Source organism: Castellaniella sp. (assembly GCF_049671645.1).
Lineage (GTDB): Bacteria > Pseudomonadota > Gammaproteobacteria > Burkholderiales > Burkholderiaceae_B > Castellaniella.
Genome location: NZ_JBATVG010000023.1, coordinates 229,302 through 285,344 on the forward strand (window position 1 = coordinate 229,302; position 56,043 = coordinate 285,344).

General features: G+C 64.8%; 55 protein-coding genes (2 of these 55 running past the window's edge). 32 read left to right on the top strand and 23 right to left on the bottom strand.

The window, feature by feature from the left end; genetic code table 11:
* From WBG56_RS12100 to kdgD, 6 genes are all read left to right on the top strand, one after another.
* On the top strand, positions 1-523 hold the 3' portion of the coding sequence (locus WBG56_RS12100) for a TRAP transporter small permease (RefSeq protein ID WP_424268624.1). 14 nt of this gene lie to the left of the window's left edge; the window shows 523 of its 537 coding nt (coding positions 15-537); its start codon lies beyond the left edge, outside the window; its stop codon occupies positions 521-523.
* A gap of 13 nt (positions 524-536) precedes the next feature.
* Positions 537-1,814: a TRAP transporter large permease gene (locus WBG56_RS12105; RefSeq protein ID WP_424268626.1), complete on the top strand. Its 1,278-nt coding sequence runs from the start codon at positions 537-539 to the stop codon at positions 1,812-1,814.
* Between the two features lie 56 nt (positions 1,815-1,870).
* A complete protein-coding gene (locus WBG56_RS12110; RefSeq protein ID WP_424268628.1) occupies positions 1,871-2,875 on the top strand; it encodes a TRAP transporter substrate-binding protein in 1,005 nt (334 codons plus the stop codon).
* 107 nt (positions 2,876-2,982) lie between these two features.
* The gene (locus WBG56_RS12115; protein WP_424268630.1) at positions 2,983-4,350 is read left to right on the top strand and encodes an amidase; all 1,368 of its coding nucleotides are present in this window, start codon (positions 2,983-2,985) and stop codon (positions 4,348-4,350) included.
* A 59-nt stretch (positions 4,351-4,409) separates the two neighbouring features.
* A complete protein-coding gene (locus WBG56_RS12120) occupies positions 4,410-5,225 on the top strand; it encodes an HpcH/HpaI aldolase family protein (protein ID WP_424268632.1) in 816 nt (271 codons plus the stop codon).
* 75 nt (positions 5,226-5,300) lie between these two features.
* Positions 5,301-6,218 carry a 5-dehydro-4-deoxyglucarate dehydratase gene (gene kdgD, locus WBG56_RS12125; protein ID WP_424268634.1) on the top strand — a complete coding sequence of 306 codons (918 nt, stop codon included), beginning with the start codon at positions 5,301-5,303 and terminating at the stop codon, positions 6,216-6,218.
* A gap of 43 nt (positions 6,219-6,261) precedes the next feature.
* Here the strand turns inward: kdgD and queG are convergent, their stop codons facing one another.
* The gene (gene queG / locus WBG56_RS12130) at positions 6,262-7,332 is read right to left on the bottom strand and encodes a tRNA epoxyqueuosine(34) reductase QueG (RefSeq protein WP_424268800.1); all 1,071 of its coding nucleotides are present in this window, start codon (positions 7,330-7,332) and stop codon (positions 6,262-6,264) included.
* Between the two features lie 153 nt (positions 7,333-7,485).
* Positions 7,486-8,400, bottom strand: coding sequence for a LysR substrate-binding domain-containing protein (locus WBG56_RS12135; RefSeq protein ID WP_424268636.1), 915 nt, complete (start codon positions 8,398-8,400; stop codon positions 7,486-7,488).
* A 104-nt stretch (positions 8,401-8,504) separates the two neighbouring features.
* Here WBG56_RS12135 and WBG56_RS12140 point away from each other — a divergent pair, with 104 nt between their 5' ends.
* The 5 genes from WBG56_RS12140 (at position 8,505) to WBG56_RS12160 (ending at position 12,683) form a co-directional block, all read left to right on the top strand.
* Entirely contained in the window at positions 8,505-9,881 is a 1,377-nt protein-coding gene (locus WBG56_RS12140; RefSeq protein WP_424268638.1) for an FAD-binding oxidoreductase, read from the top strand.
* Positions 9,882-10,108: 227 nt separating this feature from the next.
* Positions 10,109-10,675, top strand: coding sequence for an NADPH-dependent FMN reductase (locus WBG56_RS12145; protein ID WP_424268640.1), 567 nt, complete (start codon positions 10,109-10,111; stop codon positions 10,673-10,675).
* Positions 10,676-10,965: 290 nt separating this feature from the next.
* Positions 10,966-11,328, top strand: a complete 363-nt coding sequence (locus WBG56_RS12150; protein WP_424268642.1) for a hypothetical protein — start codon at positions 10,966-10,968, stop codon at positions 11,326-11,328.
* Between the two features lie 69 nt (positions 11,329-11,397).
* Positions 11,398-11,919, top strand: a complete 522-nt coding sequence (locus WBG56_RS12155) for a sigma-70 family RNA polymerase sigma factor (protein ID WP_424268644.1) — start codon at positions 11,398-11,400, stop codon at positions 11,917-11,919.
* Positions 11,916-12,683 carry an anti-sigma factor family protein gene (locus WBG56_RS12160; RefSeq protein WP_424268646.1) on the top strand — a complete coding sequence of 256 codons (768 nt, stop codon included), beginning with the start codon at positions 11,916-11,918 and terminating at the stop codon, positions 12,681-12,683. Before WBG56_RS12155 ends, WBG56_RS12160 begins: the two co-directional genes overlap by 4 nt.
* 71 nt (positions 12,684-12,754) lie before the next feature.
* Here the strand turns inward: WBG56_RS12160 and WBG56_RS12165 are convergent, their stop codons facing one another.
* Entirely contained in the window at positions 12,755-13,339 is a 585-nt protein-coding gene (locus WBG56_RS12165; RefSeq protein WP_424268648.1) for a hypothetical protein, read from the bottom strand.
* 117 nt (positions 13,340-13,456) lie between these two features.
* Here WBG56_RS12165 and WBG56_RS12170 point away from each other — a divergent pair, with 117 nt between their 5' ends.
* Positions 13,457-13,681 (top strand): GDCCVxC domain-containing (seleno)protein, encoded by a 225-nt coding sequence (locus WBG56_RS12170; protein WP_424268802.1) that lies wholly within the window; start codon positions 13,457-13,459, stop codon positions 13,679-13,681.
* 117 nt (positions 13,682-13,798) lie between these two features.
* Here the strand turns inward: WBG56_RS12170 and bdcA are convergent, their stop codons facing one another.
* Positions 13,799-14,512 (bottom strand): SDR family oxidoreductase, encoded by a 714-nt coding sequence (gene bdcA / locus WBG56_RS12175; protein WP_424268650.1) that lies wholly within the window; start codon positions 14,510-14,512, stop codon positions 13,799-13,801.
* A gap of 71 nt (positions 14,513-14,583) precedes the next feature.
* On the opposite strand from bdcA, the gene WBG56_RS12180 reads away from it, so the two are divergent.
* Positions 14,584-15,198: a TetR/AcrR family transcriptional regulator gene (locus WBG56_RS12180; protein ID WP_424268652.1), complete on the top strand. Its 615-nt coding sequence runs from the start codon at positions 14,584-14,586 to the stop codon at positions 15,196-15,198.
* 121 nt (positions 15,199-15,319) lie between these two features.
* On the opposite strand, the gene WBG56_RS12185 is transcribed toward WBG56_RS12180, so the two are convergent.
* A complete protein-coding gene (locus WBG56_RS12185) occupies positions 15,320-15,856 on the bottom strand; it encodes a DUF2058 domain-containing protein (protein WP_424268654.1) in 537 nt (178 codons plus the stop codon).
* Between the two features lie 163 nt (positions 15,857-16,019).
* Here WBG56_RS12185 and WBG56_RS12190 point away from each other — a divergent pair, with 163 nt between their 5' ends.
* Together WBG56_RS12190 and arfB are read left to right on the top strand one after the other, a co-directional pair.
* Complete coding sequence (locus WBG56_RS12190; protein WP_424268656.1) at positions 16,020-16,631, top strand: pseudouridine synthase; 612 nt, start codon at positions 16,020-16,022, stop codon at positions 16,629-16,631.
* Positions 16,628-17,038: an alternative ribosome rescue aminoacyl-tRNA hydrolase ArfB gene (gene arfB / locus WBG56_RS12195; RefSeq protein WP_424268658.1), complete on the top strand. Its 411-nt coding sequence runs from the start codon at positions 16,628-16,630 to the stop codon at positions 17,036-17,038. Before WBG56_RS12190 ends, arfB begins: the two co-directional genes overlap by 4 nt.
* Before the next feature lie 65 nt (positions 17,039-17,103).
* Here arfB and WBG56_RS12200 read toward each other — a convergent pair whose 3' ends face one another.
* A complete protein-coding gene (locus WBG56_RS12200; RefSeq protein ID WP_424268660.1) occupies positions 17,104-18,504 on the bottom strand; it encodes an MFS transporter in 1,401 nt (466 codons plus the stop codon).
* Between the two features lie 139 nt (positions 18,505-18,643).
* On the opposite strand from WBG56_RS12200, the gene WBG56_RS12205 reads away from it, so the two are divergent.
* From WBG56_RS12205 to ypfH, 4 genes are all read left to right on the top strand, one after another.
* Positions 18,644-19,555 carry a LysR family transcriptional regulator gene (locus WBG56_RS12205; protein WP_424268662.1) on the top strand — a complete coding sequence of 304 codons (912 nt, stop codon included), beginning with the start codon at positions 18,644-18,646 and terminating at the stop codon, positions 19,553-19,555.
* Between the two features lie 95 nt (positions 19,556-19,650).
* Positions 19,651-20,727, top strand: a complete 1,077-nt coding sequence (hppD, locus tag WBG56_RS12210) for a 4-hydroxyphenylpyruvate dioxygenase (RefSeq protein ID WP_424268664.1) — start codon at positions 19,651-19,653, stop codon at positions 20,725-20,727.
* Positions 20,728-20,840: 113 nt separating this feature from the next.
* Entirely contained in the window at positions 20,841-21,734 is an 894-nt protein-coding gene (locus WBG56_RS12215; RefSeq protein WP_424268666.1) for a DMT family transporter, read from the top strand.
* Between the two features lie 64 nt (positions 21,735-21,798).
* Entirely contained in the window at positions 21,799-22,551 is a 753-nt protein-coding gene (gene ypfH, locus WBG56_RS12220) for an esterase (RefSeq protein WP_424268668.1), read from the top strand.
* A gap of 58 nt (positions 22,552-22,609) precedes the next feature.
* Here ypfH and WBG56_RS12225 read toward each other — a convergent pair whose 3' ends face one another.
* Positions 22,610-22,942: a YnfA family protein gene (locus tag WBG56_RS12225; RefSeq protein ID WP_424268804.1), complete on the bottom strand. Its 333-nt coding sequence runs from the start codon at positions 22,940-22,942 to the stop codon at positions 22,610-22,612.
* Between the two features lie 188 nt (positions 22,943-23,130).
* On the opposite strand from WBG56_RS12225, the gene WBG56_RS12230 reads away from it, so the two are divergent.
* The 7 genes from WBG56_RS12230 (at position 23,131) to WBG56_RS12260 (ending at position 30,763) form a co-directional block, all read left to right on the top strand.
* On the top strand, positions 23,131-24,420 hold the full coding sequence (locus WBG56_RS12230; RefSeq protein ID WP_424268670.1) for an SLC13 family permease: 1,290 nt from the start codon (positions 23,131-23,133) through the stop codon (positions 24,418-24,420).
* Positions 24,421-25,230 (top strand): amidohydrolase family protein, encoded by an 810-nt coding sequence (locus tag WBG56_RS12235; RefSeq protein WP_424268672.1) that lies wholly within the window; start codon positions 24,421-24,423, stop codon positions 25,228-25,230.
* Positions 25,227-25,970 carry a GntR family transcriptional regulator gene (locus WBG56_RS12240; protein WP_424268674.1) on the top strand — a complete coding sequence of 248 codons (744 nt, stop codon included), beginning with the start codon at positions 25,227-25,229 and terminating at the stop codon, positions 25,968-25,970. Before WBG56_RS12235 ends, WBG56_RS12240 begins: the two co-directional genes overlap by 4 nt.
* Positions 25,971-26,028: 58 nt before the next feature.
* Positions 26,029-27,603, top strand: coding sequence for a methyl-accepting chemotaxis protein (locus WBG56_RS12245; RefSeq protein WP_424268675.1), 1,575 nt, complete (start codon positions 26,029-26,031; stop codon positions 27,601-27,603).
* 117 nt (positions 27,604-27,720) lie between these two features.
* Positions 27,721-28,992: an O-acetylhomoserine aminocarboxypropyltransferase/cysteine synthase family protein gene (locus WBG56_RS12250; RefSeq protein WP_424268677.1), complete on the top strand. Its 1,272-nt coding sequence runs from the start codon at positions 27,721-27,723 to the stop codon at positions 28,990-28,992.
* A gap of 119 nt (positions 28,993-29,111) precedes the next feature.
* A complete protein-coding gene (locus WBG56_RS12255; protein ID WP_424268679.1) occupies positions 29,112-29,582 on the top strand; it encodes a YbaK/EbsC family protein in 471 nt (156 codons plus the stop codon).
* Entirely contained in the window at positions 29,579-30,763 is a 1,185-nt protein-coding gene (locus tag WBG56_RS12260) for an MFS transporter (RefSeq protein WP_424268681.1), read from the top strand. Before WBG56_RS12255 ends, WBG56_RS12260 begins: the two co-directional genes overlap by 4 nt.
* On the opposite strand, the gene WBG56_RS12265 is transcribed toward WBG56_RS12260, so the two are convergent.
* Positions 30,760-31,368 (bottom strand): 2OG-Fe(II) oxygenase, encoded by a 609-nt coding sequence (locus tag WBG56_RS12265; protein ID WP_424268683.1) that lies wholly within the window; start codon positions 31,366-31,368, stop codon positions 30,760-30,762. The genes WBG56_RS12260 and WBG56_RS12265 overlap by 4 nt on opposite strands.
* A gap of 140 nt (positions 31,369-31,508) precedes the next feature.
* Here WBG56_RS12265 and WBG56_RS12270 point away from each other — a divergent pair, with 140 nt between their 5' ends.
* Positions 31,509-32,186: a YoaK family protein gene (locus WBG56_RS12270; RefSeq protein WP_424268685.1), complete on the top strand. Its 678-nt coding sequence runs from the start codon at positions 31,509-31,511 to the stop codon at positions 32,184-32,186.
* 43 nt (positions 32,187-32,229) lie between these two features.
* Here WBG56_RS12270 and WBG56_RS12275 read toward each other — a convergent pair whose 3' ends face one another.
* The 9 genes from WBG56_RS12275 to panB all read right to left on the bottom strand — a co-directional run bounded on the left by WBG56_RS12275 (position 32,230) and on the right by panB (position 42,892).
* On the bottom strand, positions 32,230-33,375 hold the full coding sequence (locus tag WBG56_RS12275; protein ID WP_424268687.1) for a hypothetical protein: 1,146 nt from the start codon (positions 33,373-33,375) through the stop codon (positions 32,230-32,232).
* 63 nt (positions 33,376-33,438) lie between these two features.
* Positions 33,439-35,121, bottom strand: a complete 1,683-nt coding sequence (locus WBG56_RS12280; RefSeq protein ID WP_424268689.1) for an ABC transporter permease — start codon at positions 35,119-35,121, stop codon at positions 33,439-33,441.
* Positions 35,122-35,130: 9 nt separating this feature from the next.
* Complete coding sequence (locus WBG56_RS12285) at positions 35,131-36,252, bottom strand: ABC transporter ATP-binding protein (RefSeq protein ID WP_424268691.1); 1,122 nt, start codon at positions 36,250-36,252, stop codon at positions 35,131-35,133.
* A 4-nt stretch (positions 36,253-36,256) separates the two neighbouring features.
* Entirely contained in the window at positions 36,257-37,288 is a 1,032-nt protein-coding gene (locus WBG56_RS12290; RefSeq protein ID WP_424268693.1) for an extracellular solute-binding protein, read from the bottom strand.
* A gap of 143 nt (positions 37,289-37,431) precedes the next feature.
* Positions 37,432-38,436, bottom strand: a complete 1,005-nt coding sequence (locus WBG56_RS12295; protein WP_424268695.1) for a magnesium and cobalt transport protein CorA — start codon at positions 38,434-38,436, stop codon at positions 37,432-37,434.
* An 18-nt stretch (positions 38,437-38,454) separates the two neighbouring features.
* Positions 38,455-39,489: a 5'-methylthioadenosine/S-adenosylhomocysteine nucleosidase gene (locus WBG56_RS12300; RefSeq protein ID WP_424268697.1), complete on the bottom strand. Its 1,035-nt coding sequence runs from the start codon at positions 39,487-39,489 to the stop codon at positions 38,455-38,457.
* Between the two features lie 40 nt (positions 39,490-39,529).
* Positions 39,530-40,972, bottom strand: coding sequence for a DNA recombination protein RmuC (rmuC, locus tag WBG56_RS12305; protein WP_424268699.1), 1,443 nt, complete (start codon positions 40,970-40,972; stop codon positions 39,530-39,532).
* 52 nt (positions 40,973-41,024) lie between these two features.
* Entirely contained in the window at positions 41,025-41,996 is a 972-nt protein-coding gene (locus tag WBG56_RS12310; protein WP_424268701.1) for a LysR family transcriptional regulator, read from the bottom strand.
* A 68-nt stretch (positions 41,997-42,064) separates the two neighbouring features.
* A complete protein-coding gene (panB, locus tag WBG56_RS12315; protein WP_424268703.1) occupies positions 42,065-42,892 on the bottom strand; it encodes a 3-methyl-2-oxobutanoate hydroxymethyltransferase in 828 nt (275 codons plus the stop codon).
* Between the two features lie 79 nt (positions 42,893-42,971).
* On the opposite strand from panB, the gene WBG56_RS12320 reads away from it, so the two are divergent.
* Positions 42,972-43,814: an aldo/keto reductase gene (locus WBG56_RS12320; RefSeq protein WP_424268705.1), complete on the top strand. Its 843-nt coding sequence runs from the start codon at positions 42,972-42,974 to the stop codon at positions 43,812-43,814.
* 233 nt (positions 43,815-44,047) lie between these two features.
* Here the strand turns inward: WBG56_RS12320 and acnA are convergent, their stop codons facing one another.
* Positions 44,048-46,723 (bottom strand): aconitate hydratase AcnA, encoded by a 2,676-nt coding sequence (acnA, locus tag WBG56_RS12325; RefSeq protein WP_424268707.1) that lies wholly within the window; start codon positions 46,721-46,723, stop codon positions 44,048-44,050.
* Between the two features lie 393 nt (positions 46,724-47,116).
* Between acnA and WBG56_RS12330 the strand changes: the two genes are divergently transcribed.
* On the top strand, positions 47,117-47,740 hold the full coding sequence (locus WBG56_RS12330) for an FmdE family protein (RefSeq protein WP_424268709.1): 624 nt from the start codon (positions 47,117-47,119) through the stop codon (positions 47,738-47,740).
* A 75-nt stretch (positions 47,741-47,815) separates the two neighbouring features.
* Here WBG56_RS12330 and WBG56_RS12335 read toward each other — a convergent pair whose 3' ends face one another.
* Entirely contained in the window at positions 47,816-49,357 is a 1,542-nt protein-coding gene (locus WBG56_RS12335; protein WP_424268711.1) for a sensor domain-containing diguanylate cyclase, read from the bottom strand.
* Between the two features lie 286 nt (positions 49,358-49,643).
* Between WBG56_RS12335 and WBG56_RS12340 the strand changes: the two genes are divergently transcribed.
* The gene (locus WBG56_RS12340; RefSeq protein WP_424268713.1) at positions 49,644-51,074 is read left to right on the top strand and encodes a nucleobase:cation symporter-2 family protein; all 1,431 of its coding nucleotides are present in this window, start codon (positions 49,644-49,646) and stop codon (positions 51,072-51,074) included.
* A gap of 43 nt (positions 51,075-51,117) precedes the next feature.
* On the opposite strand, the gene WBG56_RS12345 is transcribed toward WBG56_RS12340, so the two are convergent.
* Positions 51,118-51,957, bottom strand: coding sequence for an undecaprenyl-diphosphate phosphatase (locus tag WBG56_RS12345; RefSeq protein WP_424268715.1), 840 nt, complete (start codon positions 51,955-51,957; stop codon positions 51,118-51,120).
* A 210-nt stretch (positions 51,958-52,167) separates the two neighbouring features.
* On the opposite strand from WBG56_RS12345, the gene WBG56_RS12350 reads away from it, so the two are divergent.
* Together WBG56_RS12350 and WBG56_RS12355 are read left to right on the top strand one after the other, a co-directional pair.
* A complete protein-coding gene (locus tag WBG56_RS12350) occupies positions 52,168-52,752 on the top strand; it encodes an undecaprenyl-diphosphatase (RefSeq protein WP_424268717.1) in 585 nt (194 codons plus the stop codon).
* A 110-nt stretch (positions 52,753-52,862) separates the two neighbouring features.
* Positions 52,863-53,411: a cytochrome b gene (locus WBG56_RS12355; protein WP_424268719.1), complete on the top strand. Its 549-nt coding sequence runs from the start codon at positions 52,863-52,865 to the stop codon at positions 53,409-53,411.
* A 79-nt stretch (positions 53,412-53,490) separates the two neighbouring features.
* Here the strand turns inward: WBG56_RS12355 and hmgA are convergent, their stop codons facing one another.
* The 3 genes from hmgA to WBG56_RS12370 form a co-directional block, all read right to left on the bottom strand.
* Positions 53,491-54,789, bottom strand: coding sequence for a homogentisate 1,2-dioxygenase (gene hmgA / locus WBG56_RS12360; RefSeq protein WP_424268721.1), 1,299 nt, complete (start codon positions 54,787-54,789; stop codon positions 53,491-53,493).
* Between the two features lie 93 nt (positions 54,790-54,882).
* Complete coding sequence (gene maiA / locus WBG56_RS12365; protein WP_424268806.1) at positions 54,883-55,524, bottom strand: maleylacetoacetate isomerase; 642 nt, start codon at positions 55,522-55,524, stop codon at positions 54,883-54,885.
* A 6-nt stretch (positions 55,525-55,530) separates the two neighbouring features.
* A protein-coding gene (locus tag WBG56_RS12370) for a fumarylacetoacetate hydrolase family protein (RefSeq protein ID WP_424268723.1) crosses the window boundary here: on the bottom strand, positions 55,531-56,043 show its 3' portion. Its footprint extends 507 nt past the window's final position; 513 of the gene's 1,020 nt are visible here — the last part of the coding sequence; the start codon falls outside the window, past its right edge; the stop codon is at positions 55,531-55,533.

Consider the following 56,043-nt stretch of genomic DNA (forward strand, 5'->3'; position numbering starts at 1 on the left):
CCCACAACCACAGGCCCACGCCGCCCACGGCCTTTCAAGGCGGCTCTCAGGACTCTTCAAGGTCATTCTTGGAGGCAGCGTCTTCATTATCACCGCCCTGATATTCCTGAATGTCGTCCTTCGCTACTGGTTCAATTCAGGCGTGTTTTTTACCGAAGAACTGTCCGAACTCCTGTTCGTCTGGATGGTATTCCTGGGCGCACTCATCGTCCTGAGGGAAGGCGCCCATATCGGCGTCGACCTGGTGGTCAGCCGCCTGAACCCGCCGGCGCGAAAAATCACCGCATTGATTGCCAACCTGCTGATGCTGGGCATCACCCTGCTGATGCTGAAAGGCGGCATCGTCCAGCTGAAGATCAACTGGGACGTCAAGACGCCTGCGAGCGGATTTCCCATGTCCGCATACGTACTGTCGATCGTCTTCTTTTCCGCATGCGCATCCTTGATCTTGATCCACAACATCATCCGGTGGAGGTCCGCGGGGCACAACAACGCCGCCGTAGGCTCCGATACCGCAATCTGAACAATCATCGATCATGACAATCATCCTGTTCATATCCTCTCTCCTGGCCACCATGGCAATAGGGATGCCGATCGCCTACGCGCTTTTGGCTTGCGGCGTAGTACTGATGTGGCACATAGGGCTGTTTGACGGACAGATCCTGGCCCAGAACATTCTGTCCAGCGCCGGCAGCTTCCCCTTGCTGGCAATCCCTTTATTCATTCTCGCGGGCGAGGTCATGAATAATGGCGGCCTGTCCCGGCGCATCATCAATCTCGCTATCGCCATGTTCGGCCACTTGCGCGGCGGACTGGGATATGTCGTCATATTCGCCGGCGTAATCCTGGCCAGCCTGTCCGGCTCGGCGCTGGCCGACGCGGCCTCACTGACCGCCCTGCTGCTGCCGATGATGGTGATGGCCGGATACGACAAGTCCAAGGCCGGCGGCCTGATCGCCGCATCGTCTGTCCTGGGCACCATCATCCCGCCCAGCATCGGCTTCATCATTCTGGGGGTCGCATCCGGGCTGTCCATCACGAAGCTCTTTCTCAGCGGCATCGTCCCCGGCATCCTGATCGCGATCGCGCTCAGCGCAACCTGGTGGCTGAGTTCCCGTCGCAGCACGATCGCGCTCAGCCCGAAAGCGTCCACCGGACAACGCGTCAAGGCGCTCGTAGACAGTTTCTGGGCGCTGCTGCTGCCGGTGATCATCGTCGTGGGCTTGCGATTCGGCGTGGTGACGCCCACGGAGGCCGGCGCGGTCGCCGCGATATACGCCTTGCTCGTGGCAACCGTCATCTATCGGGAACTCAAGCTGACGGATCTCGTGAACATACTGTTCCAGACAGCGAAAACGACGGCTGCGGTCATGTTCCTGGTCGCCGCGGCCGCAGTGCCCGCATGGATGATTTCTCTGGCCGACATTCCGGGCCAGATCATCGGGCTGATCGAGCCGCTCATGAATCATCCCACGCTGCTGGTCGCCGTGATCATGCTGCTGATGATCCCGATCTCCATGACGATGGATCTGACGCCCAACGTCCTCGTCCTTTCCCCGATCTTCGTGCCGATCGTGAAAGCCGCCGGCGTCGATCCGATCTATTTCGGCGTTCTCTTCATGATCAATTGCTCCATCGGCTTGATCACGCCGCCTGTCGGCACGGTCCTGAACGTCGTGTGCGGGGTCGGGAAATTGAAGTTCGAAGACCTCGTCAAGGGCGCATTCCCGATGATCATCGCGCAATTCCTGGTGCTCGCGCTGCTGGTCATTTTCCCGGATCTCGTGCTGGTGCCCGCCAGCTGGTTCTTTTAATTGAATTTTTTCAGATAAGCAGTCTTTTAGACCACAACAAGTGCATGGAGTACACAATGAAAAAACTGGCTTTTGGCCTGGCCTTGATTGCCGCCTCCCTGATCAGCCATGGCGCCGCCGCGGCGGAATATCGCTCTCATACCGTGAAGTTCGCGGTCACGACCCCATCGGGAACCCCGCCCGTCCAGGGGATGGAGATCTTCGCGAAGAAGATGGAAGACAGGAGCGGCGGCAAGATCAAGATCAAGCTGTTCCCCAATGGCGTGCTGGGGGGCGACGCGCAGGTTCTGGCATCCCTCCAGGGGGGCGTCATCGAGATGATGATGTGGAACGCGGGCAACCTGATCTCCCAGGTGCCTGACTTCGGCCTGCTGGACTTGCCCTTCCTGTACACCGACCTCAAGCGAGTCGATGCCGTGCTGGACGGAGAAGTCGGCAATGCCCTCATGGCAAAGCTTCCGGAACGCGGCGTGGTCGGGCTTGCATTCTGGGAACTGGGCATGCGGCAACTGACGAACAACGCGCGGCCGGTGGAGAAGTACGAGGATCTGGCAGGCATGAAGATCCGTGTCCAGCAGTCTCCCCTGATCGTGGATACGTGGGCCGCCGTCAAGGCGAATCCGACGCCCTTGCCGTTCACGGAACTGCATACGGCGCTGGAAACCGGGACGGTCGATGGCCAGGAGAATCCGGTATCCCTGATCTACGCCTCCAAGTTCAACGAAATCCAGAAATACCTGTCGATCACCAACCACAACTACAACGCCCACCTCCTGATGATCTCCAAGTCGTTCTGGGACAAGCTGAACGACGACGAGAAAAAGCTGTTCAAGGATGTCGCGATGGAAGTCCGCCTCGAAGAGCGCGCGCTTTCCCGCGACAACGACCGGAACATCATCCAGAAACTGAAGAGCTCCGGGATGCAGGTGAACCAGGTCAGCAACGAGGAAATCATCCGATTCCGCGAAAAACTGCGCCCGGTGATTCTCGAATACAGCAAGAAGTTCGACCAGGACCTGGTGGACAAAACCTTCCAGATCGTCGGCTTCAGCAAAGACTGAATCCGACCGCCAGGGCCGCCTCTGTTCCGAAGCGGCTCTGGCGGCGGCGTGTTTCCTGCGCACGCAAGCGCACACGCTCTTCATACCTATTACTTCAAGGCGGCAGCATGGCTTTTTTCTATGGCAGTTTGAACGACAGATCCCCGGCGCCCATGTCTTCGGGCGGGCAGATCGACACGGCAACCCTGTTGCGGGAGGCGGCGTCCATCAATCAGTCCATTGAGGCGCTCGCGCACGTCGCCCTCGCCTCCGAGGTCCCGGTTCATCCCGCCACGGACGGTCTGCTGCGGGGCGTGCCGCTCGTCGTGAAAGATCTCATCGACGTGGATGGGATGCCTACGCGCATGGGCAGCCGCGCCATCCGCAGGACGCCGCAGCGCAATGCGGCAGTGATCGACAGTCTGCTCCAGGAAGGCGCCGTCGTCATCGGGAAAAGCCACACTACCGAATTCGCGATGAGCGGCTGGGGCCGGGGGCCCCTGGGCCGCCCCTTGAATCCCGTCGACGGGCAGGACCGCTATTTTTCGGGCGGGTCCAGCAACGGATCGGCTTCCGCCGTCGCATGCGGGCTGGTTCCCTGCGCCATCGGCACAGATACGGGCGGATCGATCCGCATCCCCTCGTCCTGGTGCGGAATCACCGGGCTGAAAGGTTCGCCCGGCTGGGTCAGCACTAAAGGCGTCGCCCCGCTGAGCCAATCTTTCGACACGGTAGGCCCCATGGCGCGCACGGCCGCCGACGCCGCAACCCTGTTTCGCGCCATGCTGCCGCGATACCGCCGCATGGCATTCGAGCAGGCTCTCGAGCAGGCCGCGCAGCAGCCTTTGCCGCATCTCCGTTTTTTTGACGACGACAGCCTCGGCACGCTGGACGAGTCCGTGAGGTCGGCGTACCTCGATAGCCGGGCGCGCTGTGAAGACCTTGGATTCACGACTGAATTGTGCAAGACGCCCTGCCGGTTCGACGACATGGCGGACACCTGGGCGGACATTTCTTCGATCGAAGGCTATCTGAACAATCGGGAAATCGCCGAAAACCCGGCTTCGGACCTGGACGACGTCGTTCGCAACGCCCTGCTGCAAGGAAAGCGCGCGCCGCTGAGCGAGTACTTCGCTTTGCTGAATAAAGCCCGACTGCACCGGCAAGGCATGGAATCCATGCTGGCGCCAGGCTGCCTGATCGTCATGCCGACCACCAGCACCCCCGCTGTGGAGCTGAACGGATTCGACCCGGAGCGCACGCTCGGCATTTACACGCGCTTCGTCAATCTGATCCAGGGATGCTCAATCGCGCTTCCGAACGGACTGAGCCCGCGGGGTCTTCCAACCTCGATGCAGTTTGTCGGGGCCTACGGCCAGGATGCGTCCATTGTCCACGCAGCACTGGTGTGGCAGAAACATACGGATTGGCATGAGCGGATCCGCGCGCGACACCAGCAGCACATGCAGGAACGCCTTCGGTCGCAGCATGCCTGAACGCCGCCCGCGACGCGGCTCTTCGAACAGATAGCGATCCAGACACAGACGAGGTCTCAATGACACAGAACCACAGAATTTCCCTGAAGGAAAAAATGCGCCGCGAAAACGCGCTCCTGTACGGGATGAACATATACAGCGGATCCAGCCCGGTCGTGGAAATCGCCGGCTCATACGATCTGGATTTCCTGTTCATCGATACCGAACACACGGCGCTGGGCATCGACGAACGCCTGGAAAGGCTGGTGCTTTCATCCAAGGTTGCCGGCGTGGACGCTCTGATTCGGGTATCCGGGGTGGTCGAGGCTGAAATACGTAAAGTTCTTGAGTTTGGCGCAACCGGGGTGATCATCCCCAGAGTCGACAATGCGGACCAGATGAAAAGAATCATCCAGGCCAGCAAATTCCCAGGACAAGGACGTCGCGGAGGAGACAGTTCCGTGCGGTCCGCATCGTACGGCGCCCCCGGCTTCGATTGGAAGACGTACTGCCAAAGCGAGAACGACAGGACAGTGATCGTGCCCATGGCGGAAAGCTACGAATTCTTCGAAAACATCGATGAGATTCTCGATGTGGATGGCATCGATGCCGTTCATTTCGGCCCTGCGGACTACTCGCTGTCCAGGAATCTCCCCATAGACTACAAGATGCGGCACCCCGAAGTGCGCGAAAAGCTGGCGCTCCTGATCAGCAAATGCCGTCCCCGGGGCATCCGCGTCATGGTCCCCTGTTTCCCTCCCGATCAAGAGCAAGCGGCTGAATTGGCCGCCATGGGATGCGACATGCTGCTCATCGGCAGCGACATCTACTGGATGAACGCGGCCGGGAAAAACGTGGAATCGATTCGCGCGGATCTTGACCGTCTCCGCGCATGACCTCAGCCCCCTTCGCACATTTGCCATGAACCGGAAGGCGTGCCGCATGCCGCCTTCATCATCAGAGGACCTCTCATGATCTCGCACCACGAACTGAAAGAAATAATGAATGACGGACTGCTGTCATTTCCCATCACCGATTTTGACGCCCGGGGTGATTTCGATGCCAAGGGCTACCAGGCCCGGCTGGAATGGTTGATGCCCTACGGCGCGCGAGCGCTGTTCGCGGCCGGAGGCACCGGCGAATATTTTTCCCTGACCCTGGACGACTTTTCCCAGGTGGTGCACACCGCGGTCAAGACCTGCGAGGGACATACCCCCATCCTGGCAGGCGCAGGCGGCCCCACCCGCAACGCGATCGCCTATGCCCGGGAAGCCCAGCGCCAAGGCGCGGCCGGCCTGCTGCTGATGCCGCATTACCTGACCGAAGCGCCCCAGGACGGCATCGCCGAGCACGTCCGCGAGGTCTGCCGATCGGTCGACATCGGCGTCGTCCTGTACAACCGGGGCCAGTGCCGCCTGTCCGCCTCGGTGCTGGAACAGCTGGCGGACAGCTGCCCCAACCTGATCGGCTTCAAGGACGGGGTCGGCGACATCGAGAACATGGTGCGCATCCGCCGCCGCCTGGGCGACCGCTTCGCCTACCTGGGAGGCCTGCCCACCGCCGAGGTGTTCGCGGCAGCCTACCGCGCACTGGGCGTGCCGGTCTACTCATCCGCCGTGTTCAACTTCATCCCCGGCACGGCCATCCAGTTCTACCAGGCCGTGCGCGCCGCGGACCACGAAACCATCGGCCGCCTGCTCGATACATTCTTCCTGCCGCTATTGGAAATCCGCAACCGCAAGGCCGGCTATGCCGTGAGCATCGTCAAGGCGGGAGCACGTATCGTCGGCCATCCAGCCGGCCCGGTCCGCGCGCCATTGACCGATCTGTTGCCATCCGAAGAAGCGGAACTGCGTGCGCTCATCGAGACGCTACCGGCGTCAAGCTGAATCGCCAGGCCGCGCCGCCATGGATCAAACCCGGGATCCGCATTCATCCAGCCGCGTCGGCGCCGGGCTGCTGAGCCAACGCCCAGGCAACGTGTTCGCGCACCAGGGCGCTTTCATGGTCGGCGCGGCTGAGCAATGCGGCGCGCAATGCCTGCGCCTGAGTCGCATCGGCCTGACGCAGCGCATTGCCCAGCGCCACGGCGATGTTGCGCAACCAGCGTTCATGGTTGATACGCCGGATCGGCCCGCCCTCGGTCCGCTTGAGAAAGGTTTCCTCGTCCCAGGCGAACAGATCCACCAGTTGACGGCCGACCAGCGGCGAGCGCTCGTCGAAATCGGGTAGATCCGTGGTCTGGGCATACTTGTTCCAGGGGCAGATCGTCTGGCAGTCATCGCAGCCATAGATATGATTGCCCATCAGCGGACGCAGTTCCTCGGGGATGGGACCGTGATTTTCGATGGTGAGATAGGAAATGCAGCGGCGCGCATCGACCACGCCCGGCGCGACGATGGCGCCCGTGGGACAGACATCGATGCAGGCAGTGCAGGTGCCGCAATGCGCGCTGACCGGATCGGTGGGCTCCAGCGCGAAATCCACTAAGATCTCGCCCAGAAAGAACATCGACCCCGCATCGCGCGAGAGCACCAGGGAATGCTTGCCGCGCCACCCCTGCCCGCTGTGGATAGCCAGGTCCTTTTCCAGCACCGGCGCCGAATCCGAAAAGACCCGATAACCAAACGGGCCGACCAGCGTTTCGATGCGGTCGCATAATTTCTGCAGCCGCCCGCGCACGACCTTGTGATAGTCGCGCCCCCGCGCATACAGCGACACCACGCCCTCGCCCGGTTCGTCCAGCCGCGACAGTTCGCGCTCTTGCCAGTCGGGCGGGGTGGTGCCGCGCGGCAGATAGGGCATGCGCGCCGTGATCACGCTGATCGTGCCGGGGACCAGCTCAGCCGGCCGCGCGCGCTTGAGGCCGTGCCGTTCCATGTAATGCAGGTCGCCGTGGTAGCCCAGGGCCAGCCATTCCAGCAAACGCGGCTCGGCCGAGGACAGATCCACCCCCGAGACGCCGACCTGGGAAAACCCCAGCTCGCTCGCCCAGGCTCGTATCTGCCGAAGCCACTGATCGCCATCGGCAGTTTTCGGTAAAGATGTGCTCAAAGATGTCGCCCTATTGCTGCAAATTCAATGCGAATCGCTTGTTCGTCAGGCCATATGATATGCCTGGCCTGACGGCGCGGGCCACGGCAACTTCTTGAAGCGTCACAACCAGGCGACCGAGCGCAGCCATTCGGAGAAAGCGCGGATGGTCTGTTCGCGCGGATGATCCCTCCTGCGAACGATGTAGAAGCGATAGCCGGGCAAGCTCAGCGGAAAAGCCTTCACCAGCGTGCCGGCGGACAGTTCGGCGGCCACCAGCGCGTCACTGACGATCCCGATGCCCTGGCCCGCAATCACCGCTTCGATCGCGTGCAGTTCCTCGCGGAAGCTCAGGTGCTGCATGTCCTTGAATTCGGGCACGTCGCGCCACCGGCTCGACGCCGCCGCCAGCCACCGCTGCCAAGAAGGCGGCTCGCGATCGGCGGGCCCCCAATAGGAATGCACCAGGACATGGCTGACCAGGTCGGCCGGCCGTTTCAAGGCGCCCGCCGCCAGCAGACGCGGGCTGCACACGGGCCAGAACGTATCGCCCACCAATTCGTCGACGACGCCGCTGGTCGGCGGCTCCCGGCTGGTTGCATAACGAATGGCGACATCACCGTCACCGGCTTGCAGATCAAGCACCGCGTCGGTCCCGATCACTTCCAGCGGCACGTAGGGATGCAGTTTCCGCCATGCCGGCAGGCGTGGCACCAGCCAGCGACAGGCGAAGGCATTGGTGGCCGTCACGCGCAGGGGGAGTTGGTCGCCCGCCTGCCTGATCACCGCAATGGCGGTGGCGAAAGCCGCCAGGCCGTCGCGGACAACGGGAAACAGCTGCGCGCCCGCATCGGTCAGCGCAAGAGGACGGGGTTTGCGCCGGAACAGGGCGCTGCCGCAATAGCGTTCCAGCAGGCGGATCTGGTGGCTGATCGCGGTGGGGGACACGCACAGTTCCAGCGCCGCCTTCTGGAAACTCAGGTGGCGCGCGACGGCCTCGAAGGCACGCAGCTCGATCAGGGGCGGTAGCTGGCGCATGAGGGCAAAGTAGATGAAATCCGTTCAGCTTCGGCTGAATTCTTAGCGTTTGCTTTTGGCCCGGCATCGACGGAGACTGAAGCCGGATTCCAGGAGAAAACGCCATGCTGCCGATCGAATCGCTGGCCGACGCCGCGGCCGAACTCGCCACCACCTTCCGCGGGCAGCTTCTGCGCCCCTCGGACCCCGGCTACGAAGACGCAAGAAAAGTGCACAATGGCCTGGTCGACAAGCGGCCTGCGCTGATCGCCCGATGTGCCGGCGTGGCCGACGTGGCGGGAGCCCTTGAACTGGCCCGGAATCTTGGGCTTGAAGTGGCCATTCGCGGCGGCGGCCACAATGTCGCCGGGCGGGCGACGGTCGATGGCGGGGTGGTGCTCGATTTGTCGCTGATGAAAGGGATCCGCGTCGACCCCCAGCGCAAAACGGCCTGGGCGCAAGGCGGCGTGACCTGGGGCGAGCTCAATCGCGAGACGCAGCTGCACGGCCTGGCCGTCACGGGAGGCGTGGTTTCCAGCACGGGGATCGCCGGGCTGACGCTCGGGGGCGGGCTGGGCTGGCTGATGGGCAAATACGGTCTGGCGCTCGACAATCTGCTCGCGGTGGAACTCGTCACGGCCGACGGAAAGGTCGTGCAGGCCAGCAAACAACAAGAACCCGACCTGTTCTGGGCCTTGCGCGGAGGCGGCGGGAATTTCGGCATCGCCACGGGATTCGAATACGCGCTGCACCCGGTCGGCCCCACGGTCGTGGGCGGCCCGATCGTGCATCCGATCGAATCCGCCCGCCCCCTGCTGGAATTTTTCCGCGACCACACACGTTCTCTGCCCGACGAGCAGACGCTGTTTGCCGCGCTGATGCACGCGCCTGATGGCTCGGGCACGCCGGTCGCCGCGCTGATCACATGCCATTGCGGGCCGATCGATGCGGCCGAACGGGCCCTGCGCCCGATCAAGGCGTTTGCCTCGCCCCTGATGGATGCCATAGGACGCATGCCCTATACCCAACTCAATGGCATGCTGGATGCCGCCTTCCCCAAAGGCGCATTCAACTACTGGAAAACCAATTTCCTTTCGACTCTGAACGATGCCGCGATCGACACCATGATCGACTGTTTCGCACGCTGCCCAACGCCCATGGGCCAGTTGCTGATCGAACATTTCCACGGCGAGGTCGCCCGTATCGACCCGAGCGACACCGCCTTTCCGCATCGCCGCGAAGGCTATAACTTCCTGGTGCTGGGCCAATGGACGCAGCCGGAGGGCACCGACGCATGCATCGCCTGGACTCGCGAGACCTACGAGCGCATGCAGCCTTTCTTTGCCGCTGGCCGCTACCTCAACTATCTGGACGGCGATGAACCGGGGGATCCCGTCGCCGCGGCCTACGACAGCAACTACCCCCGGCTGCAGCGCATCAAGGCCCGATACGACCCGACGAACGTCTTTCATATGAACCTGAACATCCGGCCGCAGCCTTGAGCACCCGTTCACGATCTTCCCCCAGGAAGAGAATCGCGAGATGAGAAGCCGCACATGCTCCCGCGACATTGCGCACGATCACTTCGAGCCGATCAGGCCCATTCGCATAGCATAGACCTTTGCGAGAAGCGCAGGATCACTCTGTAGACCCTCTGAGTTTTATCTCTTCCATTTGGACGCGCGCAGATCTAAGCTGGACTCCTGCTTTGAAAATGGCAGGAGGCTCTATGTCGCTCAAGCTGCACATCATCATCTGCAGCACCCGGCCTGGCCGGGTCGGACCGGCTGTAGCCCGCTGGTTCCATGAATTCGCCCGATCGCACGGCAAGTTCGACGCCAAGCTGATTGATCTCGCCGATTTCAAACTACCCCTCTACGACGAACCGGTGCATCCGCGCATGCAGCAGTACGAGCACGAGCATACGAAACGCTGGAGCGAAAGCGTCGCCGCTGCGGATGCCTATGTGTTCGTGACCCCGGAATACAACTACAGCCCGCCGCCGTCCTTGGTGAACGCGCTGGATTACGTCTATCGGGAATGGAACTACAAGCCCTGCGGGTTCGTGAGCTATGGCGGCGTGGCCGGCGGCCTGCGCGCGGCGCAGATGGAAAGGCTCCACGTCACCACGCTGAAAATGATGCCGATGATGGAAGGCGTGGCGATTCCCGGGATTACCAGCCACATCGACGACAGCGGCGTCTTCGGGTCGGACGAGCACATCGACTCATCAGCGAAGACCTTGCTGGACGAATTGTTGCGCTGGGCCGAGGCCCTGAGGCCCATGCGGCCCTGAACAGCGCCGTGCCGCAGTCATTGGCCAATAGGCACGGAGCAGCGCACACAGTTTTCTCCGGAGACTCATGATGGAGCGCACAATCACCCGCGTCCTGCCCGCAGGGCGTTTCATTGACGACGGCGACAGCATGGGTTCCTGTGATCGCCTGAAAGGGAATAAACCGATCGCTCCAACCGTTTATGCATGACAGGGGGTGCGCGCCGTCGGCGATGGACCCTGCTGTACGCGCTGTATCCGCAACAAATCCGTTGCGACAGCGGACTTGTCCCCAAACCGAGGAGCACATTATGTTGCGTACCCTGATGTTGTTGGCGCTGGGCGCCGCCGTATCGTTGCCTGCGCTGGCCGAACCCCCGAAAATTACGAATGGCAGTATTGTCGACGAGCACGGCATGACGCTCTATGTCTTCGACAAAGACGACATGGCCGGCAAAAGCACGTGCGCCGGCGGCTGCGCCACCAACTGGCCGCCCGCGGCGGCCGATTCATACGACAAGGCAAGCGGTGACTGGACCATCATCAAGCGCGACGACGGCGCCCTCCAATGGGCCTATAAAGGTCACCCCTTGTACCGCTGGCATACGGACAAGAAGCCGGGCGACGCCATGGGCGACGGGATCAAGAACGTCTGGCATGCCGCCAAGCCATGACGAGCGGACACGAGGCCCTTGGCACGCCAAGGCCTGGCGTGAACCGCCCGACCGGCTCGGGGCCTGCGCGTGAGCTTTGAAGCCGATCTTCTGGTCTGGTTGCCGAACTTGCGGCGCTATGCGCGCGCGCTGACCGGCGACCAGGCCTGGGCCGACGACCTGGTGCAGGACACGCTGGAGCGCGCCCTGAGCCGGACGCGCCTCTGGAGGCCCGGCAGCAATCTGCGCGCCTGGTTGCTCACGGTCCTGAGAAATCTGTTTATCGACCAGTTGCGCACCCGGCGTGAATTGCCGGTGGCCGATGAAACCGCTCCATGGCGGGACCTGGCGGCGCCCGTCACGGAGATCGACGGACTGGTGCTGCGCGACGTGCAGCGGGCGCTGTACCGCCTGCCGATCGAGCAGCGCGAGGTGCTGCTGCTGGTCGGCCTGGAGGAACTGAGCTACCAGGAGGCCGCGAAAGTGCTGGGGGTGCCGATCGGCACCGTGATGTCGCGCGTGGCGCGCGGCCGCAAACACCTGCGCGCCTTGCTGTCGGAGGATACGGTCGGCCAGGGAGCGTCCTTGAAAGTGGTGAAACACGTGTCATGAAAGAATCCCTCCATTCCACGACGCCGTCCCCTGAATCCGAGGAGGAACTGCGCCTGCTGTCGGCCCTGGTCGACGACGAGCTCTCCGAGGCCGAGCGGGCGGCGGTCAGCGCGCGACTGGCCGACGATCCGGCGGCCGCCGCGGCCGTCACCCACTACCGCGCGCAAAATGCCGCCCTGAAGGCCTTGTTTCCGCTGCCGCACAGCGGACCGGCGCTGTTCGTGCGCCGCCGCGCCCCCTGGTGGCAGTGGGCCGGCATGGCAGCGGCGGGGCTGGCGCTGGGGCTGACCTTGGCGTGGGCGCCATCCCGATCCGGCATATTGACGCCGGCGTTCGCGCGCAACGCGGATATGGCCTACGCAGTCTATGCGCCGGAACAACGGCATCCCGTGGAAGTCGCGGCGGCGCAGCAGGCCCACCTGAAAGGGTGGCTCTCCAAGCGCCTGAATCGCCCGCTGTCGATCCCGTCCTTGCAGGAATACGGCTACGCCCTGGTGGGCGGCCGCCTGCTGCCCGGCGAGTCCGGGCCGGCTGCGCAGTTCATGTACCAGAATCAGGCCGGTGAACGGCTGACGCTGTATATCGTCAAATTTCCGCAAGGGCAGGCTTCGTTCCGGCTGCTGCGCGATGGGGCGCGGCGCACTTTCTACTGGGTCAACCAGGGGATGGGATACGCCTTGTCCGGCCATCTGGCCGAAACGCATCTGCGGGCAATCGCGCTGGACGTCTGCACCGTGCTGGGCGGTCGCCCCGCCGAGTGGTAGCGGCGCCTGCGTGACGGGCCTGCGATTCCTTCACACGGAAAACCGCATGGCCGAAACGTCCCTCGCGATCTCTACACCCCCGTGGCCAGTTTCGCCATGACGACGATGATGGCGATCTGCATGACGCCCTGGCTGGCCACCACGTAATAAAACCGGCTCATCATGCGCCCGATCTTCGGCCCATCGGGAGCGGGTTTCTGCAGCTCGAGACAGACCCGCACACTGGTCGGCAACAGATAGCCCAGACCCTGGATCGTCATCAGCGTCACCAGCGCCAGCGCCGCCGCGATCCAGCCGAACTGAGGCCACGGCAATTGCGTGAACCCGGCCTGAACCGCCAGGAACCAGCCTGCGGTGCTCGTCATGATGGACAAGGTCGGCATCAGGAACAGGGTGACCGGGGTCAGCCGGGTGATGATTTCCTTGCGCACGGGGACCGACACGCTGCGGATGATCGGCCCGATGACAAACCCCATGAACAGGTCGATGCCTGTCCACAACACGCCGCTCATGACGTGCACCCAGTCGAGGAACCAGAAATTCCCGGCGAGAATGGCCACCACCAATACGATCAGCGCGGCCGCGACATACCAGAGGTAGCGCCATCGAACCAGCCCCGGCCGTGCTTCCGGGGTCGTGACGAGCGATGCATCCATGGAGCCTCCGCTGTCCTAGGGCCGTCCTCGGCATTGGGGCGGTCTCCGGATTTTAAGCTCGAATATTTTGTAGTAAAACAGGTGAATTGTAATTTCCGCGCCGCCGCCTCTCGAGCCATGGCACCCATCATCCCGGAATCGACGCTGACGTGCCCCGTATGCGGCCACGTGAAGACCGAGACCATGCCCACCGATGCATGCCAATGGTTCTACGAGTGCGAACAGTGCCACACCGTGCTCAGGCCAAAGCCCGGCGATTGTTGCGTCTACTGTTCCTATGGCACGACGCCGTGCCCGCCCGTCCAGCAACACGGCAAGGGCAGTTGCTGCGACGGCGGATGAAACTTCAGCCACAAGGATGCGCTCATGACCGATAGCAGCCCGGTCAGGCCAAGCGCGTCCCCCAACGGCCGACCGGCACGCGAACGGAGCCGGGCCTGGCGAGAGAGCGATTCAGGCCTAAGCGCCGAATGCGCCGTCGATCGTATGCATCGCCCCCGTGACAAACGAGGCTTCGGGCCCGGCCAGCCAAGCGACCATTCCTGCGACCTCTTCCGGCCGGCCATGGCGCTTGATCGCCATGAATCCATGCAAAATGTCCTTCATCGGCCCATCGGCGGGGTTCGCATCCGTGTCGATAGGGCCCGGCTGCACGACGTTCACGGTGATCCCGCGCGGCCCGAAATCCCGGGCCAGCCCCCGCGCCAGCCCCTGAAGGGCGGACTTGCTCATGGCGTAGGAGGCCATCCCGGGAACCGGCATCCGGTCTCCGTTGACGGAACCGATCACAATGATCCGGCCGCCCTCGGGCATCTGCCGGGCGGCCTCGACAGCGGCATGGTACGGCGCGTGGATATTGATCCGGAAGAGCCGGTCGATCACATCCGGGTCCTGTTCCAGGGCATCGCCGAAGGCCACGATCCCGGCATTCACGACCAGCACATCCAGGGGGCCGCTCGCGCGGACCCTCTCTATCACCGCATCCCGATCCGCGCTGTCGGTCAACACCGCCGTGCTGCCGGTTTCCATGGCAAGTGTCCGGGCTGCGTCCGCCGAGCCGGCATACGTGAATGTCACGATGGCGCCCTCCGCCGAAAAACGGCGGACAATCGCGGCGCCGATGCCCCGGCTGCCGCCGAGCACTAGAATGGACTGGGATTGAAACGTTGGCATACGACACTCCTTGAATAATATTGTAGTGTGCACTATATAAATGACGGCGATTGCTGTCAACGAGTTTTTTAATGAACACTAAAAAATTATCCCGCCCGCCTGGCCGCCCCCGGAATTTCGATCCGGACCAGGCAGTCGCCATCGCCCAGCGTCTATTCCACACGCAGGGCTACGACGCCGTCAGCGTCGCGAACGTCACCGAGGCGCTGGGCATCAATCCGCCCAGCTTCTATGCCGCCTTCGACAACAAGGCGGGCCTGTACGCCCGTGTCCTGGATCGTTACGCCTGCACGGACGCGATTCCACTCAAGGACCTCTTGCGGTCGGACAGGCCGGTAGCCGATTGCCTCGCATCCGTCCTGGAGGATGCTGCCCGTCGTTATGGCGCCGACCCGGAAACCGCCGGCTGCCTGGTACTGGAAGGCACGCACGCCGAGGACCCGCAAGCCCGCGCAGCCGCCTGCCGGTTCCATGCCGCCGCCGAGGAGATGATCCGCGCCTACATTGCCGAACGCCGCCCTGAAAAGGCAGGGCGCCTGACGGACTTCGTCAGCCTCGTCATGCAGGGACTCTCCGCCAAGTCGCGCCAGGGCTATACCGTGGATCGTCTGATGGACGCGGCGCGACTCGCCAGCCAGGCGCTAGCCGATGAACTGCGATGCGGCACCGATGGATCTGCCCGATGAATCATCGGGCAGGCCCGCGCGCGGCACCTCGCAGCATGGCCGGGGCCTCGGACGCGGATGACGCTGCCAGCCCAGCCGACGCAGGCCGCCACACCGGCGGCACGGCGCAGCGGATCGCCGCCTACCACATCAGATCGTCTGGAACCTTATACGCGGCATAAGGATCGTCTTCCTCGACCACCGTGCTGGTCTTGTTCACCCGCACCACGAATGAAGGGTCGCGTTCGGCAATCTTATCGGCGATCACCTTGGGCACCAGTTCAACTGCATCGCCTAAACGGACGATCACCAGATGCCCGGCCACCAGTTGCGCCTTGACCGCTGCCGACACAAACAAGCGTTCAATCTTTGAGCCATAGGTATAGTTGTAGGGGATCTCGCCAGCGCCCCTGCCCTGGCGGCTCTGCCGCACCATCTGGACAATTTGCGCCATGATCGCCTTTTGCTGGGCCGCGGCAGTGTGCTGGGCATTGAGTTCGCGAACTCTTTCGCGGCTCTTGCGCTGGGCATCAAGCGCGGCCACGCGCCCTTCGTCAACGCTTTGCTGACCGGTCAGGCGCTCGACTTTTTTCTGCCTGCTCTTGTCGTGGCTGACCCGCTTGGCTTTTTTGGTATCGACCAGGCCCGCCTTCAAAAGCTGTTCTTGTAATGAAACCATCTCGCACTGCTCCGTATGGATAGGACCAACACATGCCCACATCGTGCGGGACCGATCAGCAATTTGACCGTATTACGCATGATTGGGCAATCTGTTCTACCATGCCACCGGAAGCCGAGCGATCCGGGGCGGCTCGCTCGCAGCGCCCACCACGGAGCGACCCATGAGAAGACTCGAACCACACATCCCGCCCCCGCCTGCCAGGGCGCATCGAACGGCCAAGAGGCCACCCGGACGACCCCGCCTGCTCGTGCTGAACAAGCCGTTTGGCGTGCTGACGCAATTCAGCGACGACCAGGGGCGCGCCACGCTGAAGGACTTCGTGGATGTGCCTGACGTCTACCCTGCCGGGCGGCTGGACCGCGACAGCGAAGGCCTGCTCCTGCTGACCAATGATGGCCGTCTGCAGGCGCGCATCGCCGACCCCCGATACAAGATGGCGAAAACCTACTGGGTGCAGGTCGAAGGCCAGCCGACCGACGATCAATTGCAGCGCCTGCGCACCGGGGTGGTTCTGAAGGACGGGCCCACCCTGCCCGCCCAGGCCCGCCGTCTGGCCGAGCCGTCACTCTGGCCGCGGGATCCTCCGGTGCGGTTTCGCAAGAGCATCCCGACCGCGTGGCTGGAAATCACCATCCACGAAGGCCGCAACCGCCAGGTCCGGCGCATGACGGCCGCCGTGGGGCTGCCGACCTTGCGTCTGGTGCGGACCGCCATCGGACCATGGGAGCTGGAAGGCCTGCAGCCCGGCGCCTGGCGCGAGGTCGAGGCGTGACGCAACACCGGCATCCGATCCAGGAGCAGGACGTCGAATTCACCGCCATCCGCGCGCAAGGCGCGGGCGGTCAGAACGTCAACAAGGTTTCAAGCGCCGTCCACCTGCGCTTCGACATCCAGACTTCGTCGCTGCCCGAACACATCCGGGAACGGCTGCTGAACCTGCGCGATCATCACATCACCGCGACCGGAGTGATCGTGATCAAGGCCCAATCCAGCCGCAGCCAGGCACACAACCGTCTGGAGGCGCTGGCGCGGCTGCAGGAGATCGTCGACCGGGCCGGCGCCACCGACGCCATCCGGCGCCCTACGCGACCCACGCAAGGCTCCAGGCGCCGCCGCCAGCAGGCAAAGACCGAACGCAGCGCCACCAAGCAACTGCGCGCCAAGATCACGGGCTACTGAGATCCGGCAAGCCTCCGCCAGATCCGTGGCAGCCGCCGATCCGGCTTCGCTGCACGGTTCATGCGTCACGACGCCAGACGATAAGACGCTTTCCGCAGCCGGCTCAGGCTGAGCATGGCAGCCGCCGCCGTCGCCGCCACCGCGACCCACAGGCTGACCTGAACCGCCTGCCGCGCCACGGCTGAAGTGCCGCCCTGCGCATACACGGCCAGCAGCACACCCACCAACGCAGTCCCCAGGCACTGGCCAAACGTGCGCATGATGGCCAACACCCCCGAGGCATAGCCGCTGTGCTCGCGCGACACGTTCGACAGCATTTCACGGTTATTGGGGCTTTGAAAGCAGCCAAAACCGACTCCGCACAGCAAACAGCGCGCGAGGATGTCCCAGATCCGCGGCTGCTCGGGCAGCAGCGCCAGCGCAACCAGGCCGGCTGCCAGCACGAACAGGCCGATGGTGGAGATCACCGCCGGCGATACCCTGTCGGCAAGCCGCCCCGCATGAGGCGCGACCAGCACGATGCCGACCGGCCAGGGCGTGAACAACAGCGCGGTCTCGAAGGCGCTATAGCCGTATACGTTCTGGAACAGAAAGGGCAAGGCCACGAAAGTGATGCCCTGCCCGACAAACGACGCCATCGAAGTCAGGGCCGCCAGAGAAAACCGGGCGGATGCGAAGATGACGGGGGGCAGCAGCGGCTGCCTGGCATGGCGCACGCGCCAGACGAATCCCGCCCCAGCCAGCACTGCGATCAGCGCATACCAGCGGCCTTCCGGCATCGCCGCCTGATTGGCCGCCATGATCAGCGCCCCGACCATCACGGCGGACAGCGCCGCGCCCGGCGAATCGAAAGGTTCACGCACCGCCGCCGGGTTCGCGGGAATGGCTCTTGCGGCCAGCGCCAGCGCCATCACACCGGGCCCCATGTTCAGGGCGAACAACCATCGCCAGCCCCAGGTATCGAGCAGCGTGCCGCCGACAATCGGGGCCATTGCGGTGCTGGCTGCGATCAGCAGCGCGTTCAACCCCAGGGCTCGACCCAGCAGGCGCGTGGGAAACGCCGATCGCAAGATCGCCGGCCCGATGCTGACCACAGCCGCCCCGCCCACGCCCTGCAAGATCCGCATGGCGATCAGCACGCGCGCATCGGGCGCCAGCGCGCACGCCGCCGATGCCAGGGTGAACACGGCCAGGCCAAACAGGAACAATGGCCGAAACCCAAGGCGGCTGGCCAGCGCGGCAAAAATGGCCAAAGTCATGGCGACGGCCAACAGGTACGCATTCGCAAACCACACGGCCACGGCCGGCGAAACCTGCAACGCGCCCGCCATGTTCGGCAACGCGATATTGATCACGGTCCCATCGAACACCACCATGACGGTGGCGGCCATCAGCGCCACCATGACGAGCGCGCGTTTGCGGCCCGGCAACCCTTCATCGCCGGGCATGTCTGTGAATAATTCCATGGAAGTCCACCTGCTTGTCGTTGATCTCGTCAAAAAATATAATCGTGACCAAGATCAGGCGGAAGACGCACCGATCGCAGTTATATATTGCACGGCACGCCATATGTCGCAGCTCCCGCAACAACCAGGCGCCCTCCACATGGCCGAACCCGATTTCAATCTGTTGATGGCGCTGGACATGCTGCTGGCCGAGGGCAGCGTGGCCGGTGCGGCGCGCCGCAGCGGCCTGAGCACCTCGGCCATGAGCCGGACGCTGAGCCGGCTGCGCCAAGTCACCGGCGACCCGTTGCTCGTGCGGGCGGGGCGTCATATGGTCCTGACCCCCCATGCGCAGGCGATCCGCGAACGGACGCGCGACGCGGTGCTCGAAACCCGGACACTGCTGTCGCCAGCCGTTTCGGAGCTGGATATATCCGCCCTGGATCGCGTATTCGCCATACGGGCCAACGAAGGGTTCATCGAGGCATTCGGCCCGAAACTGATTGCCGCCGTCGCCGACGCGGCGCCGCGCGTCTGCCTGCGCTTCACGCCCAGGATGGACAAGCATTCCCGATATCTTCGCGAGGGGCTGGTCGACCTGGAAATCGGGGTGGTCGGCGACATGGGGCCGGAAATCCGCCTCCAGTCGCTGTTTCGCGATCGCTTCGTCGGCGTAGTCCGAGCCGGCCATCCGCTGCTATCCGCCCCCGCCATCACGGCGGAACGCTACGCCTCATATGGCCACGTGGTCGCCTCGCGCCGAGGGCTGTCCCATGGTCTGGTCGACGACGCGCTGGCGCGCATAGGCCTGACCCGCAAGGTGGTCAGCGTCGTGCCCGGGTTCCCGGCGGCGCTGGCGGTCGCCATGGCATCGGACTTGATCGCGTTGCTGCCCGGTTCGTATCTGCCCGGCTCCGCCGCGCATGGGAAACGGGGTACCGCATTCCAGGCGTTCGAGCTTCCCTTTCCGAACGAGAGCATCACGATCTCGCAGATGTGGCACCCGCGCCAGGACAAGGAACCCGCGCACCGCTGGTTGAGGCAACTGGTGCGGCAGGTTTGCGGGGAATAGAACGCCGACGTCAATGACGTGGCCCGCGCACTTGCGCGCCGGGCGGTTTTCCCGGATATTGAACACAACGCGGCGCTTTGCGGGGGACGACCAAGATGACCGATCTGTTCGACAATCCGATGGGCCTCATGGGCTTCGAGTTCGTGGAATTCGCCTCGCCCGCCCCCGACGTGCTGGAGCCGCTGTTCGAAAAACTGGGTTTCACACTGGTCGCGCGTCATCGATCCAAGGACGTGCTGCTGTATCGGCAGGGCGACATCAATTTCATCATCAACCGCGAGCCCAAAAGCCCGGCCGCCTACTTCGCGGCCGAACACGGCCCCTCGGCCTGCGGGCTGGCTTTCCGCGTGAAGGATGCCCACCACGCCTATCAACGGGCGCTGGATCTGGGCGCCCAGCCGGTCGACATCCCCACCGGACCCATGGAACTGCGCCTGCCGGCCATCAAGGGCATCGGCGGCGCACCGCTGTACCTGATCGATCGTTTCGAGGACGGCGAGTCCATCTACGACATCGATTTCGCCTTTCTTCCCGGCGTGAACCGACATCCCGCGGGCCACGGCCTGCGCGTCGTCGACCATCTGACCCATAACGTGTACCGGGGGAGAATGGAATTCTGGGCGGGCTTTTACGAAAGGCTCTTCAATTTCCGGCAGATCCGCTATTTCGACATCACGGGCGAATACACCGGCCTGACGTCCAAAGCCATGACGGCGCCCGACGGCAGGATCCGCATTCCCCTGAACGAGGAATCATCCAAGGGCGCCGGCCAGATCGAAGAATTCCTGATGAAGTTCAACGGCGAAGGGATCCAGCACGTCGCGCTGCTCAGCGACGACTTGCTGGCGACGATCGACACATTGCGGGCGGCCGGCGTGCCGCTCATGAGCGCGCCGCCGGACGCCTACTACGAGATGCTCGACGAACGACTGCCCGGACACGGGCAAGCGGTTGCCGACCTGCAGGCCCGGGGCATTCTGCTGGACGGCGATACAGGCCACGGACAGCCGCGTCTGCTGCTGCAGATTTTCTCGGAGACCGTGCTGGGCCCGGTCTTCTTCGAATTCATCCAGCGCAAGGGCGACGACGGCTTTGGCGAAGGGAATTTCAAAGCGCTGTTCGAATCGATCGAACGCGACCAGATCCGGCGCGGGGCGCTCGGCAAGGATTGACTCGCCCGGGGCCAAACGGCTTGCGCTCGGGCGGCAGCGCAGGCCACCGGGCCGGACTGCCCCTGTCCAGATGCTAAGATTCAGACCTGCCCACCCTGACCCCGGTCTCCGCTTTGAATACCCGCCAACTGCTCGGTCTCGCCCTGTTGACGCTGATGTGGGGCTTGAACTGGCCTGTGATGAAGCTTGGCCTGCGCGAATGGAGCCCGCTGTGGTTTCGCGCCATCACCATGGCGGGCGGCGCCCTGGTGCTGTTGATCTATTATGGGCGGCAGGGCGTCCCCCTGCTGCCGCGCGGCGCAAGCCAATGGCGCAGCGTCGTCGTGCTGGGACTGCCCAACGTCATGGGCTGGCACGGCCTGTCCATCATCGGGGTCGATCATCTGCCGGCGGGCCGCGCAGCCATCCTGGGCTTCACCATGCCCGTATTCACGGTCCTGCTGTCGGTGCTCTTTTATGGCGAGCGCTTCACGTCTCGCCTGGCCCTGGCCGTCACGGCGGTCTTGATCGCCATCGCCCTGCTGCTGTGGAAAGAGCTCAGCGCGCTGGCGGGCAGCCCGGTCGGCATCGTCTGGATGCAGGCCGCCGCATTCTGCTGGGCGCTGGGCACAGTCTGGATGCGGCGCGCGAATCTGACGCTGGCGCCCGAAACCCTGGTGATCTGGATGCTGGGGCTGTCGTCGCTGGCGCTGGGACTGATGGCCGCAGCCCTCGAACCGGCGCCGCAATGGCACTCCAGCGCCACCCTGTGGGGCGTGCTGCTATGGTCGATGCTGCTGAATTACGGCGCAGCCCAGGTCATCTGGTTCGCCATGGCGCGCGCGCTGCCGGCCTCCACCAGCGCCATGAGCGTCACCGCCATCCCCATTGTCGGCATCCTGAGCAGTATGCTGATCGGCGAGCTGCCCAGTTGGCAAGACGGTCTGGCCGTGGTGTGCGTGGTCGTGGCCATCGGCGCCGTATTGCTGAAGCCGACCACATCGCCCTCCCGCCACGACCCGGCCTGACGGCCGCCTCCCCCGGCCCGAGGGCCGCATTATCCTTGGCTTTGATGCCACCCTGGAGCATTCCATGCCCAACCCGCCAGACCAACGCCCTGATCCGCTGACGATTCCGCCCTCCGGCGACGCGCCGGCCCAGCTTTTCGTCGTGATCCACGGCGAATCCGCCGAGCCCGGCCAGATGCTGGATCTGGTGGCGGCCATTCGCCAGGCGTTCCCGCAGGCGGTGATCGTCCAGCCGTACGGACCGTTCGGCCCGCATGACGCCCGGCGCTGGATCGCGCAAGCCACGCCGGACGCGCAGGCGTATGTCGGACTGATTGCGGACGCTGCAGCGGCCCTGGCCGGCGAAATCACCGCCTGGCAACGCCAGCACGGCCTGAGCGGCGAACAGACCGCGCTGGCCGGGTTCTCGGAAGGGGCTGCGGTGGCGCTGGAAGCCGTCTGCTCGGTGCCCCGGCTGGCGGGCCGTGCTTTGCTGTTCTCGACCCGCTTCGCCTCGCTGCCCGACACCGCGCCGCAGACTGCCACGCTGCATTTGCTGCACGGCGCGGCGGATCGCGTAGCGCCGGTGGATCAAGCCCGCCAGGTTCATGCCCGCCTGGCGGAACTGCAAGGCGACGTGACCTTGGACATCGCCTCAAGCGTCGGCCATGACCTGCACCCGGCCCTGATCCGGCAGGCCATCACCCGGCTGCAGACCTGCGTGCCCTTGCGCAGTTGGGAAAGCGCGCAAGGGGAAGCGCCCAGCCTGCGCATCGACGAATACAGCGCCGACGATCCGCAGGACGGCGAGGTCCCCGACCCGGGAACGCTGCACTAGTGTCCGGGACCGCGGGCCGATCCTCCGGCTCGTCCGGACGACCAGTTCGTCCTGTCGCTCACGACCCCGAAGGCTGCAGCATGATTACCGCCATGCCGGCCAGCGCAATGCCCGCCCCCGCAAGATCCCATCGGGTCAGGGCGATACCGTCGACCCAGCGCAGCCAGACCAGCGCAGTGGCGACATAGACCCCGCCATAGGCCGCATACGTGCGCCCTGCCGCCGTGGGGTGCAGCGTCAACAGCCAGACGAACAGGCCCAGCGACACCGCGGCTGGCGCCAGCAGCCACAAGGGTTTGTGCTGCTTGAGCACCAGCCACGGCAGATAGCAGCCGACGATTTCGGCGACCGCCGTGACCGTGAACAGAAGGGCCACCTTCACCAACTCCACCATTGCACCTCCTCCACGTCCCCTGTGCGGACTCCGCGATCAGGGGCCCAGCTTAAACCATGCAATCCAGGTTCCGGAACCGGCAATCGGAACCCGAACGGAAGCACAGACAGGGCTCGCTGAAATGTAACTCATATATTCATATATATGACTAGATGATAGAATCTGCCAAATTCTGTGGAAACCCTATGACTCTCATCATCATTGGCGCCATCCTGCTGTCGATCGCAGCGGGCTACAAAACCAAGATCAACATCGGCTTTTTTGCCATCGTGTTCGCCTACCTGATCGGCGCATACGGCATGGGCATGTCCTCGTCCCAGGTCATCCATCTCTGGCCGATCAAGATCTTCTTCATCATCCTGTCCGTGACGCTGTTCTACAACTTCGCCATGGCCAATGGCGCCCTGGAAAAACTGGCGGGCCATCTGCTGTATACCTGCCGGGATTTTCCGGCTCTGCTGCCCCTGGCGATCTTCGCCGCCGCCACCATCATCGCGGCCCTGGGCGCCGGGTTCTATACCGTGCTGGCATTCATGGCGCCGATGACCCTGCTGCTGTGCCAGAAGACCGGCATGAGCAAGGTCATCGGCGGGATGGCCGTCAACTACGGCGCCCTGGCCGGCGCCAATTTCATGACCTCGCAAAGCGGCGTGATCTTCCGGGGCCTGATGGAAGGCGCCGGCATCGACCCGTCCGCGGCCTTCACCTACGCCACGGCCATGTTCGTCACCACCCTGATCCTGCCGCTGGTCGTCGTCGGGGCTTACGTCCTGCTGTTCCGCCACAAACTGAACATCCGCATCGCCCCCGAGAAACCCGCGCCCTTCGACACCAAGCAAAAGCAGTCCCTGCTGCTGATCATCGGCCTCATGGCGATCCTGCTGATCGTCCCCGTCCTGCATATCGCCTTTCCCGACAACCACGGCATCACCTACCTGAACGCGCGCATCGACATTGCCTTCATGGCGATCATCTTTTCCGTGATCAGCCTGCTGCTGCGCCTGGCGGACGAGAAAAAGGTCGTCGCCTTCGTGCCCTGGGGCACGCTCATCATGATCTGCGGCGTGGGCATGCTCATCGAAGTCGCCATCAAGGCCGGCGTCATCACCGTGCTGTCCGATTGGGTCTCCACCACCATCCCGCTGTGGATGATTCCCCTGGCCATGTGCGTGATCGGCGCAATCATGTCGCTGTTTTCCAGCACGCTGGGCGTGGTCACGCCGGCCCTGTTCCCTGTGGTGCCCGCCATTGCGCTGGCCACCGGCTACAACCCCATGATCCTGTTCGTCTGCATCGTCGTCGGCGCCCAGGCCTCCGCGATTTCGCCTTTTTCCTCGGGCGGCAGCCTGATCCTGGGATCGGCGCCCCACGGCATGAACCAGGGCCGGTTGTTCAACGACCTGCTGTTTCGCGCGGTGCCTCTGGGATTCGGCGCAGCCCTGATCGCAACGCTCATACTCCAAGGAATCCTGTAAATGAAGGCCGTCGACTCTCACGCCCATGTCTTTCGGGCCGACAGCGCGCTGACGGCCGATGCGCGCTACCGCCCCGCCGGCGACGCAACGCCCGAAACCTACCTGGCCCATCTGGACCGGCACGGATTCGCCTACGGCGTGCTGATCCAGCCCAGTTTCCTGGGCTACGACAACAGCCAGATGCTGGCAGCCATTGCCGCCCAGCCGCAGCGGCTCAAAGGCATCGCCGTCATCCCCACCGACACCGCCCTGCCCGCCTTGCAGACCCTGGACCGCCAAGGCATCGCCGGCATTCGCCTGAATCTCTTCGGGCGCGCCACCCCGGATCTGGGCGCCCCCGAATGGCGCGGCCTCCTGTCGCGCATCGACTCGCTGGGCTGGCAGGTCGAACTGCACTGCCCGCCCGCCGTCGCCTGCGAATTGCTGCCCCGGTTGCGCGACTACCGAGGCCCCGTCGTGCTGGACCACTTCGGCCGCGTGGACCCTCGAAAAGGCGTCCAGGACCCGGACTACCAGCGCCTGCTGGACCAACTGGACCCGGAACGCCACTGGGTCAAGGTGTCCGGCTTCTACCGCCTGGGGGACAATGATCAGGGTCGGTCCCACGCCCGGGATGCGCTGGCGCTGCTGCTGGCACGGGGCATGCGGGACCGGCTGGTCTGGGGCAGCGATTGGCCGCACACGCAGTTTCATCAAGCCATGGACTACCCGGCATCCCTGGCCTTCATGGACACGCTCGCGCCGGATCCGGTCTTGCGATCCCGGATTCTGGCGGACAATGCGTGCCGTCTATTTGGATTCACATCATGACCCCCACTCCCATCCCGACCCAGGTGCTGGAAGACCTGGCCGTTCCCCGCTATGAACGGATCCGCATCGCCATCCAGAACAGGCTGGCTCAGCAGGCCTGGGAAGCCGACCAGCCCATCCCCACCGAGCAGACCCTGGCGCGGGAATACGGCGTCTCGGTCGGCACGATCCGCAAGGCGGTGGAACGGCTGGTGGCCGACGGTTTATTGGTCAAAAGACAAGGCAGCGGCACTTTCATCAAGCGCCCGGACTTCAGCCATTCGCTCCTGCGCTTTTTCCGCCTGCGGGACGTCCAGGGCAAGCCGGTGCTGCCGGCCGGGGTGGTCAAACTGGTCACCCGGACAGCCCCCGACGCCGCCATCAATGAAAGACTGCGGCAGGCGGCGGATGCGCCCTTGATCCATCTGCAACGGATCCGCCTGGTCGAGGACACGGTCATCCTGAGCGAACGGATCTGGCTGCCTGAGGCCTTGTTCTCGCCCCTTGCCGCCCTGCCGCTCGCGGATTTCGGCAATCTGCTTTACCCGTTCTATGAGAAAACCTGCGGCCAGGTGGTTTTCTCGGTCGAGGAAACCCTGTCCGTCACCAGCGACTGCACCGATGCCTACCTGGGCGTGCAGCCCCCGGAACCGGCCGTCTGCATCCAGCGCGTCGCGCACAACATGGCCGGGCAGCCCATCGAGTACCGGGAATCCTACGGCCTGCCGCAACACTTCCGCTATCAGGTCAAGATCCACTGATATCGCCCGAAAACGCCGAAGCCCCGGGCTTCCGGCCAAAAAACCCATCACACCTGTCATGTTCAAGCACATCAAGATCTCCAACACATTACTGGCCGTTGTCCTGGCATTCGTCGTCCTGCAAGCCCTGCTCGGCGGCCTTGGGTACTGGACGCTGAGTCACATCAACGAGCGGGTCCAGACCCTGTACCAAAGCGCCATCGTGCAGACCAACACGGTCAATGCCGCCACCCTGGAACTGATCACGGCGCGCACCGATCTCAGTCGCTATTCCAGCCGCGTCGCCCAGCAACAGGCGGATCAGAACAGCACCCTGCTGAGCGCCCGCGAGCAGATCGCGGCTGCGGACGCGCGCGTGGCCACGCTGAAGCAAGGCCTGAGCGCTGAAGACCTGGATGCCATGGGGCCCTTTCTGGCCGCCTATCAGCGGTACAGCGACAACCTGAAAGGCGTGGACCGGGTGCTGACGGCGGGCGATATGCAGGCCTATATGAAGCAAGGCACGCAGAAAGTGCAGGACAGCTACATGACGGCGCGCGACGCCTTCGTCGCGAATGCGGAACGGTTCGGACAGAGCACCATGCAGCGCATCGCGTCCTACTACACCCTGTTCGTCGCCGTGCTGACGGTGACGCTGATCATCAGCCTGTTGGTCGCCGTGGGCGCCAACGTCATCGTGCGCCGCCTGATCGTGCGCCCTCTGCTGACGGCCGGAGAACTGTTCAAACGGATTGCGGCGGGCGACCTGACGTGCCCGGTCGAGGCCGATGGCCGCAACGAGATCGGCGCCTTGCTGCGCTCCTTGCGGGACATGCAGGACAGCCTGGTCGGCCTGGTCGCGCAGGTGCGCGAAGGCGTGCAGGAAATTCACCTCAGCACCCGGGAGATCTCGGCCGGCAACACCGATCTGTCCAGCCGGACTGAAGAGCAGGCCGCGTCGCTGCAGGAAACCGCCGCCAGCATGGAACAACTGTCGGCCACCGTGAAGCAGAATGCCGAACACGCCTACCGCGCCAGCACGATGGTGAAGGAATCGTCCGGCGTCGCCGAACAGGGCGGCGAGGCCGTAGACGGCGTCATCCAGACGATGGGCACCATCGCCGACAGCTCCTCGCACATTGCGGAAATCGTGGGCGTCATCGACAACATCGCCTTTCAGACCAACATCCTGGCCCTGAACGCCGCCGTCGAAGCGGCCCGGGCCGGCGAGCAGGGCAAGGGCTTCGCCGTCGTCGCCGCCGAGGTGCGCTCTTTGGCGCAGAGCAGCGCAGCAGCCGCCCGGGAGATCAAGACGCTGATCGACGATTCCGTGCAGAAAGTGGCCGGCGGCACGCAGCAAGTCGGCACCGCAGGCGATACGATCCGCCAGGTCGTCGACTCCGTCGCCCAGGTGACGCGCATCATGGCGGACATCTCGACCGCTTCCCAGGAGCAGGCCAGCGGCATCGAGCAGGTCAACACAGCCATCTCGCAGATGGACAGCGTGACCCAGCAAAACGCGGCGCTGGTCGAGCAAGCGGCCGCCGCGGCGCAAGCCTTGCAGGATCAGGCCCAGCACCTGGCCCGGGCCGTCGCCCTGTTCAAGCTGCCGCAACCCGCCGCCATCCCCGGCGGAGCCCTGGTGCTTTCCTGACGCCGCCGGCGACGGACGGACGGGCAGCTTCGCAACAGGCGGCCCGTCATCTGCTTATATCCCCAGGCAATAAGAATCATGACAAAATGCCCGGATACCTTCGAACCAGGAGACACCATGCAACGCGACACCATCGCCATTCACGGCGGTTTTGCCGGCGACCCCCAGACGCACTCGGTCGCCGTCCCGATCTACCAGACCACCAGCTATTACTTCGACGATACCCAGCATGGCGCCGACCTGTTCGACCTGAAGGTAGCGGGCAATATCTACACCCGCATCCAGAACCCCACGACGGACGTGCTGGAAAACCGGGTCGCCCAACTGGAAGGCGGCGCGGCAGGCCTGGCCTTCGCCTCCGGCATGGCAGCCATCACGGCCTGCGTGCTGACGGTGGCCAAGGCGGGCGACAACATCGTGGCGACCAGCCAGGTCTACGGCGGCACCTATACCTTTCTGCGCCACACGCTGAACGACCTGGGCATCGAGGCCCGCCTGGTGGACGGCCGCGATCCGGACGCCTTCGCCCGCGCCATCGATGACCGCACCCGCCTGGTGTATTGCGAATCGGTGGGCAACCCGGCGGGCAACGTGGTGGACATCGCCGCCCTGGCCAAGATCGCCCATGCTCACGGCATTCCCCTGGCCGTGGACAACACCGTGCCCACCCCGGCCCTGTGCCGCCCCATCGAGCACGGCGCCGACATCGTCATCCACGCCCTGACCAAATATCTGGGCGGCCATGGCAACAGCATCGGCGGCATCCTGATCGACGCCGGGCGCTTCCCCTGGAAGGACAACCCGCGCTTTCCGCAGTTCAACCAGCCGGAACCCGCCTACCACGGCGTGGTCTACGCGGACGACTTCGCCGCCGTGCCGTTTGCCGGCCGGGCCCGCACCGTCGCCCTGCGCAACACCGGCGGCGCCATCTCGCCCTTCAACGCCTTCCTGATCCTGCAAGGCATCGAAACCCTGGGCCTGCGCATGGAACGTCATTGCCAGAACGCGCTGGCCCTGGCCCGCCACCTGCAGCAACACCCCAAGGTCGGCTGGGTCAATTTCGCCGGCCTGGAAGACAACAGGGACTACGCCCTGGCCCAGAAATACATCGATGGCGGAATCCCGTCGTCGCTGTTCAGCTTCGGCGTCAAGGGCGGTCTGGCAGCCTGCACCCGGTTCATGGACCAATTGCAACTGGTCAAGCGCCTGGTGAACATCGGCGACGCCAAAACCCTGGCCTGCCACCCGGCCACCACCACCCACCGCCAATTGACGGAAGAAGAGCTGAAGACCGCCGGCGTCAGCGCCGACCTGGTCCGCCTGTGCGTCGGCATTGAGCACATTGACGATTTGATCGCCGACGTCGACCAGGCGCTGGCCGCCGCTTAGGCGTCAGGGACCGGCCCCCGGATGGAGGGGACCGGCCCGGCGCCGCCCGGAACGCGGGCGCGGGCGCGGCGGCATTGTCCTGTAGACTACAGGCTGCCCCGCACCTCCCCATGCCCTTCATGACCATCGCATCCGTTCGCCAATTCTTTTTGCAGCACGCCCCGGACATCGACATCCTGGAACTGGGCCAAAGCACGGCGACGGTGGACCTGGCGGCCCAGGCGCACGGGGTGGCCCCGGGCCAGATCGCCAAGACCCTCGCCATGCGCATCGACCAGGACGTCATCCTGGTCGTTGCGTGCGGCGACACCCGGCTGGACAACAAGAAACTAAAACACACTCTGGGCGGGCGCCCGAAGATGCTGGCCGCCGACGAAGTCGCCGCCCTGACGGGCCACCCGGTGGGCGGCGTCTGCCCCTTCGGCCTGCTCCAGCCGCTGCCGGTGTACTGCGACGTACGGCTGCAGGACTACGACATCGTCATGCCCGCCGCGGGGTCTCTGGACAGCGCCATCCGCATCACGCCCCGACGGCTGGCGGAACTGGCCGGGGCCGCCTGGGTGGATGTCTGCCGAACGGATGCCCCATGAATCGCCAACTCCTGCTGCTGACCTTGTGCCAAGGGCTGTTTCTCATCAACAACGTCACCTTCATCGCCATCAACGGCCTGGTCGGGCTGGACCTGGCGCCGCATGCCTGGATGGCGACGCTGCCCATCATGGGCTATGTGGTGGGCGGCGCCCTGGCGGCCCCGCTGGTGGCGGCCACGCAGATCCGGTTCGGCCGGCGCGGTTCGTTCCAGATCGGCCTGGTCGTGGCGCTGGCTTCCGCGCTATTGGCCGCCGTGGCCGCGCAGTACCGGCTTTTCTGGCTGCTGATGGCGGCCACCATGGTAGCGGGCTATTACAACGCCAATGGCCAGCTATACCGCTTCGCAGCCGCCGAACTGACCCGGCCCGACTGGCACGAAAAGGCGGTCTCCCTGGTATTGGCCGGCGGCCTGCTGGGCGCCGTGATCGGCCCCAATCTGGCCAACTGGACCCGGGCCGTGCTGCCCGTCCCCTTCGTGGGCGCCTATCTGGCCCTGTCCGTGGTGGCGCTGCTGGCCATGGGCCTGATGGCCCTGATCCGGTTTCCCCCCGAACCCGCGCGCCAGAGCCATGCCCCGCAAGGGCGGCCCATGGGCCAGATCATGCGCCAGCCCGTGTTTCTCGTGGCCACGCTGGGCGCAGCCATCGGCTACGGCGTGATGAATCTGCTGATGGCCGCCACCCCGCTGGTCATGGACATCCATCGGTTTGAATTCGGCCACATCGCCGCCGTCCTGCAATGGCACGTGATCGGCATGTACGCGCCCGGGTTCTTCACCGGTCATCTGATCCGCCGGTTCGGCGTCCTCCAGGTCATGGGGGCGGGCGTGCTGCTGATGGCTGCCTGCATCGCCGTTGCCTTGTCCGGCACGGAAATGACTCAATTCATGACGGCGCTCACTTTGCTGGGCGTCGGCTGGAATTTCCTGTTCACCGGCGGCACGGCACTGGCCCTGCGCGCCTACCGGCCCGAGGAAAAGGATCGCGCCCAGGCGGCCATCAATTTCTGGGTCTTCGTGACCATGGCAGTCACCTCGTTCACATCGGGCGCGGTGGCCACCACCCGCGGCTGGGCCTGGCTGAACGTCGGCGCGCTACCCGCCCTGCTGCTGGTCGCGCTGACCCTGCTGTGGCTGTGGCGGCGGCAGCGCACCCAGCCGGACTTCGGCCGCGCCGCCTAGGCGATGTCGTCCGTGCGCAGCCAGCCGGTGAGGCTCCAGCGAACCGCGCGGGCGGGCAGGACCTCGTGCGGCATGACGCCGCTGACGAATACCGCCAGCCGCCCGCCCAACGGCGGGAAACGCCCGATTTCGGCATCCGGGCGATAGGGATCGTACAGGCACAGTTCGCCGCCGTCGGCGCTGTCCCAGTCCGGATTCAGATACAGCACGATCGAGATCTTGCGATGGTCGCTGCCGCGATGCTGATCGATGTGTTTCTTGTATCCGGCCCCCGCGTCGTAGCGGGCGAAGTGGAATTCCTGGCTGCGCAGGCCCATGTCGAAACGCTCATTGAGTACCAGGCGCAGCTGCGCCATCCACTCGAAAAAAGGGTGGCGGGCCAATGCCGAACCGGGCGGCACCCAGCAGATGGCATCGCCGCGCACGGCAGGCTGGCGGGTATCCCGGGCGCCGCGGCCGATCTCGCCCCCCGAAAACTCGCCGGCATCCCACAACTGCCGCCCCTGGGCCAGCAGCGTATCCAGCCACGCCGGCGGCAGGGCGGCATCGGCGATGGCCCAGCCTTGCTGATTCAATAAGCGGATGATCTCGTCGTAGTCGTTCATGGCAATTCCGCCCCGTCCTCAAGACAGGGATTTTAGCCCGCGCGCCACGGCCGGCACGCCGCCGCGCGCTCCGCCACGGACCGGCCCTGCGAGGGGCGCCGCCGTGCCACAATAAACACCCCATTCCTTTTCGCGCATCCATGCCCGTCTTACGTCAACTCCCCCGCTGGGCCTGGATCGGCACCGGCATCCTGGCGCTGATCGCCGGACTGGTCAACGCCATCGGCTATCTGGGCTTCATGCACGAGCCCATCACCAACCTGACCGGAAACGCGACCCAGCTGGGGATCGCCATCAGCGCCGGCGACTGGCTTCAGATCGCGCACTGGGCGCTGACCATCGGCGCCTTCGTGCTGGGGGCGACCATCAGCGGCATGATCGTGCGGCAAAACACGCTGCAACTGGGACGACGCTACGGCCTGGCCATGCTGCTGGAATCCGCGCTGCTGTTCGGCGCGGTCCCTCTGATCGATGCCGCCCACCTGTCGGGGCTCTATCTGGCCTCCATGGCCATGGGACTGCAAAACGGCATGGTCAGCGCCTACAGCGGCGCGGTCATCCGCACCAGCCACGTCACCGGAATCTTCACGGACCTGGGCATGTATCTGGGCCATCTGTTGCGCGGCATGCCGGTCGATCCGCTGCGCTTGCGGCTATGCGGCATCGTGGTTGCTCATTTCATCATCGGCAGCATCGCCGGTACGCTGCTATTCGCCCAACTGCGGGAACATGCCCTGTTGATACCCGCCGCGCTGACCGGCGCCGGGTCGCTGGGCTACGGCCTGTACTGCTGGCAGGCGGGCATCCGGGTCCGCTGACCGCCTGCCCGGCCGACCCCGCAAGGCCGCCGACCGCCCAGATTCACGGCAAGGGCAGGGAAAAGCGCGCGCCCCAGCCATAATCCCCCGATGTCAGATTACGGGTCGTTTCCAGGCGCACTCTCAGGTACGGACCGTAGCGGAAACCATGGGTCAGGCCGAACTGTTGTTCCGGCGGCTGGTCCAGCGACCCATCCAGATATTCCCGCCGCTCGAAGGAACCGCTGAACGACCCCCAGCGCCCGGCCGCCAGGTCGAGCTGCCACTGGTTGCGGATGCATGCGCAGGCGGTATCGAGACCATACGACGCCAGGTCGGCATAACCGGCCCCCTGCCGCACGTTGACCCAGGAAAGATCCAGCCCCGGACGCAGCCCCAGGGTATAGCCGAGCTGTCTGCGCAAGCCCCGGTCCTGAGGCTGGCGCGCATCGGATACGCCCACGCGCCAAGTGCCGCCGATCCCCGCCGAATACGCGCCCCCCACGCCCAGCACGGACAAGCCCTGCGCCTGCTGCAGCCGCGATACCAGGGTGGCCTGACGGTCCAGCGCATATTTGACGGAAGCATCGACGGCGACCGAGCCGTAGCTCAGGTCGCCTTCTGCCGAAGGGCGCGCATTCCGCGCATCCAGCGCCCCCGCCGCGACCGCGTAATCCCACGCGCCCGCGGGCAGGGTGCCCGATGGCCGCAGGCGGTACACCCCCACCCCGGCCAGAGGCACGGTCTGCCCCCAGGCTGGCAGACGGGCGTCGAGACTGCCCAAGGTCACTCCATATCCCGACGAACTGAGATAACGCCAGCGGCGCTCGCCCAGGGACCAGGTATCCAGGCCCCGGGAAGCGGGCGGGGCGAACAGATCGCGCGCCGTCAAAGGCATCGTCGCATCATCCGGCATCCCCCAGCCCCCCATGCCGCTTGCATCCGCCCCATAGGGATGCAGGAACAGGGCGTCATAGGGAATCGGCTGATAGAGGATGTCAGCGCCATCGGCCGGGGACTCGATGGGCAGGGGGTCGACAGGCCCCAGCGGCTGCGGGGCGTCCAGAGACACGTCGGGCACGGCATAGCGCTGCGGAGACAGGTCGATCAGCCCTGAACCTTCCCCCGCCGCCTGCTGGGCGCGGGCAGCCGAAAGACCGGCGCCGCATGACAGCGCCGCTGCAGCCAGTAGCCAGACTATCCTGTTCATTCACCGCCGGAGAGAAGCACGTTCCTGAAATCGGGGCGCCAGGACACCCCGGCTTCCAGTGTACTATCCGGCCCGCATGCCTTTGAAATGCCGACCGGCGCAGGCTGCCAGCAGCACCAGCCCGGTAGAGATCAGAATCATCACGATGCCCAGGGCGGACAATTTCCCCCACAGCCCATCATCGGCGAAATTCAGGATCTGCACCGCCAGGACCTCGCTGCCCGGGCGCGACAGCACCACGGATACCGTCAGCTCACGCACGAACATGGTCGCCATCAGAATCCAGGCGGACACGATGCCCGGGACCACCAGCGGCACGATGACGCGCCGGAAGGTCGTCAGAGGCCCGGCCCCGCAGACCAGAGAGGACTCTTCCAGGTGGGCATGCACCTGCACGAAGGCGCTGGCGAGGGGCCGCACCCCATAGGGCAGATAGGTGGCGATATAGGCCAGCAACAGGGCCGTCAGGGTGGCGTACAAAGGCGTTTGCACGAAAAACCACATGAAACCGATGCCGATCACGATGCCGGGAAACGAAAACGACAGGAAACTGAGGGACTCCAGCAGGCCGGCGGCCCGGGTGCGGATCTTGACGACGACATAGGCGATGAACAGCGACAGCATCACACCCAGCGTCGCCCCCACGACCGCCAGGAACAGGCTGTTGCGCAGGGCCAGCAAGGAAGTCGGATCCTGCAGGACTTCGATCCAATGATTCCAGTTCATGGCGGCGAAGGCCTGGGCGCTGGGCACCATGGAATACGGCACCAGCGACGTGTACAGCAACACGGCGACGGGCAGCACCACCATCAGCAGGCTGAGCAGGCTGATGGCGGCGAACAGCGGCAGGCGGGCTTTTTTCAGTTCGATCACGGACGGCCGGTAGCCCCGCCCGGAAATCGTCACGAATTTGTCGCCCGATGCCGTCAGCGCCCGATACAGCACGATGAGACCGATGGAGACCGACAGCACACTCATGCCCAGGGCGGCCGCCTGGCCGTAATCGGGGGCGAAACCGGTGGAGATCATTTCATACAGATACGTGGCCAGCACGTCGACCCGCCCCGGCATGCCCAGCACTCTGGGCACCGCATACGAAGCCAGGCTGCGCACGATCCCCAGCACGAAGGCGGCCAGGATCGCGGGGCGCAGCACGGGCAGCGTCACCCGCCACAAAGTGCGCCAGACACCGGCGCCGCCCACGCGCGAGGCCTCTTCCAGCGCCCCATCGAACGACGCCATGGCCGGCGCGATGATCAGGTAGGCGATGGGCATGTTCAACAGCCCCTCGACCAGGATCATGCCTTCCAGGGTGTAGATATCGAAAGGAGACGCGGACAAGCCCAAAAAGTCTTTCAGGACCAGATTCAGCAAGCCGTTGGACGGATTCAGCAAGAGCGCCCAACTGACGGAGAACAACAGGTGCGGGATCATCATCGGAACGATCGACAACACCGTGAACAGGGACTTGCAGGGGATGTTGGTGCGGGTGTTCAGATAGGCCAGCACCAGCGCCAGCAGGGTCGCGAACACCGTGGACCCCAGGACGAAGATGACGGTATTGCCGAAGACTTCCAGCAGATAGGGGTCGGTATAGGCGACGACGTATTTGGCCGTCGTGAACTGCCCGAAGGCCGTCAGCCCCTGGGAAAAGCTGCCCAGCAACAGCATCAGCACCGGACACAGCGTCAGAAAGCCGACGATGGCGATCAGGGACCAGGTCAGACCCGGGCGTTTGGAGGTCATCGGCCCGCCCTATTCCATGACCAGCAGGCCATGCTCGGGCGCCAGCGCGAAGCGCACGGTGTCGCCCGCCGCCACCATGACGGCGGGGTCGACGCGCGCCAGTAGCAACTGATCCCCGACGCGCACTTCCGCCTCGTAGACCTCGCCGACGAAATCCAGGGTTTCCAGGCGGCCTTCGATGAGGTTGAGCGGCGTTGCCGTTGCGGCGGCATCGGCGGCGCCGGCCGATCCCCCGGTCTCGAAACGGGACAGCAGCAGGAATTCCGGCCGGATGCACAGCGTCACGGATGCCCCCACCGAGAAATCGCGCTTCTGGCAGCGCAGGACCCCCAGGGGGGACTGCACGACCGTGGCATCGGCTTCCTGGGCCAGGACCGTGGCGGCGACCAGATTGGCCCGCCCGATGAAATCGGCCACGAAGCGGTGGTCCGCATTGAAATAGATTTTCTGCGGATCGCCGCGCTCGATGATGTGGCCGCCATTGAGCACCGCAATGGAATCGGACAGGGCCAGGGCTTCGACCCGGTCGTGGGTGACATACACCGCCGTGATCCCCAGGTCGGTCAGGAAACGGCGCAGGATCTTGCGGGTTTCCTCGCGCAGCTTCGCATCCAGATTGCTCAAAGGCTCGTCGAACAGAATGACCTTGGGTTCGGCCACCAGCGCCCGCGCCAAGGCGACGCGCTGCTGCTGGCCGCCGGACAGGCGCGTGGCGGCGCGGCTTTCCAGGCCTTCGAGCTGCACGAACCGCAATGCCTTGCTCACCTTTTCCCGGATGACGGGGCGACGCACGCCGCGCACCTGCAAGGGATACGCCACGTTGTCGAACACATTCATGTGCGGCCAGATGGCGTAGGTCTGGAACACCATGCCCAGGCCGCGCTTTTCGGGGGGCACCGAAATCCGCTTGCGACCCGACCACACGATCTGGTCGCCGATGCGGATTTCACCGTCATCCGGCGTTTCCAGCCCGACAATGCAGCGCAGCAGCGTGGTCTTGCCGCAACCGCTGGGCCCCAGCAGCGTAAAGATCTGGTTGGCGGGAATGTGCAGATCGATGCCGTCCAGCGCGCGAACGGTCCGGCCTTCGGACTGGTAGGTCTTGACCAGCCCTTCGATGTGGATGTCCATGCCGTTAACGGGCGCCGAAGATCTTGCCGAATTCACGGCCCCATTGTTCGATCTCGCGATCGGGCAGGTCGCGCACCGGCAGGACCTTGACCTGATCGATGCCCTCGACATCCGGGAACACGCCCGGCGCCAGCACGTATTCGCCGACCTGCTTGGCCAGCAGCGCCATGGCGTCTTTGGACAGCCAGAAATCCATGAAAGCCCGCGCCGCCGCGGGCCGGGGCGCTTTTTGCGTGACGGCGATGGCCCGCGGCGTGCCCAGCAGCGGCTGGCCGCTGCGCGGCCCCCAATCCAGCGGCGCCGGGGCCTTGGTCACGATGTATTTCGGCATGGAAATCGCAATCAGCTTTTCGCCGCTTTCGATGGGCGCCGGCGTAGGGCCGAACGAGGCCACGAACATGGGCTGGTTGGCGGCCAGACCCTTCAGGTATGCCATCCAGTCGGCTTCGGATTTGAAGACCTGCTCCTTCAGACCGACCAGCCATGAAATCGTGGACGAGTGATTGGCCGGATTGGCCATGACGATCTTGCCTTTCCATTTGGGATCGGCCAGGTCTTCGTAGCGCTGCGGCGCATCGGCCTTTTTCAGATGCTGGGTATTGAACAGATAGGAGACGTATTCGATCCCGAACAGGGTCATGCGCGGGTCCTTGACCGCCCAATCGGGATAGCCCTGAGCCGAGGGGGACTGATACGCCGCCAGCACGTCGTGCTCTTCCAGCAGGTTGAGCATGGGGCGCGGCGCCTGGACGACATCGGCCAGCAGCTTGCCGGCATTGTGTTCGGTGACAATCGTGGGGATGAATTTGGAACTGGAGATCCGCGTGTACTGGCCCTGAAGCCCGGTGGCGGCATCGAAGGCCTTCATGACGCTGTCGACCGACGTGATGTTGGCATAAAAGACCGCTTTGCCCTCGGCCTTGGCCTGGGCGGAAACACCCTGCGCCCAGGACCAGGACGGCAGAGACCCCGCCACGCCGGTCAGACCGGCAGCTCCGGCCAATTTCAGGAATTCACGTCGATCCAGTGCATTCATGGGTGTCTCCAGGGATTCAAATTTTTATGACGACAAAAGCAGTGTGGCCTAAATGGCGGCATTTTGCCACCCGGCCGCCGATCGCTTGCCGTCCGCCGGGCGCATCGCGGCCCCATGACCGAACAGGCAGTCCCGGCAGGACATCACAGCCATTTGATCCGGCGGAATTTCCAGTACAACGCCCCGCAGACGGCGGCGGTCCCGGCCAGCATGGCGGGATAGCCGTAGGTCCATCCCAGTTCCGGCATATCGTGGAAATTCATGCCGTAGATCCCGGCCACTGCCGTGGGCACGGCCAGGATGGCGGCCCAGGCGGCCAATTTGCGCGTGATGTCGGTCTGCTGCATCTGGCTGATCATCATGCTGGCCTCGAAGGCGAAGACCAGGGCTTCGCGCAGCCCGGCAAACCCTTCGACCACGCGCTGTATGCGGTCGGCGACCTCGCCGAAATAGCCCCGGCTGTCGGGATCGATATTGCGGGTGTCGACCCGCGCCAGGCGCCGGCAGATTTCCACCAGCGGCGCAATGGTCGTCTGCATGCGCAACAAGTCGCGACGCAAGCGGTACAGGTGGCGGATATCCTTTTCCCGGAAGCCGCGCAACAGGAACTGATGCTCGATGCCCTCGACCCGGGCCTCCATGTGATCCAGGGCTTCGACATAGCGGTCCGCCAGCAGGTCCAGCAGGGCGGACGCCACATAATCGCTGCCGCGTCCCAGGAACTCCGGCGACTCGGCCAGCAGGCTGCGCAGCGCCTGGTGCGATCCGGCGGCGTGGCGGCGGATCGTCAACAGATAGCCCGGACCGATCAGGATCTGGGTATCGCCGAAGCTCGGGCGTCCATTGGCGATTTCGACGGTGATGGCCACCACCAGCGTCAGCCGGTCGTATTCAATGACCTTGGGCCGGCGGTGAGGGTCGATGATCTCCGCGATGGCGCGATCCGGGAGATCCAGACGTTCGCCGACGGACTGCAGCAATGCGGCCGACGGGTCCTTCAAGCCGACCCACAGCAAACCCGCCTCCGTGGCGGCGGTCCCCAGGTCGTCGAGACCGACGTCCTGCGGCGACTGCGAGGCCGTATACAGGATCGACGCCACGGCGGATTGCCGAAAAGCGTCCCGTAGATCCAGGTTGTCCGTCGTCATCGTGTCCCCGAGGTACGTTCAGCGCGGCCAGGCTCGCAGAAAGGCCAGCAACACCTGGGCCGAATTGTCCGCCGCAATATGCAGAAAGGCGTTCATCTCGTTTTCACCCGGCCCGCCGCCCGCCAGATCGCTGAGCGACCGGAAAGCGATGAAAGGGACATTGCTGCGCCAGGCCACCTGGGCGCAGGCGGCGCTTTCCATGTCCAGCACATTGGCCCGGAAAGTGCGATAGGCGTAGCGGCGAAAGTCGGCATTGTCCACAAAGGCCTGGCCCGAGACCCCATTGCCGCCCACCACCAGCCGGGGGCGATCGGCCACACAGCGGTCCTGACGGTCGCAGGCCCGCAGGGGCACGGCCTGAATGCTGCGGGCCACCGCCAGCATCCGCGGGTCGACGTCGAACCAGAATTTTTCCTGGATCTGCGCGGACCCGGCCTGGCGCACGCGCACGTCGCGCGGCTGCATCATGCCGTAGGGTGCGAACGGGGACAGCGTCTTCGATGCCGGCGCCTGATAGCGGCCGGGCGCGGTTTCCCGCATCATCACGACTTCCAGATACTGCCCCCAGCGTTCGGGCACGCTGACGTCGCCGATATGCAGCTCGGGATTGACGCCCCCCGCAATGCCGCTGAACACCAGATGGCTGACGTTGAAGCGGTCGAACAGCAACTGGGTATTCATGGCGGCATTGACCATGCTGATGCCCGAGAGCAGCAGGACAACCGGCTGCTCCTCCAGGACGCCCGTCGTGAAATCCACGCCATCGGCCGTGAACTGCCGCGGCTGCCGCAGCCGCTCGCGCAGCAGAGCCAGTTCCGGCGCGAAGGCGGACATGATCGCCATGCGCGGCGTATCGTCCAGACGGCCAGCCGTCGCACCGGGAGCTTCGGCCTGAGCCGCAGGCGGCACGGCCGCCGCCTGGCTGCGGGCGGGCTGCCCGCCCCACAGCGCAGCCCCCAGCAGCAGCGCCGCGCCCAGAATCCAGAACCGCCGGCCAAGGCGGACCGAACGCGGCGCGACCTGTGAAAGCGCTACTGATTGCCTGCTGTCCATCCTGTCTCCTGGTAGAGGCGCCACCCGGCATCCGCGCCGATCAGGCCGATGCGGGCGGGTCATCCGGCCCCGGCAGCGCCGACGCGCCGGGAGCGTCCGCATCCGTATCGGGGATCACTGCCTGCAAACGCTGGACCTCGATGTCGGCATGCATCGGTTCCAGGTCGGGCATCTGCTTGTTGGCCTTGGCCGAGAGTTCGGCGAACCGGTTGACCTTGCCGTACAGCCCCTGCTGCCCCGCCACGGCCGTCACCGCGCTGTTGTAGTGCGTATTGACGGTATTGAGCGTATTGCCCAGTTTCTGCAGGCGCTCGGCGACCACGGCCACCTGGTTGTACAGACCGCCGGCCATGTCGCTGAGCGCCCGGGTCTGCTCATTGCTGCGAGCGACCATCCACAGATTGGCCACCGTGCGCAGGATCGGCATCAGGGTGGTGTGCGACACCATGATGACGTTCTGGCGGTAGCCGTAATCGAACAGGTCGCGGTTGTGCTTCATGGCCTCGATGTAGGCGGGCTCGATGGGCATGAACATCAGCACGAAGCTGGGGCTCTTCAGGCCGATCAGGTTGCTGTAGTCCTTGCGGGCCAGATCGTCGATGTGATGGCGCACGGCCTGCACGTGCGCGGCCAGGGCCGCATCGCGCTCGGCATCGGTCTGCGCCGCGATCGCCCGGTCATAATCGACCAGCGAGACCTTGCTGTCGATCACCATGTGCTTGTCGTCCGGCAGCTTGATGACGAAATCGGGCTGCAGGCGGTTGCCGGACGCGTCCCGGAAGCTGGCCTGCGCCTGATAATGGTCGCCCGGCACCAGTCCCGCCAGTTGCAGGCTGCGTTCCAGTTGGATCTCGCCCCAGTTCCCGGTGGTCTTCTTGTCGCCCTTCAGCGCCGTGGCCAGGGTATTGGCCTCATTGCTCATCTTCAGGCCGATGTCCAGCACGCGGCGAATTTCCGCCCCCAGTTGCGTCTGCCCGCGCAGGGACGCATCGTGGATTTCATTGACGCGCTTCTGAAAACCGTCGATCTGTTCCCGGAAAGGCCTCAGCAGGCCATCCAGCGACGTCTGGCTGGTCTGGGCGAAGGCCTTGCCCTTTTCTTCCAGGACCTGATTGGCCAGGTTCTGGAATTCCGTGCGCATGGAGGCTTTGGACTGTTCGAACGCCTGCTGCAGTTCCTGGATGACCGCCAGCTTTTCCTGGTGCACGGTCTGCAGGCGGGTCAATTCCAGATCCCGCGCCTGAATCTGCGCCCGGCTTTCGGTGAGATCCTGGGCGGATTGCGCCAGATCGGCCCGCAGTTGTTCGACCTGCTGAGCCTGCGTCGCCTGCACGGTATCCAGCCGGATCCGCTCGGCCGTCTGTTGCGCCAGATCCGCCGCCAGTCCATCGACCCGGCGGCGCGCCAGCCACCACCCTGCCAGGGCTCCCAGCAACGCGGCCAAGGCCCAGCCCAACAGGACTTCCGGGGAGAACACGGTCACGATACAGTTCCTGGGTAGCGAAAGCCTACATCATCGCACACCCCAGGCGGCATCAGGCCAGGTGCAGGGCCTCGGCGAGGGACGTGGCCGCATGAGGCAGGCCGTTGGCGTCCGTATCCACGAAATGGGGGATGACTTGCCGCACGTGGCTGTGCAACCCGCGGATCAGGCGCTGGGCGCCCTCGGGCAGGTCGTGCGTCAGTTGGGACACCACCCCGATCCGATAATGGATATCGGACAGCACCGGACGCACCACCACGCCATCCAGCATCCCGCTCTGGGTGGAGAAAGGGTCCATCAACCCGACCCCCAGGCCGGCCCGCACCATTGCCAGCGCCGTCTGCTGGCTGCCGACCTCGATGTGGCGGCGCGGATCGCCCGCAGTCGCCTGCACCAGGCTGTTGGTCAGGTGATAGCGCATGCGGTAGCGGCTCAGGAGCGTGATGACGTCCGTATTGCGAACTTCATCCAGACGCACGGCGTCCTGGGACGCCAGGACATGCCCGGCCGGCAAGGCCAGCAGGCACGGCGCCTGCCCGCACCAATGGACGCGCAGCCCCTGGGTGTCGATGGGCAGATTGATCAAGGCGAAATCCGCCCGGCCCTCGAGGATTTCCTGAGCGGTCACTTCGTGCACGGCTTCTTCCAGCACCAGGTGCCGGCCGAACACCGGGTTGAACCGATCGATCCGGGCCAAGGCATCGGGCAACAAGCCCTGGGCCAGGTCCGAAGTCGCCAGGATGCGCAGAGGGCGGACCTGGCCGCTGCGCATGCCCAGCACGCGGGATTCCAGTTGCTGCAGATCCGCCAGGATCCCGCGGACTTCGCGGTGGAATTCCGCGCCGGATTCGGTCAAAGTGATGATGGGGCGGGTCCGTTCAAACAACACGAAGCCCAGCTCGCCTTCGAGATCACTGATCTGGCGGCTGACGACGGGCTGGGAACGCCCCAGCAAGCGACCGGCGGCCGTCACACTGCCGCTGGCGACAACGGCATTGAGCGCCTCGAGTTGGCGAATTTCCATAAAGACATGCGGGGGGATGGTCGCACGCAGCGCGACGCCCCCCAAGTGAAACCATTGGTGTCATCATGTTAATTCGGACGGCGCACACCAAAGCAATGATCAAGCGTGGGAAAGGTTTCCTCCCGCACCGATTGGGCGTAGTCTCGCGCGGCGTCGCGGATGACTTGGCCGGCGTCGGCAAAGCGGCGGGCGAATTTGGGGATCCGGTCGCCGCTGAGCCCCAGGATGTCTTCCGTCACCAGAATCTGGCCATCGCACGCGGGGGACGCTCCGATGCCGATCGTGGGGATAGCCAGATCCGCGGTGATCTGACGCGCCAGGGGTTCGCTGATGCCTTCCAGAACGACCCCGAAGGCCCCCGCCTGGGCATGGGCGCGGGCGTCTTCCAGGACCCTGCGGGCGGCCTGATCCGTCATGCCCTGGGCCTTGAAGCCCCCCATGGTATTGACGTACTGCGGCATCAGGCCCACGTGCGCCAGCACGGGGATGCCCCGGTCGACCAGGAACCGGGTGGTCTCGGCCAGCGCCTGTCCGCCTTCCATCTTGACGCCCGACACCCCGCTGGACGACAGCATGGAGGCGGCACTGGCAAAAGCCTGGGCAGGCGACTGCTGATAACTGCCGAACGGCATATCCACGATCACGCAGGCCTGCTGCGTGGCCCGCACGACGGCCGCTGCATGCGCAGCCATCGTCTGCGTCGAAATCGACAGGGTGTCCGGCAAGGCGTAGCCCACCATGGCCGTGGAATCGCCGACCAGGATCATGTCCACGGACTCGTCCAGCAAGCGTGCAATGGGGGCGATGTAGGCCGTCAGCGCGGCAATCTTGCGTGTCCCTTTGTAAGACATCAACTGGGGCACGGTGACGCGTTGCGCCTGGCTATGTACACTCATTGGTCTACCCTCGAAAAAGAATCATTGTCGGTCATTGTCGGCCTTCAGGGCCAGGGACCGAGTCATCACGGAGACCCTCATGTCATCCAATCAACCGTATCTGACATTTCACGACGAACGGCGCGCCCCGCAGTTGGGCCTGGGCACCTGGAAAGTGACGGGCGACGAAGCCGCTCCCGCCATCCAGGCAGCCGTCGAGGCGGGCTACCGCGCCATCGACACCGCCTACATCTACTATAACGAGACTGAAGTCGGGCAGGGCATCGCCGATTGCGGGGTGCCGCGCGAAGATCTGTTCGTGACGACCAAACTCTGGAACAACCGCCACGACCGGGACAGTGCCAAAACCGCCCTGCAGGAAAGTCTGGACCGCCTGCGCCTAGATTACGTGGACCTGTATCTGATCCACTGGCCTGTGCCGAAGGAAAAGCGCTACCTGGAGGCCTGGGAAGCCCTGATCCAACTGCACGACGACGGCAGGGCGAAATCCATCGGCGTCTGCAATTTCCAGGTGGAGCAGTTGCAAAAGCTGCTGGACAAGACCGGGGTGCTGCCCGTCGTCAACCAGATCGAACTGCATCCGTATTTTCAGCAGGCCGAACTGCGGGCCTATCACGCCGACCACGGCATCCTGACCGAGGCCTGGAGCCCGCTGGGCCAAGGACAGGCCCTGCAGGATCCCGTGATCCAGGAAATCGCCCACCAGTTGCAAGCCACGCCCGCCCAGGTCATCTTGCGCTGGCACATCCAGATGGGCCACATGGTGATCCCCAAATCCGCCCACGCGGACCGAATCCAGGAAAATTTCAATCTGTGGAACCTCTACCTGGACGACGCCGCCATGGCCCGCATCGCCACGCTGGACCGCCCCGATGGCCGCATCGGCCCCGACCCCGACCGCTTCCACGTGATGGAGGGATGATTCCGGACAGGAAACCGTCCCTGCGGACGGTTTCGTGCCTGAAGCATCCAAGCGGCCTGCAGGCCGCGCGGTGGAGGGATGCTCCGGCTTAAAACAGCCCCTGCGGGCTGTCGTGTGCCGAAATCATCGGAGCGCCTTGCAAGACGCGACGTGGAGGGATGCCCCGGCTGGAGAACCGTCCCTGCGGACGGTTTCGTGCCTGAAGCATCCAAGCGGCCTGCAGGCCGCTTTCTTCAGTTCAGCAATTGCCGGATCGCGTACTGCAGAATTCCCCCATGCCGGTAATACGCGGCCTCGCTGGGGGTATCGATGCGCACCAGGGCGTCGAACTCCACATCGCCCGCCTTCACATGCACGGTTTTCGGGGTTTTGTCCTCGTTGAAGGCCTCGATCCCGGTGATTTCAAAGGTTTCCTTGCCGCGCAGGCCCAGGGAATCGGCATTCTGGCCTTCCGGGAACTGCAGCGGCAGCACGCCCATGCCGATCAGATTCGAACGGTGAATCCGTTCGTAGGATTCGGCGATGACGGCCCGCACCCCCAGCAGCACGGTACCCTTGGCCGCCCAGTCGCGTGAAGATCCCGAACCGTATTCCTTGCCTGCCAGGATCACCAGCGGAATACCGTCCTTCTGATAGTTCTGCGAGGCATCGAAAATCGTTGCCACAGGAGCGCCGTCCCGGGTGAAATCGCGCGTCCAGCCGCCTTCGGTATCCGGAGCGATCTGGTTGCGCAGGCGCACGTTGGCGAACGTGCCGCGTATCATGACCTCGTGGTTGCCGCGTCGCGACCCATAGGAATTGAAATCCTTGGGCTGCACGCCCTGCGATTGCAGGTATTGGGCCGCCGGGGAGTCCTTGGCGATCGAGCCGGCCGGGCTGATGTGGTCGGTCGTGACCGAATCCCCCAGCTTCGCCAGCACCCGGGCGCCCCGGATGTCATGCACCGGATCCGGGTCGCGGCGCATCCCTTCGAAGTACGGCGGGTTGCGCACATAGGTGGATGCCGCATCCCAGCGATACAGATTGCCTTCCGGGGTGGGCAGATTGCGCCAGGTGTCGTTGCCTGCGAAGACATCCGAATAGCCGCGCGTGTACATGTCCGCCGTGATCGAGGACTGGATGACGGCCTGGACTTCCTGGCTGCTGGGCCAGATGTCGCGCAGATACACGTCCGCGCCGTTCCGGTCCTTGCCCAACGGGGTCTTGTACAGGTCGAAGTCCATGGACCCGGCCAGCGCATACGCCACCACCAGCGGAGGGGACATCAGGTAGTTCATCTTGACTTCGGAGTGGATGCGCCCCTCGAAGTTGCGGTTGCCCGACAGCACCGACGTGACGGCCAGATCATGGCTGCGTACCGCCTCGGAGACTTCCGGAATCAGCGGGCCGGAATTGCCGATACAGGTCGTGCAGCCATAGCCCACCAGATTGAAGCCCAGGGCCTCCAGGTATTTCATCAGGTCGGCTTTTTCATAGTAATCCGTGACGACGCGGGATCCCGGCGCCAGGGAGGTCTTGACCCAGGGCTTGCGCTGCAGGCCGCGTTCCACCGCGTTTTTCGCCAGCAGGCCGGCCGCCACCATCACGGCGGGGTTGGAGGTGTTGGTGCAGGACGTGATGGCGGCAATGGCCACCGCGCCATGGTCGATTTCGAAGTCGACGCCGTCTGCCAGGTGGACCGGCGCTGGGTTGGAGGCGGTCGCGCCCGGCAAAGCGGCCAGGGATTTCTGGAACGAAGGCTTGGAGTCGGTCAGCAGGATGCGGTCCTGCGGGCGCTTGGGGCCGGCGATGGACGGCACGACCGTGCCCAGATCGAGTTCCAGACGTTCTGAATAGACGGGTTCGTGCCGCGGATCATGCCACAGCCCCTGAGCCTTGGCGTAGGCCTCGACCAGTGCGACCTGTTCGGCCGAACGCCCGGTGAAACGCATGTAGTTCAGGGTTTCGTCATCGATCGGGAAGATCGAGATCGTGGAGCCGTATTCCGGGCTCATGTTGCCGATGGTGGCGCGATTGGCCAGCGGGACCGCCGCCACCCCCGAACCGTAGAACTCGACGAACTTGCCCACCACGCCGTGCTTGCGCAGCATGTCGGTGATGGTCAGCACCAGGTCGGTGGCGGTGGTGCCTTCCGGCAGGGCGCCCGAGAGCTTGAAGCCCACGACGCGCGGGATCAGCATGGAAATCGGCTGGCCCAGCATGGCGGCTTCGGCTTCGATGCCGCCCACGCCCCAGGCCACCACGCCCAGGCCATTCACCATGGGAGTGTGCGAATCGGTGCCCACACAGGTGTCGGGATAGGCTTCGGTGGCGCCATCGATCTGGCGGGTGAAGACGCCGCGGGCCAGATGTTCCAGGTTGACCTGGTGCACGATGCCGGTGCCGGGAGGCACGACGCGAAAGCCATCGAATGCCGTCTGACCCCAGCGCAGGAACTTGTAGCGTTCGACGTTGCGCTGGTATTCGATTTCCACGTTGCGGCGGTAGGAATCATTATGGCCGAAGTCGTCGACGATGACCGAGTGATCGATCACCAGTTCGACCGGAGCCAGCGGGTTGATACGGTCGGGTTCCCCACCCAGGGCCTGCATGGCCTGGCGCATGGCGGCCAGGTCGACCACCGCCGGCACGCCTGTGAAATCCTGCAGGATGACGCGCGCCGGAGTAAAGGAGATTTCGCGGTTGGGCTGAGCATTCGGATCCCAGGATGCCAGCGCGCGGATGTCGTCGGCCGTGACGTCGCCGCCGTCCTCGGTACGCAGCAGATTTTCCAGCAGGATCTTCAGGCCGTACGGCAGGCGGGACGGATCCAGTCCATGGTCTTTCAGCGCCCCCAACCGGTAGATGCGGTAGGGCTTGCCCCCCACATCCAGGGTTGCCCGCGCGCCGAAACTGTTGGGATGAGCCATTGCAAGTCCTCCTGGAAGCCATCGTATTGATGGCCGGCCAGCGCCCTGAGGCCCCTGACCGACCCGATTCAATCCATCTTACACGCAATCCTGGCGGGGGCTCCATCCCGCCCTGACGGCCCAGGAGGATTTGGCCGCGGCAAAGTGATAGAAGGCCCCCACGCCGCGCAGGCTGCGCCCGCTTGCTGCCCCCCAAGGGGGCGGTTTCGCCTTGGGGCGGCCCGGCGGCAAAACAGGCCCCCGCGCCGCGCAGGCTGCGCCCGCTTGCCGTCAGCCTTGATGTTTGTCATGTCCGGGCGGCACGAACGACCGGACATCCTTCAGGGTTAAAGGCCGCCTCGGCAAGACCGCTCCGTACACTGAGTCATCGTTGAACGTTTCTGGAGTCCTGTCATGGCATTTCCCGCGTTTTTCACCCGGGCGCCGCGCATCGCGCTGCACGATCCGCTCGCCCAGTTGCTGGGGGCATCCGACGACGGCCGGATCGAATATGGCTACGAAGACGCCGTGCGCCTGGCAGGTCATTCCTGCCCCACGGTCGCAGGCGCCTGGCTGATGACCGTCAAGGCGCTGCAGGCCCTGTATCCGGACACGCTGCCCGAACGCGGCGACATCCTGGTGGAATTCGCCGATAGCGCCACCGACGGGGTCACCGGAGTGATCGCCAACGTCGTCAGTCTGGTCACGGGGTCGACCACGGACACGGGGTTCAAGGGCCTGGCGGGCCAGCACGATCGCCGCCATCTGCTGGCGTTCGACCAGAACCTGCCCGGGGAAATCAGTTTCACGCGCCAGGACACGGGCGCCAGCGTGGCCGTGTCCTACAGCGCCCAGGGAGTGCCCCCCTCGCCCACCGCCATGCCGCTGCTGCAAAAAGTGCTATCCGGCCAGGCCAGCGACGCGCAGAAACAGGAATTCGCCCAGATCTGGCAGGACCGCGTGCGCCGCATCCTGGAAGCCGCCGATCAACCGGGGCTCATCACCCTGCAGCCGCGCCAGGCAGCCCAGGCCCACTGAACCGCGGCCGGTCCTGCTCGTCTGCCTGGGCAGGCGGCCGGCAGCCCTGCGCCTGATCGAACAGGGCGGCTGGGATCAGGCCGCGTCCCCGCGTCCGGAGCTGTCTTCGGATTGACGCCAGCCATCGGCGTCCGCGGTCGGGCGACGCCGCTCGTGCGTCTGGTAGTAGGCCATCTTGTCGGCATACATGGCCTGATCGGCGGCCTTCATGGTGTGTTCCAGATCGGCATGATGCCGGCTGACGGCCAGCCCCGCCGACACACTGAGCGGCACGCCGCTGTAGTACTGGTTATTCAGCTCGACCAGCGATCGGATGTTGTCCAGCACGCCCTGGGCGGCGGCTTCGTCCAGGCCGGGCAGCAGCACCATGAATTCATCCCCGCCGATCCGGGCGGCCTGCCCCGGCCGGTCGATGGCTTTGTTCAGGACCTCGCCGAAGCGACGCAGCAGATCGTCGCCCGCCGCGTGGCCGGATTCGTCGTTGGTGCGCTTCAGGTTGTTCAGGTCCAGGGCGATGAAGGCCACCAAGGGCGTATGTTTGCGGGCCAGGCGCCCCAGTTCATCGACGAAGAAGGAACGGTTCTTCAGTTGGGTGAGCACGTCGTGCTGGCCCAGGTATTCGAGATAAGCCTCGGCTTTCTTGCGGGCGGTGATGTCGGTGAGCGATACCAGCACTTTCGACCAGTCGTGCTCGCAGCCCTGGAATACGGACAGTTGCAAATGGATGTACAGCACATCGCCCTGCAGCGTGCGGTTCTGAACTTCCTTCTGGTGAAACAAGCGGCCTTCCCAGAGATCGATCAACTGCTCGGCAAACGACGCATGCGTCTCGTCGTGCAGCACGTCGCTCAGCCGCGCCAGCAGATCGGCCTGCGAAGGAGCCTTGAACATCGTCAAGGTATAGTCATTGACGTCCAGCACCCGGATTTCCTGCAGGCAGCGATCCACGAATTCCTGGTGCACGTCCAGGAATGTGCGGAAATCGCTGACGCCCCGCTCCCGCAGTTCGTTGAACAGGCGCTTGATGGCGCTGAAATCCTCGACCCACAGGGAAACCGGCGCCTGCTCGAAGAATTCCCGGGCATCCCGGGCGCTATCCTGCGCCCGGCGTTTCAGGTTCTGCAGTTCGGTCACATCTTCCATGGAGACCAGGACACGGTCCCATGGCTGTTGTTCCTGCGGCAGCAGGACGCCCTTCAGGGAAAGATCCAGACGTCTGCCCGACAGGGTGTAGTTGACGGTCAGGCCCTGGAATTCGGTCCGTCCCCGCCACAGCTGATCCAGTTCTTCCAGGAAACCGTCGAGCATGTCGCCGCGCAGGACGTCGGCCAGATGCGCCAGCAGCGTTTCCTGGGAATCGGCCTCGTACAACCGCAGGGTCTGGCGATTGACCCGCAGGATACGCATCAGGCTGGCGCATTCCGCCAGACGGCTGCGATCCTGCTGCAGCCAAGGCCGGATGTCCTGGATGCCGGCGCCACGCAGCCGCTGGAACAGCGCATACAGCTCGCTGTAGTCTTCCAGCCAGAACGCCATGGGCGAGGCCTCGAACACGCCTGGCAGGTCAGGGCCGGGCGCCGAAAGCTGCTGATCGTCGGTGGGTGCCTGGGTACTCATGCTGTCAATTCCGCCTAGAAACAACCATATTGCCATTAATCACGCTGCCGTACACGACAGGGTTTCCATTCAACAGACAGACTAGCAGAAATACCTATGGACTTCTGCCGGTATAAGAACATGAGGATAGTCAATATGCCGGGCCGCGCACCCCGCCGCCCCGGCCGGCGTTCACAATACATCCAGGGTCGCACCGACGATCCGCTCGCCCTGGGCTTATCAGAGGCACCGTCACCGGCCCCGTCTCACTGCACCCCGTCAGGGCCGATCCGCGACGACAATCAGGATGGAGACCGCTTTGAACACCCCGACTCACACCCAACATCAGCGCCCGGAAGACGAACGCCTGGGCCTGTCCGCCAACATCCTGTACGGATTCCAGCACGTGCTGACCATGTACGGGGGCATCATCGCCGTCCCGCTGATCGTGGGGCAGGCGGCAGGGCTGGCGCCCGCCGAAATCGGCATCCTGATCGCATCCTGCCTGTTCATGGGCGGGCTGGCCACCCTGGTCCAGACCCTGGGGATTCCGTTTTTTGGTTGCCGGCTGCCCCTGGTCCAGGGGGTCTCCTTCGCCAGCGTCGCCACGATCCTGGCCATTCTGACATCGGGCGGCGATCTGCCGTCGGTCTTCGGGGCGGTGATGATGGCCGCGCTGCTGGGGTTGCTGATCACGCCGATGTTTTCCAGGATCATCCGGTTCTTTCCCCCTCTGGTCACGGGTTCCGTCATCACCACCATCGGCTTGTCGCTGATGCCGGTGGCCGCTCACTGGGCCATGGGCGGCAACGCCAAGGCGCCGGATTTCGGCAGCACCGCCAACATCGGCCTGGCCGCTGTCACGCTGGCAATCGTCCTGCTGCTCAGCAAACTGGGCAATGCCGCCATCTCGCGCCTGTCCATTCTGCTGGCCATGGTGCTGGGCACGCTGATCGCCTGGGCTGCGGGCATGACGGACTTTTCCCGCATCGCCGAGGGTCCGAGCTTCGCCCTGCCCACGCTGTTTCACTTCGGCCTGCCGGAATTCCATCCGGCCGCCATCCTGTCCATGTTCATCGTGATCCTGGTGGTGCTGGTGGAGACGTCCGCCGACATCCTGGCGGTGGGCGACATCATCGGGACCCCGATCAATTCCCGCCGCCTGGGCGACGGCCTGCGCGCCGACATGGTGTCCAGCATGATCGCGCCGGTCTTCGGCTCCTTCACGCAAAGCGCCTTCGCGCAGAATGTCGGCCTGGTCGCCGTCACCGGAGTGAAGAGCCGCTTTGTCGTGGCCGCGAGCGGCATCATTTTGCTGGCGCTGGGTCTGCTGCCGGTGATGGGCCGGCTGATCGCCACGGTGCCCGCCGCCGTGCTGGGCGGGGCCGGGCTGGTGCTGTTCGGCACGGTAGCCGCCAGCGGCATCCGCACCCTGGCCAAGGTCGACTACGAAGACAATATGAACCTGATCATCGTCGCGACGTCCGTGGGCTTCGGCATGATCCCCATCGCCGCCCCGCAGTTCTACAGCCATTTCCCGGACTGGGTGGCAACGATCTTCCATTCGGGCATCAGTTCCGCCGCCATCATGGCGATTGCGCTGAACCTGCTGTTCAACCACATGAAACGCGGCACCCCGGACAAGCCCTCGGTCTTTGCGGCGGGAACGGCCCACGCACCGGGAGACGCGGCGGCCTGCGACTCGCTGGGCACGTCCGCCAAAAGCCTGGCGCACTGAGATGTCCGCTGCCGCAGGGGCCCGGAACGGTCCCTGACAGGGATCAGAGCGGACTGAGGACGCCGCCCGCCAGCAACGCCAGCACCAACACCCCGAGCACGACGCGATAGACCACGAACGGCAGGTAGCTGTGAGTGGAAATGAAACGCAGGAAAACGACGATCACCCCATACCCCACGCCGAACGCAACCAGCGTCGCCCAGGCCGTCGGGCCGGCCGCGATCGGCCCGTCCTGCCCCCAGCTGCGGTAAAGCTGGTAGAAGCCGGCGGCGAAGACGGCCGGCAGCGCCAGCAGAAATGAATAGCGCGCTGCCGCCTCGCGGGTATAACCCAGAAGCAGGCCCGCCGTGATCGTTCCGCCCGAACGCGAGACGCCCGGGATCAGCGCCAGCGCCTGCGCGAAACCGAACAACAGGCCATGCCCCCAGCTCAGCTCTTTCAGTTCGCGCCGCTTGCCGCCGATCCGGTCGGCCACCCCCAGGACGAGCGCGAACAGCGCCAGCACCGTTCCCGTAATGTACAGATTGCGCAGATTGCCTTCGATGGCGTCCTTGAACAGCAGACCGAGCACCGCAATGGGCAGCGTGCCGACGATGATCAGCCAGCCCATGCGGGCGTCGGGATCGCGGCGGCGCTCGGGCGTGAAGAGCGCTGCCAGCCACGCCCGAAGGATGCGCAGGATGTCGCGGCGGAAATACAGCAGCACCGCGGTCTCGGTACCGATCTGGGTGATCGCCGTGAAAGCCGCGCCCGGGTCCCCCCCGGAAGGCAGCAGCGGCCCCAGAATACGCAGGTGCGCGCTGGAGGAAATCGGCAGGAACTCGGTCAGGCCCTGAACCAGGCCCAGGATCGTAGCGTCCAGCCACATGTTCGCGCTGCTCATGAAGGGCGGCCTCCTGTTCAATCGAGACGAGCAGTGTACAGCAGCCCACCGCCGGAAACCGCGACTGCGGGCCGTGTCCGCCCGCAGCGAGAACCCCGCGTCCGGCGCGCGGGCCGATACGTTCTGCATCATCCGGACCTCCTGCCCGATCCGGGCCGGTGCTATGCTCCATCCCCGATATCACACCGTCTCCACCGTCCCATGGAAGCCTTGAACGACACTCTGTTCCTGTGGATCAACGCCAGCGATCCCTCGGCCGCCGCCCTGTTGCTGGGCCGGATCCTGGCCAATGACCTGGTCTACCTGTTTCCTTTGTACCTGGTGCTGGATTGGCTTCGGGCCGACGTCGCCGGGCGCGATGCCCTGATCCAGGCGACCGTCAGCGCGGTGATCGCCATGCTGCTGGCCTGGATCATCACCCTGATCTGGTTCCATCCCCGGCCCTTCGCCATCGGCCTGGGCCGCCAGTACATGCCCCACGACCCGACCGCGTCCTTTCCCAGCGACCATCTGAGCTACGCCTGGGCGATCTGCACCGGATTGGCGCTGCATCCGGTCCGACGCAAAGCCGCCGGCCTTCTGGCCCTGATCGGCCTGCCGATCGCCTGGGCGCGCATCTACATGGGCGTGCACTTCCCGCTGGACATGGTCGGCGCCCTGCTGACCGCCCTGGCAGCCGCGTGGATCAGCCTGCCGCTGCGGCGCACACTGATTCCCACATTGAGGAAAAGCATCGAACCCGCCTACCGCCTGGTGTTCGCCTGGCCGATACGCCGGGGTTGGGTGCGCGCCTGAACCGGAACGCCCGCGCGCACCGACCGCGCCTCTCGGCACGTTCATCTTCAGTTCATGCAATGCGGGCGATCATGACGCCATTGCAACCAGCCTTTCCAAGACATCTCGCCATGCCCGCACCCGCCCGCTATAGCCGCCTCTCCATCAGCCTGCACTGGCTCACCCTGTTCCTGATCGTGGTGGTCTACTCCATGATGGAATTCAAGGGCTTGTTCCCGAAGGACAGCCCCGAGCGCGCCTTCATGCGGACGATGCATGCCTCCTGCGGCCTGACTATCCTGGCGCTGACCGCAATCCGCCTGGCGACGCGCCCCTTCCAGCGCAGCCCCGCCATCGTGCCCGCGCCCGCCGCCTGGGAGCGGATCGGCGCCCGCCTGATGCATGCGGCGCTGTACGCGATGCTGATCGCCCTGCCCCTGCTGTCCTGGTTCGGCATCAATGCCTTCGGCGGCACAGTCAAGGCGTGGGGGATCGCCCTGCCCGCGCTGACCGGCGAGGACAAGACACTGGGTCGCGCCGTGATCGACACCCACAAGCTGATCGCCAACATCGGCTACGGGCTGATCGGCCTGCACGCGCTGGCCGCGCTGAAACACCACTACATCAGCCGCGACAACACCCTGCGCCGCATGTTGCCGTCCCGCGCCCAGGACGCGTAAAGCGGCTGTCCACACGTCGCCGAGGCCCGCAGCCAGGGAGTGAAGACGCCGGGATACGTGGATGCGCGGACGGAATGAGTCAGCGCCGCGTCGGATCGAAGTGTTTCTCCAGCCCCTGCCAGCAGCGGTAGTATTCCCGCTGCCGCTGCGGCGATTCCAGGGCCTGGCGGGTGGCCTGGATCGCCACCGGCGTCTCGAACATGAACGCCATGGTGTCGGCAATGACGTCGGGCCTGGACGTATCCGCCGCGCTGGCCTTGGCGAAGGTCTCGGCGTCCGGGCCGTGGCCGGTCATGGTGTTGTGCAGCGACGCGCCGCCGGGCTGGAAGCCTTCGGCCTTGGCGTCGTAACGGCCGTGCACCAGGCCCATGAACTCGCCCGCCAGATTGCGGTGGAACCAGGGCGGCCGGAAGGTATCCCGCATCGCCAGAATGCGCGGGGCGAAGGCGACGAAATCGATGGTATCGACGCCTGGCACGGCGCTGGGCGCGTGCAGCACCAGGAAGATCGACGGATCCGGGTGATCATGGGTGATCGAGCCGATCGCATTGAAGCGCCGCAGGTCGTATTTGTACGGTGTGTCGTTGCCGTGCCAGGCCACCACGTCCAGGGGCGAATGATCCATGCGGGCGCTCCAGAAGCGGCCCTGGAATTTCGTCAGCAATTCAAAGTCGCCGTCGAGGTCTTCGTAGGCCGCCACGGGCGCCAGGAAATCGCGCGGGTTGGCCAGGCCGTTCGAGCCGATCACGCCCAGATCGGGCAACCGGAAATGCGCGCCGGGGTTCTCGCACACATAGCCGCGCGCCACCCCGTCGGGCAGGCGGACCTGGAAGCGCACGCCGCGCGGAATGACCGCGATTTCCTGGGGCTCGATCAGCAGCACGCCCAATTCGGTCGCCAGTTCCAGGCGGCCCTGCTGCGGCACGATCAGCAGTTCGCCGTCGGCATCATAGAAATAGCGCTTCCCCATTGAACGATTGGCGGCATACAGGTGGATGCCGCAACCGGCATTGCCGCCCATGGTCACCATGCCATCCACGAAATCCGTGGCCGCATCGTCGCCGGGCAAAGGCAGAGGATCCCAGCGCAGCGGATCGGGCGGGGTGGCGACTTCGTCGTACTGGCTCAGCCAGCGCGCCCCCGCGGAAGAAGATTCGAACGGCCCGTGCGTGGCCGCGGGCCGGATGCGGTACAGCCAGGATCGCCGGTTGGCATGGCGCGGCGCCGTGAACGCTGTGCCTGACAGCTGCTCGGCATACAGGCCGTAAGGGGCCCGCTGAGGGGAATTGCGCCCGACCGGCAGCGCGCCGGGCAGGGCCTCGGTGGCGAATTCGTTGCCGAATCCGCTCTGGTATTCCAAGGAGGATGTCGTGTTCATGATGATTTCCCGAAAAACACGGCCGGCGGCCGCCTCACGCGCACACGGTCAACCCGATCGCAGCCTGCATTCGCCGACCCGAATGGCGCGTCGTCACTCAGAGTCCGGCTGCGCGTCCGGATGCGCAGCCTGGAAGGCGGGCAGCGATTCGCAATACGCCGCGATCCGCGCGATCGTCGGAAAGGCCGACAGATCCACATCATTGCGGCGCGCGTTGTAGACCTGCGGCACCAGGCAGCAATCCGCCAGGCCCGGCTCGTCGCCATGGCAGCAGCGCCCGGTCGCGGGCGACCGCAACTGGGCCTCCAGCGCACGGAAGCCCAGGTCCACCCAATGCCGGTACCAATCGTCGCGGGCGGATTGTTCAACCTTCAGTTCGCGCGACAGCCAGCGCAGGACGCGCAGATTGTTCAAGGGATGGATGTCGCAGGCGACATGCAGTGCCAGGGCGCGCACCCGGGCGCGGCCCACTGCGTCGGCCGGCAGCAGGGTGGCTGGGCCATGCGTCTCGTCCAGGTATTCCATGATCGCCAGGGACTGCGTCAGGATCCGGCCGTCCTCGTCCAGCGCCGGCACCAGGCCTTCCGGATTGCGGCTCTGGTAATCGTCCCCGAACTGTTCGCCGCCATGGCGCAACAGGTGCACGGGGATGACCCGGTAGTCCAGGCCCTTGAGGCCCAATGCGATCCGGACGCGGTAGGCCGCCGAGCTGCGGAAATAGGAATAGAGTTCCAGCATGAATCAGCCTCCCGCGCGGCGCTCGACCGTCTGTTCGATGACGCCGAAGATATCTTCGCCCCGCGCATCGCTCATGTGGATGCGCACCGCGTCGCCGAAGCGCATGAAGGGCGTGACCGGGGCGCCGCCCTCGATGGTCTCGTACATGCGGACCTCGGCGATGCAGCAGTAGCCCACGCCGCCGTTGCGGATGCTGGAACCATGCAGCCCGCCCTGTTTGTTGGATACCGTGCCCGAGCCGATGATCGTTCCCGCCGCCAGCCGGCGGGTGCGGGCGGCATGCGCGACCAGCCGGGGGAAATCGAAGGTCATGTCCCGGCCGGCATTCGGGCAGCCGAAGGGCTCGCCATTGAGTTCGACCCGCAACGGCAGGTGGACCTTGCCGTCGCGCCAGGCCGGGCCCAGTTCATCGGGCGTGACAGCGACCGGGGAAAACGCGCTGGCCGGTTTGGACTGGAAGAAGCCGAAGCCCTTGGCCAGCTCGCCCGGAATCAGGCCGCGCAGGGACACGTCATT

Excerpts from the sequence above, each read along its gene's own strand:
- ypfH (WP_424268668.1), top strand. The coding sequence starts at position 21,799 with ATGCCCAACCCGCCAGACCAACGCCCTGATCCGCTGACGATTCCGCCC.
- WBG56_RS12235 (WP_424268672.1), top strand. The coding sequence starts at position 24,421 with ATGAAGGCCGTCGACTCTCACGCCCATGTCTTTCGGGCCGACAGCGCG.
- WBG56_RS12205 (WP_424268662.1), top strand. The coding sequence starts at position 18,644 with ATGGCCGAACCCGATTTCAATCTGTTGATGGCGCTGGACATGCTGCTG.
- WBG56_RS12140 (WP_424268638.1), top strand. The coding sequence starts at position 8,505 with ATGCTGCCGATCGAATCGCTGGCCGACGCCGCGGCCGAACTCGCCACC.
- WBG56_RS12275 (WP_424268687.1), bottom strand. The coding sequence starts at position 33,375 with ATGAACAGGATAGTCTGGCTACTGGCTGCAGCGGCGCTGTCATGCGGC.
- WBG56_RS12280 (WP_424268689.1), bottom strand. The coding sequence starts at position 35,121 with ATGACCTCCAAACGCCCGGGTCTGACCTGGTCCCTGATCGCCATCGTC.
- WBG56_RS12185 (WP_424268654.1), bottom strand. The coding sequence starts at position 15,856 with ATGGTTTCATTACAAGAACAGCTTTTGAAGGCGGGCCTGGTCGATACC.
- WBG56_RS12160 (WP_424268646.1), top strand. The coding sequence starts at position 11,916 with ATGAAAGAATCCCTCCATTCCACGACGCCGTCCCCTGAATCCGAGGAG.
- WBG56_RS12110 (WP_424268628.1), top strand. The coding sequence starts at position 1,871 with ATGAAAAAACTGGCTTTTGGCCTGGCCTTGATTGCCGCCTCCCTGATC.
- WBG56_RS12290 (WP_424268693.1), bottom strand. The coding sequence starts at position 37,288 with ATGAATGCACTGGATCGACGTGAATTCCTGAAATTGGCCGGAGCTGCC.
- WBG56_RS12200 (WP_424268660.1), bottom strand. The coding sequence starts at position 18,504 with ATGGAATTATTCACAGACATGCCCGGCGATGAAGGGTTGCCGGGCCGC.
- WBG56_RS12190 (WP_424268656.1), top strand. The coding sequence starts at position 16,020 with ATGAGAAGACTCGAACCACACATCCCGCCCCCGCCTGCCAGGGCGCAT.
- WBG56_RS12250 (WP_424268677.1), top strand. The coding sequence starts at position 27,721 with ATGCAACGCGACACCATCGCCATTCACGGCGGTTTTGCCGGCGACCCC.
- WBG56_RS12165 (WP_424268648.1), bottom strand. The coding sequence starts at position 13,339 with ATGGATGCATCGCTCGTCACGACCCCGGAAGCACGGCCGGGGCTGGTT.
- WBG56_RS12105 (WP_424268626.1), top strand. The coding sequence starts at position 537 with ATGACAATCATCCTGTTCATATCCTCTCTCCTGGCCACCATGGCAATA.
- WBG56_RS12295 (WP_424268695.1), bottom strand. The coding sequence starts at position 38,436 with ATGACGACGGACAACCTGGATCTACGGGACGCTTTTCGGCAATCCGCC.
- WBG56_RS12180 (WP_424268652.1), top strand. The coding sequence starts at position 14,584 with ATGAACACTAAAAAATTATCCCGCCCGCCTGGCCGCCCCCGGAATTTC.
- WBG56_RS12355 (WP_424268719.1), top strand. The coding sequence starts at position 52,863 with ATGCCCGCACCCGCCCGCTATAGCCGCCTCTCCATCAGCCTGCACTGG.
- WBG56_RS12240 (WP_424268674.1), top strand. The coding sequence starts at position 25,227 with ATGACCCCCACTCCCATCCCGACCCAGGTGCTGGAAGACCTGGCCGTT.
- WBG56_RS12300 (WP_424268697.1), bottom strand. The coding sequence starts at position 39,489 with ATGGACAGCAGGCAATCAGTAGCGCTTTCACAGGTCGCGCCGCGTTCG.
- WBG56_RS12265 (WP_424268683.1), bottom strand. The coding sequence starts at position 31,368 with ATGAACGACTACGACGAGATCATCCGCTTATTGAATCAGCAAGGCTGG.
- WBG56_RS12135 (WP_424268636.1), bottom strand. The coding sequence starts at position 8,400 with ATGCGCCAGCTACCGCCCCTGATCGAGCTGCGTGCCTTCGAGGCCGTC.
- WBG56_RS12120 (WP_424268632.1), top strand. The coding sequence starts at position 4,410 with ATGACACAGAACCACAGAATTTCCCTGAAGGAAAAAATGCGCCGCGAA.
- WBG56_RS12260 (WP_424268681.1), top strand. The coding sequence starts at position 29,579 with ATGAATCGCCAACTCCTGCTGCTGACCTTGTGCCAAGGGCTGTTTCTC.
- acnA (WP_424268707.1), bottom strand. The coding sequence starts at position 46,723 with ATGGCTCATCCCAACAGTTTCGGCGCGCGGGCAACCCTGGATGTGGGG.
- WBG56_RS12150 (WP_424268642.1), top strand. The coding sequence starts at position 10,966 with ATGTTGCGTACCCTGATGTTGTTGGCGCTGGGCGCCGCCGTATCGTTG.
- bdcA (WP_424268650.1), bottom strand. The coding sequence starts at position 14,512 with ATGCCAACGTTTCAATCCCAGTCCATTCTAGTGCTCGGCGGCAGCCGG.
- WBG56_RS12115 (WP_424268630.1), top strand. The coding sequence starts at position 2,983 with ATGGCTTTTTTCTATGGCAGTTTGAACGACAGATCCCCGGCGCCCATG.
- WBG56_RS12145 (WP_424268640.1), top strand. The coding sequence starts at position 10,109 with ATGTCGCTCAAGCTGCACATCATCATCTGCAGCACCCGGCCTGGCCGG.
- WBG56_RS12310 (WP_424268701.1), bottom strand. The coding sequence starts at position 41,996 with ATGGAAATTCGCCAACTCGAGGCGCTCAATGCCGTTGTCGCCAGCGGC.
- WBG56_RS12340 (WP_424268713.1), top strand. The coding sequence starts at position 49,644 with ATGGAGACCGCTTTGAACACCCCGACTCACACCCAACATCAGCGCCCG.
- WBG56_RS12230 (WP_424268670.1), top strand. The coding sequence starts at position 23,131 with ATGACTCTCATCATCATTGGCGCCATCCTGCTGTCGATCGCAGCGGGC.
- panB (WP_424268703.1), bottom strand. The coding sequence starts at position 42,892 with ATGAGTGTACATAGCCAGGCGCAACGCGTCACCGTGCCCCAGTTGATG.
- WBG56_RS12170 (WP_424268802.1), top strand. The coding sequence starts at position 13,457 with ATGGCACCCATCATCCCGGAATCGACGCTGACGTGCCCCGTATGCGGC.
- WBG56_RS12245 (WP_424268675.1), top strand. The coding sequence starts at position 26,029 with ATGTTCAAGCACATCAAGATCTCCAACACATTACTGGCCGTTGTCCTG.
- hmgA (WP_424268721.1), bottom strand. The coding sequence starts at position 54,789 with ATGAACACGACATCCTCCTTGGAATACCAGAGCGGATTCGGCAACGAA.
- WBG56_RS12285 (WP_424268691.1), bottom strand. The coding sequence starts at position 36,252 with ATGGACATCCACATCGAAGGGCTGGTCAAGACCTACCAGTCCGAAGGC.
- WBG56_RS12335 (WP_424268711.1), bottom strand. The coding sequence starts at position 49,357 with ATGAGTACCCAGGCACCCACCGACGATCAGCAGCTTTCGGCGCCCGGC.
- WBG56_RS12270 (WP_424268685.1), top strand. The coding sequence starts at position 31,509 with ATGCCCGTCTTACGTCAACTCCCCCGCTGGGCCTGGATCGGCACCGGC.
- WBG56_RS12330 (WP_424268709.1), top strand. The coding sequence starts at position 47,117 with ATGGCATTTCCCGCGTTTTTCACCCGGGCGCCGCGCATCGCGCTGCAC.
- WBG56_RS12345 (WP_424268715.1), bottom strand. The coding sequence starts at position 51,957 with ATGAGCAGCGCGAACATGTGGCTGGACGCTACGATCCTGGGCCTGGTT.
- hppD (WP_424268664.1), top strand. The coding sequence starts at position 19,651 with ATGACCGATCTGTTCGACAATCCGATGGGCCTCATGGGCTTCGAGTTC.
- WBG56_RS12320 (WP_424268705.1), top strand. The coding sequence starts at position 42,972 with ATGTCATCCAATCAACCGTATCTGACATTTCACGACGAACGGCGCGCC.
- WBG56_RS12255 (WP_424268679.1), top strand. The coding sequence starts at position 29,112 with ATGACCATCGCATCCGTTCGCCAATTCTTTTTGCAGCACGCCCCGGAC.
- kdgD (WP_424268634.1), top strand. The coding sequence starts at position 5,301 with ATGATCTCGCACCACGAACTGAAAGAAATAATGAATGACGGACTGCTG.